Here is a 57,671-nt window from a genome sequence, read left to right as displayed (position 1 = left end):
AATTTTTAGAAAATATGGTTCACCAGCCTTTTAAATCAATGCAGGTGAAAAGTGGACAGCTATTAGATTTAGGCAACGGACACCAATTAGAATTTGTTTCTGCACCTAACTTACACTGGCCTGACACAATCTTCACTTATGACCACAAAACTTCCACTCTCTACACCTGTGATGTGTTTGGGATGCACTACTGTGATGACCACACCTATGATGAAAATTTTATCTCAATAGAGGAGGATTTTAAATATTACTATGATTGTCTCATGGGCCCCAATGCCCGCTCTGTTTTGGCAGCTTTAAAGCGGATTGAAAAGTTAGAAATCGGAACAGTTGCCACAGGACATGGCCCTTTATTAAAAAATAATATCTCGGAGTGGCTTGGACGGTATCAAAACTGGAGTTTAGAACAAGCAAAAACAGAAACTTTAGTGGCTCTCTTTTATGTTGAAGATTATGGGCATAGCGAGCAGTTAGTCCGTAGTATAGCTCATGGATGTACGAAAACAGGCGTGGCAGTAGAATTATTTACTCTCAATAGTTCTGAGCCTCAAGAAGTTCGAGAATTAGTTGCCCAATCTTCTGGTTTAGTAATTGCAATGCCACCCCAATCTTCGGTGATGGTTCAAGCTTCTTTAAGTATTATTTTAGCTGCTGTTCACAAGAAACAAACAATTGGTTTATTAGAGTCGGGAGGAGGAGAAGATGAACCCGTTTACCCTTTACGTAATAAGTTTCAAGAACTAGGATTAACGGAAGCTTTTCCACCTATATTAGTTAAGGAAATTCCTAGCCAAACAATGGAACAGCTTTGTGATGAAGCGGGAACAGATATGGGTCAATGGTTAAATCGCGATCGCACCATTAAACAGATCAAATCTATCAATACCGAGCTAGAAAAAGCTTTAGGGCGTATTAGTACAGGATTATACATTATCACCGCCAAAAAAGGAGAAATTCAAAGTGCTATGTTGGCCTCTTGGGTGACACAAGCGAGTCTTGAACCTTTAGGAGTAGCGATCGCAGTATCCAAAGATCGGGCAATTGAATCTTTGATGCATGTTGGCGATCACTTTGTTTTAAACGTTTTAGAAGAAGGTAAATATCAAGGATTAATGAAACATTTCCTGAAGCGTTTTGCTCCTGGTGCAGACCGCTTTGCTGGAGTCAAAACATATCCAGCAAACAATGAATCGCCCGTTTTAGCTGAAGCCTTAGCTTATATGGAATGTGAAATCACTAGCCGCATGGACTGTGGAGATCATTGGGTAATTTATAGCACAATCCAAACTGGAAGAGTTGCCAAGCTAAATGGACTTACCGCCGCCCATCACCGCAAAATTGGCAATCATTACTAAATAGGGCATTGGTCATTCTCCTTGTCCCTTTGCTTCCCTTATTTCTCAGATTTTTGCTGTTTCTTAAAGATGCGATTCATCGCGTCTCTACCCACTCTTGTACAAACGCGATGAATCGCGTCTCCCCAAAAACTATGTATAAATCTGTTGAAAATGCCCCGACTACCATGTACGAAATCAATCGGGGGCGCGTTGTGCGAACCTTGGAATTTATCCAAGATGTAATTGTAATTTCTTTGTGTATCGGTTTATTTTGCTTCATGGTGCTTCAGGTGAAAGATATGTTTCTCTCCTTACTTCCGCCTCTAGATTTTCATGCTGTTACTGCCGATATTCTCTTTTTACTTATCTTAGTTGAGTTATTCCGACTGCTAATTATTTACCTACAGGAACATCGAGTATCTATTGGGGTAGCTGTTGAAGTTTCCATTGTTTCTGCTTTGCGAGAAGTTATTGTTAAAGGGGTTTTAGAAACAAATTGGAGTCAAGTTTTAGCAACTTGTGCCTTTTTATTAGTGCTGGGAATACTACTGTTCCTGCGAGTTTGGCTACCCCCGACCTTTGAAGGGATCGATCCGGAACAAGAAGCATCTAAACGCTATAGAAATCTAGCAAAATCTGAATTAACACAAACTAATAGTCATTAAGAACAAGCAGGGGGAATAGGAAAGGCAGACAGAGAAAGAACTATTAATTATTCATCCATCCCCAATCCCCGATCCCCAATCCCCAATCCCCATAAGAGAGGTTATTATGTCTGCTGTCACATTAACGTCCAACCATAGCAGAGATGTACAAGTTGCTGAAATTGGTAAAAATACTTTGATTCTGCGATCGCGGACTTGGGACAGATTAAAATTTGAGGTGGAGTATTCCCGCCAACGGGGAACTACAGCGAATTCTTATCTGATTCAAGCTGATAAAAAAGCTTTAATTGACCCTCCCGGCGAATCCTTTACCGAAATTTACCTTGAGCAACTAGCACAACATCTAGATTTTATCTCCCTCGATTACATTATTCTCAGTCATGTCAACCCGAACCGCAGAGCAACCTTGCAAGTATTGCTCTCTCTGGTTCCTCAAGCCACTCTCATTTGTTCTCGTCCCGCCGCCAATGCTCTAAAAACTGCCTTTCCCGAATTTGAATCACCTATTCAAGCGATGCGATCGCAAGATACTCTAGATTTAGGACAAGGACATCTTCTATCATTTATCACCGTACCAACTCCCCGGTGGGCGGATGGACTTTGTACCTATGATTCCGCCACAAAAATTCTCTATACAGATAAACTTTTTGGCGCTCATATTTGCGAAGATACTTTGTTTGATGAAGATTGGAAGGGATTAGATGCAGAACGTCGTTACTATTTTGAATGTCTTCATGCACCCCAAGCCAAACAAGTTGAAGTAGCCTTAGATAAATTGTCAGTTTTGGGAGCCAGATGTTATGCCCCAGCACACGGCCCGGTTGTCCGTTACAGCCTGAGTCGTTTTACTTATGATTATCGTCAATGGTGTCAAGGACAAAAATCTCAGGAGTTGAGTGTTGCTTTGCTCTATGCTTCTGCTTATGGTAATACAGCAACTTTAGCGAATGCGATCGCTCAAGGATTGATTCAAAATGCAATTAATGTAGAATCAATCAACTGTGAACTAGCCGATTCTGCGGAGATTAACCGCATTGTAGAAACTTGTGATGGCTTGATTATCGGCTCACCCACATTAGGCGGCCATGCACCGACTCAAATTCAAACTGCTTTAGGAATCGTCCTCTCGGTGGCGGCTAAAACTAAGTTAGCAGGGGTATTTGGTTCCTACGGTTGGAGTGGCGAAGCAATAGATTTACTAGAAAGCAAGCTCAGTGATGCAAATTATCAACTAGGGTTTGAAACAATTCGGGTACGTTTTAGCCCTACTCCTGAAATTCTTCAGCAGTGTCAAGAAGCGGGTGCTTCCTTTGCCCAAAACTTGAAGAAAACTAAAAAACTGCGGACTTCCCGTCAAGTTGTGACAGAAACTCATGTAGATCGTACCGAACAAGCGGTGGGGCGGATCGTTGGTTCTCTGTGTGTTGTGACAACTCGTGATGAAGAAACCCACAAAGGGGTTTTAACTTCTTGGATATCTCAGGCAACTTTTAACCCGCCAGGAATTATGATTGCGATCGCTCAAAAGCAAAATGCAGATTTAATGCATCATCCTGGTGATAAATTTGTGCTGAATATCCTCAAAGAAGGAAGAAATGTCCGACGATATTTTTCTCGTCATAGCACTTTAGGAGATAATCCCTTTGCAAATCTTGCCACACAAACTGCTCTTAATGGTTGTTTGATTCTAAATGAGGCATTAGCCTATTTAGAATGTACGGTGCAAAATCAGCTTGAATGTGGCGATAGATGGTTAATTTATGCCGTCATCGATCACGGTGAAGTATTGGAAAATGATGGTGTCACTGCTTTAGAGCATCGGAAATCTGGCAGCTATTATTAGCCTGCCTTTTCACGGTATATAGAAAACCTCACTTCTATTTCTCTCTCCTAAAAGGAGAGAGACTTTGATTTTCCCCCTTCCCGCGACGAGTTGGGGGTTAGGGGGTTAGGTTTTTAGTGGGCTTTCCTACATAACGTGAAAAGTCAGGTACACACAAGTCTTTTAGAGTTGCAATGCGATTGTTTCGACTGACAATGCGATTGTTTCGACTGACAATCCGATTGTTTCAATTGACAATGCGATTGTTTCAACTGACAATGCGATTGTTTCAACTGACAATGCGATTGTTTCGACTGACAATGCGATTGTTTCAACTGACAATGCGATTGTTTCAATTGACAATGCGATTGTTTCAATTGACAATGCTAGACTTTATCACGGAATCTGCAAAACCTCACTTCCATTCCTCTCTCCTCTTAAGACTACGGTGTACACACAAGTTAAATTACCCCCCTCAATCCCCCCTTGTTAAAGGGGGGAAGCCGGAAATCCAGTTCCCTCCCCAATACATACGGGGGGAAGCCGGAAATCCAGTTCCCTCCCCAATACATCGGGGGGAAGCCGGAAATCTAGTTCCCTCCCCAATACATCGGGGGGAAGCCGGAAATCCAGTTCCCTCCCCAATACATACGGGGGGAAGCCGGAAATCCAGTTCCCTCCCCTTATAAAGGGGAGGGTTAGGGTGGGGTAAAAACCAGATTCGTAAACTACTTCAGACTTGTGTGTACACCGTAACCTCTTAAGAGGAGAGAGGGTTTTATTTTTCACCTTTCCCTAGTACCGAAGCTTGCTTAGTAGTTAAGTTTTTCAGGAATACCCATTGCCAACGAATCTTAGTGCCAATCCCCCATGCTGAATATCGTGATCTAATATTGTTGGGTATCCTATAAATTACGATCGCTTGATACCGATGATTGAAGTTGAGCATCTAAGTAAAATATACGGTTCCACCCCAGCAATTAGTGATGTCACTTTTAGCGTCGAGCCAGGGGAGATTTTAGGGCTTCTGGGCCCCAATGGCGCTGGTAAAACCACAACCATGCGGATTCTGGCTGGTTATTTACCGGCAACGAATGGTAATGCCAGGATTGCAGGTTATGATGTCCATGAAAATTCCCTAGCTGTGCGCCAACGAATTGGTTATTTACCGGAAACACCACCGTTATATCCAGAAATGACGGTGGAGGGATTTTTGCATTTTGTCGCCCGAATTAAGGGAGTTCCAGCAGGCGATCGCACCAATAAAGTAATAGCCGCTATAAAACGCTGCAATTTAGAAGATAAGCGGCGGGTAATTATTCGCAAACTTTCTAAAGGATATCGCCAAAGGGTAGGAATCGCTCAAGCGATCGTCCACGATCCACCAGCGATCATTCTCGATGAACCCACTGTCGGACTCGATCCTCGACAAATAATTGAGGTGCGGAATTTAATTAAAAGCCTCGCTGGAACTCACACAATTATTCTTTCCACGCACATTCTGCCAGAAGTTAGCATGACTTGTAGCCGTGTAGCCATCATCAATCAAGGCAAAGTTGTGGCAACTAATACACCAGAAAACCTGATGACTCAGTTGACAGGTGGTTCGGGATATGAATTAGAGATAGAAGGAGAAGCTGCCTTAGCCAAACAAGTATTGCAAAATGTCGCGGGTGTAAGTTTGATAGAATCAATTGCGACGGGAATACACGGTCATCAACCCCAGACAAATCGCGCTTACCTGCGGGTGATATCGCAACCAGGAAAAGAACCAGGAAAGGATATTGTCACAACATTAGTGCGTGCAGGATTCGGTTTACATGAACTGCGGCGTGTTAACGCCACTTTAGAAGATGTGTTCTTGCAACTGACCACAGAAGAAAAGAATTTCGATACTGAGGTAGACTTAGCAGACAACGAAGGAGAGGCAGCGTAAATGGGTATAGTACTGAGTAATATTATTGCCATTTATCGCCGAGAGTTACAGAGTTATTTTGTATCGCCTTTAGCTTATGCGATCGCAGGCATATTTTGGTTGCTCGCGGGGTTATTCTTCGTGATGATTTTGCTAGGGCCAGATGGCATATTGGTAGGAGTCGCGGCAATAGATTCGCAAGGGCAACAACTAGGAGTGCCAGTACCGCCGATAGATGTCCCCTACGAATTTGTCAAGGTATTTTTGGAGCGTATGGAGTGGCTATTGCTGTTTATCCTGCCAATTTTCTCAATGGGACTCTATGCCGAAGAACGTAAGCGGGGCACTTTAGAACTGTTAGCCACGTCACCAATCACCAATTGGGCGGTAGCTGTAGGTAAGTTATTAGGCGTGTTAACATTTTTCATCACGATAATTGCACCTATGTTACTGTTTGAAGCGATCGCTATCAGCGGATCAAATCCACCAATGGCGCTCTCAATTCCGTTGCTGGGTCATTTTGGATTAATCTTACTAGCAGGGGCAATTTTATCTTTAGGAATGTTTATTTCCTCCTTAACAGACAGTACAATTCTGTCTGCTGTTCTCACATTTGCAGCAGTTTTATTGTTGTTATTGATTGATTTAATCGCTAAAATTGTCCCTGGCCCGGTGGGTGAAGCCTTAAGTTATCTCTCGTTGCTGAAACATTACAACACCTTAATTCAAGGCATTTTTGATACCAGCGCTTTGATTTTATTCGCCAGTTACATTTTTTTGGGCATCTTTCTCACAGCTCAATCAATTGATGCACTGCGCTTTCAAAGGCAGTAATCATATAAGTTATGAGTTAACCCTTCGGCTTCGCTCAAGGTTAAAGCCGAGCAAAGTCGAGGCTTTAAAAGTTAGAAGTTATGAGTTTTAACTTATAACTCCTAACTCCTCACTTCAGTTTAAGAATATGAAGATAGTTGCAAAAAAGAAACTGTGGAAATATCTGTTTTGGTTTGGCCCGTTCCTAATTACTGTCGGCTTAACAGTTGGGTTAGTCTCTCAACAGTGGGGATTAATTCCATTAGCATTTCTGATTGCGGGAATTGTCATTAGTGGATTGGGGATAATATGGCAAAGCTACCAGAGTAACTGGTGGAGGCGTCGTTCTACGCAAGCTGGGACTAATGCTTTAGTAGCAACTCTAGCAGTGTTGGCAATTTTGGGATTGATTAACTTTTTGGGAACTCGCTACCACTTGCGGGCAGATTTAACAGAAACTCAATTATTTACTCTTGCGCCCCAGTCACGGGAATTGGTGAGGGTTTTACCACAGCCAGTTAAGGTGTGGGTGTTTGATATTAATCAGAATCCCCAAGACCGAGAATTACTAGAAAATTATCAGCGGCAAAGCTCAAAATTTAAATATGAGTATATCGACCCCCAAGCTAGACCAGGACTTGCAGAAAAGTTTGGCGTTAAAGATTATGGGGAAGTTTATTTAGAATCTGGGGATAAGCGGCAATTAGTGCAAACAGTAAATGAAAATGAACGTCTGTCGGAAGTCAGATTAACTAGTCGCCTGCAACAACTAACAAATTCAACTACAGCCAAAGTTTACTTACTCCAAGGTCATGGCGAACGCCAACTTTCGCCTGGTAAAGGTGCAATATCACAAGCAATTCAGGGATTAGGCGACAAAAATTTCACAACATCACCCCTGAATTTAGGAGAAACTTCTAAAGTTCCTGAAGATGCTGCTGTCGTGATCGTGGCTGGTCCCAAGCGAGGGCTATTTGAAGGCGAAGTCAAAGCTTTACAAGAGTATCTTAATCGCGGCGGTAACTTACTGCTGATGATTGATCCTAATACCGATCCCAAAGTTGATAGCTTGCTACAAGAGTGGGGTGTTCGTCTGGATAATCGTTTAGCAGTCGATGTCTCTGGCGAAAGTGTCGTGGGACTTGGTCCTGCTACGCCCTTAGTCACAGAATACGGACAACATCCGATTACCAAAGATTTCCGTAACGGGAATTCCTTTTATCCGATTGCGCGACCCTTGGTAATTAGCCCTGTGCCTGGTGTTGAGGCTACTCCACTGCTGCGAACCAAACCATATCCCAAAAGCTGGGCAGAAAGCGACCTCCAAAGCGAAAAATTGGAATTTAATGCAGATAAAGACCTAAAAGGGCCTCTAACCTTGGGCGTAGCCTTAACAAGAAAAGCAGCTAAATCTGCTTCCACTCCCCAAGCTGCACCGACACCTTCACCCCTACCATCACCAACCAATCAAAGCAAAGCTTCCCCCACTCCCTCTGCCTCCCCTGCCTCCCCTCCCCCCCCTTCCCCCGCTCCCTCATCTCAAACAGCCACTGAGTCACGGTTAGTAGTTTTAGGAAATTCCAATTTCGCCACTGATGGCTTGTTTCAACAGCAATTAAATGGAGATGTATTCCTCAACTCAGTTACTTGGCTGAGTCAACAGGAAAAGCAACCCCTTTCCATTCGCCCCAAAGAACCGAAAAACCGTCGGATAACCTTGACAACCACACAAGCCAATCTTTTAATATTGTCATCTCTGTTGGTTTTACCCTTAATTGGGTTTGCGATCGCAGTTATTATTTGGTGGAAACGAAGGTAAGAAAGGAGAGACGCGATTAATCGTGTCTGTTAGGAGTTAGAAGTTATAAATATTAACTCTTCACCAATGCTCAATGCCCAATGATTAAAAAATGAAATTGCCGCGAACGACTTTAATTTTGATACTGCTAGCGCTGGGTTTAGGTGGTTTTGTTTACCTCTATGAATTTCGCAAAGCGACTGTGCGAGAAGAAATCAACGAGCAAAAGCAGCAAATTTTCTCTTTTGCAGAAGATGATGTGCAGTCTCTAACAGTTAAGACAAAAAAACTCACCTTGAATCTGGAACGTAGCTCTGAATCTAGTAATGCCAAGTGGTTAATCAAATCTCCGATATCGGGATCAGCAAATGATGCTATTGTTTCTTATTTGATGGATTTGTTGGTCAAAGGTAAGAGCGAGCGCACTTTATCAACTCCAGTAAAAGAGCTTGGAGAATTTGCTCTAGATAAACCCCAAGCCACTATCAATATCACCCTGAAAAACCGACAAAGCCATCAATTGATTTTAGGTAAATCTAACTTTAACGGACGTTTCTTATATGCTCAAGCTGACTCTGCTGCTAAACCCGATGGGAATATAAATGTGTTGTTAGTATCTACAGATTTTGCAAATGCTGTGAATCGGGACCTATCAGAGTGGCAGCAACCTGTAGATAATAGTCAGAAACTACCTGGATTCAGCACCCCTTTACCAACTCCGACAAATGGTAAATGAGCATAGCGGCTACACAGGCGAAGTCTGCCTCTGCGGACTAAGGAAAAATTGAGGGTTTGAAACCCACGGAGGTGGGTTTTGCTTGTGTAGACGTGGTTTCTAAGTGCCGATTTAATGTTAAGTTGACTTCAAATATTAATAGTTTTTCTAAGTTACTATGACAAGCCCGACAGCAACATTGCTGATTTCCTGCCCCGATCAACGGGGACTGGTGGCAAAATTTGCCAACTTCATCTATTCTAATGGTGGCAATATTATCCATGCAGATCAGCATACAGACTTTGCTGCTGGGTTATTCCTTACGCGCATTGAATGGCAGCTAGAGGGGTTTAATTTACCGCGAGAATTTATTGCCCCTGCATTTAATGCAATTGCTCAACCTTTAAACGCTAAGTGGGAAATACGTTTTTCTGATACTGTACCACGCATTGCTATTTGGGTAAGTCGGCAAGACCATTGTCTATTTGACTTAATTTGGCGACAACGTGCTAAAGAATTTGTGGCTGAAATTCCTTTAATTATTAGTAACCATTCTAATTTAAAGGTAGTGGCAGAACAATTTAATATCGACTTTCAGTCCGTTTCCATCACTAAAGACAATAAATCAGAACAAGAAGCCCAACAATTAGAATTACTCCGCCAGTACAGAATAGATTTAGTTGTATTGGCAAAATATATGCAGATTGTTAGTGCAGATTTTATTAATAAATTTCCACAAATTATTAATATACATCATTCATTTTTACCAGCTTTTATCGGAGCCAATCCCTATCACCGAGCTTTTGAACGTGGGGTAAAAATTATTGGGGCAACGGCGCATTATGCCACTGCTGATTTAGATGCAGGCCCGATTATTGAACAGGATGTGGTGCGAGTTAGTCACCGTGATGAAGTTGATGATTTGGTGAGAAAAGGCAAAGATTTGGAGCGAGTTGTATTAGCAAGAGCGGTGCGATCGCACCTGCAAAATCGTATATTAGTATATGGTAATAGGACAGTAGTATTTGAGTAGCTGAAATCTTGCAATTGCATTCCTGAACGGAAGCGATTCATCGCCAGGATAAACACTCCATATCCCTCACTAAAGCTGTACAATGTTGTTCAAATTTGATATCTTTGATTACTTATTCGATTATTTTTCTAATTTCTACCCCTTAGTCTTTTAAGGCTTGTTTCAAGTCAATAAAACCGTTTTTGACTTCCAGCCTCATTTGCTCTACTTCTTTTCTGAGTTTCAGTGTCTGGTGTAGGTTCACTGCTATCAACGCTACACTGTATAAAAATATTAACAGTTATTACTCAGTTTGCGAAAGCGAAGTTAAATAGTTAACAGCCTAGTACCGCAAGGCCGAAGTCAAAAGTATTATAAAATAAGCTTTTTAATGCTTTTCAATGGTCTGCTTATTTACGCCGTGCTGTATTAGTAGTAAGAAGATATTATGACTACTGACAATTTCATCGTCCGCCTAATGAAAAGATCGGAAATGCATTTGGCGATTGCTTGGGCAGCAACCGAAGGTTGGAATCCAGGAAGATATGATGCTGAATTTATTTATCAAACTGACGAGAGCGGTTTTTTATTGGGCGAGTTGAATGGTGAGCCGGTAGGGTGCATTTCTGCTGTTGCTTACGATGTACACTTCGGCTTTCTAAGTTTTTACATTGTGAAACCCCAGTTTCGTGGGCAGGGGTTGGGTATAAAAATTTGGAAGACAGCAATGGACTATCTAGGTGCTGACCGTAACATCGGTTTGGATGGTGCATTAGCTCAACAAGATAACTACAAAAAGTCTGGTTTCCAAATCGCTTATAACCATATTCGTTATGAAGGGGTGGGTGGCGGTGTTGTGCCTGCTGGGATCGTGGAACTGAAAACAGTGCCTTTTGAAGAGTTGGTGGCTTACGATCGCCAACTTTTTCCTTCTAAGCGATCGCTGTTTCTGCGACATTGGATTGAACAGCCAGAAAGTACTGCCTTAGGGTTTATCAAAAATGGATATCTTGTTGGTTACGGAGTTATGCGGTCTGCCCATACAGGTTTTAGGATTGGGCCACTGTTTGCTAATGACGAACAGATTGCTGAAGCATTATTTCAAGCCTTGCTTGCACAAAATCCTCATGCTCCAGTATTTTTGGATGTGCCGGATGCAAATCTACAAGCGATTGACCTAGTTCAACGTTACCAATTGCAGCCAGTCTCTCAAACTGCTCGGATGTACAATAAAGAAATTCCTAGTTTACCTATTTATCGTATTTTTGCTGTGACAAGTTTGGAACTAGGTTAGAGACGGACAAACAACGTGTTTACACCCCTAATATACAATCCCACTAGTAAGCGCCTGAGTTTTTCTGTTAGTTTGTGTGGGTCAAACTTGATGACTTTTAAGAAGTCAGTTCTTAACAAGTGATCCGATCGCAGCTAGCAACAAATAAAGTCCGCCTACGCAGACTTTAAAAAATAGTTATTTCAAGAATTGCCGTAGGCGTTTTAGTTAGCTGAAACTACCTCTGTCTCATCTTTCGATTTATCTCTGATGTGAAAGTAGTAATAAAGATTAGCAACAGTTAAGTCTGATGCCTGTTGTAAATTAGATGTAACTAATGTTTTATAACCAGTAATTCCAGCTTGTTCACTAATATAAAATTCGTACTCTCGACGCAGTTCAGGCTTAAAGATAAATAGCAACTGGTCACGAAGCGAATAGAAATGAGACTTTTCGGTTAAACTCTCATATACTAATTGTTCTGGCTGTTCTGCTAAATTGATTGTGGAGTAGTGAGTCTCTGGACTATTAAAATCAGCGCTACTTAAAAGTTTTAAATCTGATGAAGGAAGCGATCGCATCCAATCAAAATGATTTTGCCACGAATTGTTGCTAATCTAGCCTCATGATCAGCCAGACTGCTTTTAAATGTGATAACCGATTTATCAACTCAAAACCACGAGCATATTGCTAATAAAATTCACTTCTAGTCAAATGCCAGTGCGGGAAATTAGGTCTTCAAGGGATTTGTAAAGACACTTGATACACAAGGTGTCCGATCGCCTCATAATGAAGAAAGATTAAGCAGATTCTCAGAAAACTCTCAATGAGCCAGACTAGTCTAAATTTAGTTGCAATATCTATCTTTCTCATGACCCTATAGGTACTGCTGGGGCCATTCTTAAACTTATCGCCAGCAGTACCGGCACTTGCTACCTTCACCATCTTAGGCATAGCTACATTAGATAATTTTAGCTTGCAAGGTAAAGGTGGTACTATCTTTTTAGATTGGATTGCTGGTTTTTCAAGTGAACACCGCGATCGCATCGTCCACCACGAAGCAGGGCATTTTTTGGTTGCTTACCTATTAGGTATTCCCGTTACCGGCTACACACTCAGCGCTTGGGAAGCTTGGAAACAGGGGCAATCTGGGCAAGGCGGCGTTAGCTTTGATGATGACGAATTAGCATCTCAACTAAAAGTAGGTAAAATCAGTGCCCAAATGCTAGACCGCTATTGCACTGTTTGGATGGCGGGTATTGCTGCTGAAACTCTAATTTTTAATAATGCTGAGGGTGGATCTGATGATAAGAATAAGCTGATAGGAGTATTGACAATTTTGGGATTTCCTGAATCAGTTTATCAGCAGAAACTCCGGTTTCATACCCTCCAGGCAAAAACCCTACTGCAAGAAAATTGGTCTAGCTACGAGGCTTTAGTTAATGCCATGCGACAACGCATTTCGGTAGAAGATTGTCATGTTGAGTTAAAAGTAGGAAATGGAGAGTAGATAGTTCACGAAGAAACAGCTTTCAAACGTGAGACATGAGGTATGTAGTTCGAGTTAATAACCCGATTACGCCCAGCAGTTTTAGCCTGTAACAGACATTGATCAGCACGATACAGCAGACTCTCTCCTTTATCATCATCCTCAGCTTGCAGACAGGCTGTGCCCAGACTAATGGTGATATTAATTGTCAGTTTATTACTGAGTGCAAATGGTTTGTCGCTGACTAAGCGATTGAGACGACGGGCTACTGATAGTGCTTCGTCGTCGGTAGTGTTAGCCAGAAGAATCACAAATTCTTCGCCACCATAGCGGAATGCTGTATCTTGAGAGCGCAGATTATGTTGTAGACGCTGACACAGCAACTGCAAGACGCGATCGCCTACTAAATGCCCGTGAGTATCGTTAACTTTCTTGAAATGATCTATATCCAGAATAATCAAACTCAGGGAAGTTTTTTGAGTCCTAGCTGTTTTAATTTCTTTGGGTAAGTCCCATGCTAAAGCGCGACGATTTTTTAATTCTGTCAAGGAATCGGCTAAGGCGATCGCTGATAAAATATCATTTGTCCGAATCAAATCTTGGTATTTTTGCGCTTTCCGCAAGCCAACAGTTAATTGAGCAAGTATTAGGCCATGGTTAGCGGTCAACTCTGCTAAGGTATAGTCTGTTTTTTCTTCAATAAGATACCAAATATAAGCATCGGCTCCTTGCTTTAATGCCGCAGCACTCATCTCTAATTCCCTTTGCCAACCATACTTATTTCTGTCAGTAAGCTGTTGAAGACGATCCTCAAACAGAATACAGTATATCCAGGATAGTTTTGTCTGCTTTTTCAACCAACTGCACAGTTTCATACTGCCATCTAGGCTAGCCTGCACAAATATTATATCGGGGGGCGTCATTTGAATTTGCGACACTGCCTGATTAAGATTGTCTATAACTTCTACACTAAAACCAGTCGCATAACGGATCTGATCTGGAAGTGTAGCGATAAAATTATTCTTTCCAAAGACCAGAATAGAAATATTCCTTGCTTTATTTTTTATCATATTTAAATTTTCAAGAGATTAACTTAGTAAAACTTGCTGTGATTGTTGCTTAATACTAAATATGATATTTTTAACTGAGTTATGTTTCTTGATATCTCGTTTTTTGGATACTAAATTCACAATAACTTTCCAAGTTCAATATCCTCTTAAGACTTGACATTTATTACTAGACTTTCTAAAAGCTTCACTTCTGACAACTAATGTCTTCTTTACAGAATATTTTTAAATCAGTAAAATTACTGAATATTATTTACATGTCTAAAAACCCTTACAGTAATTTCTTAAGTGTTATTTTCCTAAGGTAATTACCAAAATAAATAGTTTGTAATAACTGTCACATTAGCCCAGAACTTTTCTTCCTAGAGAGAAAAATAAATTATAAAAGCCAATATTTTCTCATCGAATTAAAAAGATTATTACCCATAGAACACTTCAGCCTTTTTCTTTAATGAATCGGCTTTTATCAAGCATCAAGGTAAAGATTGAATTGCAAAAAAAACGCGAATCAAATAGTCAGCAAAACTCACTTTTACTAAGGTAGGTAGCCTTGTGGGACTAACATCCTTACAGATAAAAATTGACAATTTAAGTAAGGTCTGAACCCAAGTATCACAATGTGTTAGAAGAAACAAAATGTCTCAGCTTAACCTTGATCTGTGTTTGTTTGTCAACTTAATTCACATCTTTTTTGAATTTGCCCCAACATCATAAATCTATAAAACAAAGCTAAATAAAAAACTCCATGTCAAAATTTGCCCCTAATGTGGGAATATTAGTTTGATTCCGCCTGGAGAAAGGGCGGAAAAATATAAGAAAATTTTGTTAGGTGGACTAAGATATTAAAATCTAAACTTTTGTGAAAAGCTAGAATCAGATCAATAACCTTCAACATCGTAACCAGCAGCAACAATTACCTGTTTGATTGACTCCTCAGAAGCTGCGGACTCTACCGTGACAGTCTTAGCATTAACATCAACATCCACCTTGGCTTCAGGTTCCATAACGTGGATGGATTCAGTAATTGTTTCTGCACATCCCTCACAAGCAATATTTGATACCTTTAGTTTTAGTGCCATTTGCTACCTCCATATGGAAATTTTAAATCATTTCTTAAGGACTAATCTTAACGACCAAAATGCGCTCCTGCATCCTACTAAAGTAATGTAGTGGTATAAAAGCATCACAATAACTGTATATAGCCTATCGACTGGTACAATTCGCTAGCACTAATATGAAACAAAATGCAAGAATATATAAAGCTATTTATGAAAATACACCTACCTAGTGCCGCTACGCCCAAGTCTAAAGTCTAAAGTTAAAAACACCCATGTCTTCAAATCCTCAGTACCTAAGCGGTAACGAAATTCGCAACATATTCCTCGACTTCTTTGCCCAACGGAAACACCAAATTCTCCCAAGTGCCTCCCTCGTGCCAGAAGACCCAACCGTGCTGCTGACGATCGCGGGGATGCTACCATTTAAGCCAATATTCTTGGGGCAGCGCACACCAGAATTTAAACGGGCTACGACTTCGCAAAAGTGTATCCGTACCAACGACATCGAAAACGTCGGACGCACCAAACGGCATCACACGTTTTTTGAGATGCTGGGCAATTTCAGCTTCGGTGATTATTTTAAAGAACAAGCGATCGCTTGGGGTTGGGAAATCTCTACACAAGTTTTTGGCTTTTCCCCCCAAAATCTCGTCGTCAGCGTTTTTGAAGATGATGATGAAGCTTTTGGAATTTGGCGGGATCAAATCGGTGTGCCGATAGCGAGAATTAAACGCCTGGGCGAAAATGATAACTTTTGGGTATCTGGGCCGACTGGACCTTGTGGGCCTTGTTCAGAAATATATTACGACTTCCACCCCGAACGCGGTGACGAAAATATAGATTTAGAAGACGATTCCCGGTTCATCGAGTTTTACAACCTCGTCTTCATGCAATATAACCGGGATGCTTCCGGCAATTTAACGCCGCTGCAAAACAAAAACATCGACACTGGCATGGGTTTGGAGAGAATGGCGCAAATCCTCCAAAAAGTGCCCAATAACTACGAAACTGATCTAATTTTCCCAATTATCCAAACAGCCGCCCAAATTGCTGGTGTTGATTACCACAAAAGTGATGAAAAAACCAAAGTTTCTCTAAAAGTCATTGGTGATCACGTTCGTTCTGTTGTCCACATGATCGCCGATGAAATTCGCGCTTCCAACGTGGGACGGGGTTATGTGCTGCGGCGATTAATTCGGCGCGTGGTGCGTCATGGCCGATTAATTGGGATTTCTGGGGAATTTACTACCCAAGTTGCCGAAACTGCGATCGCTCTTTCAGAATCAGCTTACCCCAATGTGCGCCAACGGGAAGCAGCAATCAAAGCTGAACTGCAACGGGAAGAATCCAATTTCCTCATAACTCTGGATAGAGGCGAAAAACTCCTAGAAGAAATCATCCAAGAGGTGAAACAGCAAAGGAACACTCAAATTAGCGGTGAAAGCGCATTTTCCCTCTATGACACCTACGGATTTCCTCTGGAACTTACTCAAGAAATTGCCGAGGAAAATCATCTGACAGTCGATGAAGCCGGATTTAATATCGAAATGCAAAAGCAGGTGGAACGTGCCAAAGCAGCACATGAAACTATCGATTTAACTGTACAAGGTTCCCTCGACAAATTAGCAGAAAACATCCAAGCCACGGAGTTCTTAGGCTATACCCAACCTGCGGCGACTGCGAAAGTCGAAGCGATATTAGTAGAAGGTGTTTCCCAAGAGGAAGCAGAAGCGGGAACACAGGTGCAAATTGTCCTTGACAAAACGCCATTTTATGCTGAATCCGGGGGACAAATCGGCGATCGCGGTTATATCTCTGGTGATGGTATTTTAGTCCGGGTGGAAGATATGAAGAAAGAATCTGATTTCTTTGTTCACTTTGGACGCATTGAACGCGGTACACTGCGCGTCGGTGAGCATGTTACAGCCCAAATTGATCCAGCTTGTCGGCGTCGCGCCCAAGCTAACCATACCGCAACGCACCTGTTGCAAGCGGCGTTGAAGAAAATTGTTGATGATAGCATATCTCAAGCTGGTTCTCTAGTTTCCTTTGACAGGTTGCGCTTTGACTTCAACTGTCCCCGCGCGTTGACAGCAGAGGAAGTGCAACAAGTTGAGGAACAGGTGAACACTTGGATTGCTGAAGCACATGCTGCAAAAGTGGAAGTATTACCTTTAGCAGAAGCGAAAGCTAGGGGTGCTGTTGCTATGTTCGGCGAAAAATACGGCGAGGAAGTGCGGGTGATTGACTTCCCTAGCGTATCAATGGAACTGTGCGGTGGAACCCATGTGAGTAACACTGCTGAAATTGGTGTGTTCAAGATTATCTCAGAAGCTGGCGTAGCTTCTGGGGTGCGGCGCATTGAAGCTGTTTCGGGACCGGCAATCCTTGATTATCTCAACCTTCGGGATAAAGTAGTTAAAGATTTGAGCGATCGCTTTAAAGTTAAACCCGAAGAATTACCAGACAGAATCACAAGTCTGCAAAGCGAACTCAGAAATAGCCAAAAGGAACTGGAAACCTTGAAGGTACAGTTAGCGATCGCAAAATCTGATAGCTTGTTGCAGACAGCCGAAACTGTAGGCGATTCTAAAATCATCGTCGCCCAATTAGAAGACGTTGATCCAGAATCATTGAAAACCGCAGCCGAACGCTTGCTGCAAAAAATTGGTAATGGTGCAGTGGTGCTGGGTTCTGTTCCTGAAGCTGGTAAAATTAGCATAGTTGCAGCTTTTAGTCAAGAAGTGAACAAAAAAGGTTTGCAAGCTGGTAAATTTGTAGGTGCGATCGCTAAAATCTGCGGTGGCGGTGGCGGTGGAAGACCGAACTTAGCCCAAGCAGGCGGACGCGATGCGAGTAAATTACCAGAAGCGTTGGAACAAGCAGAAAGTGAGTTAAAGTCCGCGTTGGGTTAACCATCTTCCTCACTTTAAGAATTACTCCCCTTCTTGCAAAGGAAGGGGCTATTCTTGTTAGGTCTATATTGAACTCAACCCAGAAGCGCTATTAGACATAAAATGAAAATAGCGATCGCAAGTGTAGGATAACGACTGCTATCTATAACTAGTTTATGCGTCTAAGGGACTTCCAAATAAAAATATCCCAAAACAAAAATCCTCTTTATTTCTTCTCTCTGTATTCTCTCCGTCTGAAGTGGTTTGTTTTGGATAATTTATTTCTTGAAAATCTCTAATTAAACCCAATCTCATCTATACCATCTCAAACTCTAATTGATGACTCTTAAAAAAATCATGAGTAAAATGATCCACCACGTTCGTATCAGCTAATTCCAAATTATAAAAATCCACAGCTTCATGGTCAAAATGGGGGCCAGCGTGCCAAGTACCCTCATGTAGCTTGATAAAACAATTTCCTGGAATGCGAAATGCAGCAATTTCTTCTAATGCTGGTTCATTCAGATCATTATCAGGAGGACAAACTGCAATTAACCAATCCTTCCCTGACAAAGAACCCAGACATTGAGTGCATTGGACATGGCGAGTAATTTTATGAAACTTTCGCCCTCTCTTCTCCAATCGCATAACATAAAATCGTGGAATCCCATTTTGCAGGTTTAACTGGGCATCTTGCCCATCGTAAGCTTTGCCATCAATACTTGCAAAAATTACCTGTCCATAACGACAAAAATTTTCAGAACTTACCCATTGTGCTTGCAATTGTTGCACTGTCTTTAATGTGCCCATATCAAATCTTTAAGAGAGATTACTTATATTTATTTTCCTCTAAAATAACCAATAATTATTAATTCATAATTCATAGTTAAAAAATTCAATTATGAATTAGTAATTATAAATTATGAATTATTTAGCTAGCTAGATAACTACGTACTTGTTCCTTTTGGCGGCGGAGGAGACTGAGAGCTTTTTGCTCAATCTGACGCACCCGTTCTCGACTAATACCCATGCGATCGCCAATTTGTGCTAAAGAAAGTTCATATCCATCACTCAGTCCAAAGCGCAAGGTTAATATTTCTCGCTGCTGGGGAGACAGCTTTGCCAATAAATCTTGTAAGTCTTGGTGGAGCGATTCTTCAACGGCATAGTCTTCTGGAGAAGGGCCATCATCCTCCAGTATGTCCTGCAATTCTGTATCCTGTTGTTCACCAACTCGCGCCTCTAAGGAGAAGGGTTGACGGGCCAAGTATAAACACTCTCGAACTTGGCTAGGTGTCAAAGATAACGCATTGGCAATTTCAATAGTAGTGGGAACACGACCTAGCTGTTGAGATAACTCTCGCTGCACCCGTTTAATTTTGTTCAGTTTCTCAAAGACGTGGATAGGTAAGCGAATTGTCCGTCCTTGTTGAGCGATCGCTCGTGTGATTCCTTGACGAATCCACCAGTAAGCATAGGTAGAAAACTTATAACCAAGAGCCGGATCAAATTTATCAACCCCTCGCTCCAAACCCAAAGTACCTTCTTGAATTAAATCCATAAATTCCAGGTTACGGTGCTGGTATTTCTTCGCCACTGCTACCACTAACCGGAGATTAGCCTGAATCATTTTCTGCTTGGCTTGGTGTCCTAAATTTAAGTGTTGCTCTAACACCTCAACACTTAACTCTACCTGATCTGCCCATTCTTGCAGCGTGGGTTCTTGCTTTAATTTCACACCCAATTCTTCCTTAGCAGCTAGTAAAGTCATCATTTGCTGCACTTGTTGGGCAAAAATAACCTCTTGTTCACGAGTCAACAAATCTACACGCCCGATCTCTTGCAGATAACTACGCACAATATCATCTGTAGCTCGAGGTTTTTTATCTGCGGCTAAACTTTTTTTCTTCGTTTTTTGAACTTCGGTATGTGGAGATGTTAAGTTGCTCATGGTTATTTGCTCCTCTGTAACCTCATCAATTTATTGGTATCAAGTCTAGATATTCAGACCCATAGCCATTTCACACTGCTAATCAATCAATTGGCAATACTGATGAATTCTGGTCTATGATACATTACAAGTCAATTGTTGGAGATAATAAACCCAAAATCAACCCACCCCTTAATAATAACATCATCACCAGTCACAAATCAATTACCGAAAGGATCATCAGCATATCATTTGAAGTAATTACACTCCTTTATTGTTGATTCTTGCATATTTTAAAACTCAAATTATATTTATTTTAATTATCCAATGCAGTTCATGAAAAAAATAAAAACTTTGCTGGATAATGATTTTATGAGCTAAAAAATAAATTAATCATAGTAACTCTTAAAATAATTCTCAATAGTTAAGCCATTAGCAATTTATTTTTTTAAATGTCAATAGTCTGGTTATCCTTCCAGATAATTCTCATTCAATGGGAATTAATTAAATATCATATGTCCATTTGTTAACCTCTAATTTTTTGCTAGATAATCCAATCATCTGAAGCCGGGTACGTAGCGGGCGATCATTAAACATCAAAGAAAGTCTTTCTTTTTCTTCATTCCCTGCTCAAGAATAGCTTTCTTTAAGAGTCTGGTTAAATACTTGTAGTTAGGGATTTAGGATGACAAAGACCTGGGTATTTGTGACAATTGCACTTGTGTGATAATGCACGCAGACATCTGCATCGAGTGCGGTATTATCAATGTAATTACTCCTGGAGACATTTTTTGGATTAAAAGTAGTAACAGTGGTCACATTAACATCAAGGATAATACTTGGCAAGACAGCAACACCCACGGATTGCCACTAATATCCTAATTTAAGCGAAAAGATTACGTTTAGAGGTGGGTGGTTGATTGTTATGCAGCATACTTTAACGACAAGATTTCCCATTTATTCAGTAAGTCGGAAATCATCTGAGACTCTTAAGGAGACAACATCTTAAAGCTTTCTCTTTTACTACTTTTCAGCTTAATTTGATACAATTACACAGTTATGCATCCATATAAATGATTGACTTTTTACAAAGATTTTTGGGAAAATGGTACTACGTTGTAATTTTAATCTAACTCTTCAACTATCACTTTATTAGATATTGGTTAAGAAAAGCATTCACATCATTGGCGCATAACCCAACATTAACTGTCTTTCCTGCGTTTCTGAGAATGTCTAATCCTTTACCATTATTACGGGGGTCTGGATCAACTATAGATACATATATTTCATGTATCCGCCGATCTTGAGCGATCGCTAAAGCACATGCAGGTGTGCGTCCATGAAAAGAACAAGGTTCAAGAGTTACATACATTTTCAAGAAGTCCAAAGCTTTGTCTCGAATCTGGTTAAGTGCGTCAGCCTCAGCATGGTGCTTTCCTGGTGTCCGTGTATATCCTTGAGCTACTATCTCTTGTGCATCTACGATCACACAGCCTACTGGTGGGTTGGGTAAACATTCCGGCAAAGCTTTTCTGCTTTGAGCTAAAGCAGCCAGCATAAATATTTGATCCATGTATTAGCGGAAATTACTTAGATAAATTACACTACCAAGAATTAGTTATCTCTTTTTAAAAAAGTTATTATATCAAAACTTAGTGACTGTCACACTAATACCAGAATCCAGTTTAGGAACCTTGAGATACTCAACTGGCTCACTACTTTGAGAACTTTGGGTATTTGTTGGTTTCTGACATTGCTTAAAGAAAGCCTCTGGGTTATTGATAAACTCAAGCGGATTGATTTTTTCGCATCCTCGCTCTCGCACTAACGAAATTGATTCAGGAGTTTGTTTTCGATTATTAGTCTGTCCGATAAAATTACTCCATGTAGTGTTAATCGTAGCTGGTTCAGTCAATAAAACTCCAGCCTGATTGCGATCGTGAAACGGCTCCTTCAGAGCATCGCCCGTTGTCATGGGAACATTATCTTGGTTAGCATAGGCACTCTGGGAGAGAGTAAGTGCGCTAATCACAACGACTAAGATGATGGAAGAGGATTTCATAATTCAATTTCTTAACATTTAATATCAGTTTAATATTTACAATTGGCTAAATACAGAAACAAAAAATAGCAGCCTGGTTTGAGTCCTTCAGATTAACACAGGTAGTAAGAAGTATAGCTGAACTTCATTAAAAATATAGTGAAGTCTAGTCAGATGTAAACTTTTATCTGGGAGGAGGCAGTTGAGCAATCCATGCTCTAACCACATCGGAATTTGACACTTGCCTGTTATCTGCTTCCTGCTAAAACTGTACTAACTCATCTTCTGTCAGGCGTATTAATAGCTAGGTAGGCGTAAAAATTTGTTGTTGACACAAGGCGGGAGGCAGAGAGAAGTTTGAGCGCCAGCTTCCGGCCATCAAACTTCAAAGAGGCAGGAGGAAAGAGGGTTGTAGCCTAATTTATATTTATTAACATAGTTTGGGTTAGTTGGTAAAACTGAGAAATCTGAGCCAATAGAAACCACGTTCAAAAATCAAAAAATGGCTGCCTTAGGACGACTAGAACCCGAAAACAGCACTCACCCGCACTAATGCCACTGGTAGCAAACAAGTTAGTGAAGCCAAAGCTGCACTCACCAGTATTGCAAAAGTCCGACCTGTAGATGTAGCCGCAGCCAAGACAGAAGTTGAAAATGCGATCGCCAACTTAAAGTAAAAGCTTGACTAGAAAAAGCTTTTAGAGATTGTCTCGTTCCCAGTCTCTGACTGGGAATGCCTAATGAGAGGCTCCGCCTCTTTCATTGTGGCAGAGCCACAATGAAAGAGCATTTCCAGCCAGAGGCTGGAAACGAGGTTTTAAAGGAGTTTTTGCTTAAGTTAACACCAATGAGCATTGCTGTGCCCTTACAGTGTGGTCTATTTACCTGAAAATAGTTGTAATAATGGCTGCTTAAAAATCATTTATAAAGTAAAGATAAAGTCGAATTTAATAAGCAAAATACCTAATTACTTTCTCAAAATGCTTGATTGCTTTCTCATTTGAGGAATTCACGCATTCATTTTAGTGTATCGTTGAGCCGAAAGCTTGCGATGTCTACGACGGGCTATTCGGCGTCGCCTTTGATTCATTCAGCAAAAATCGTTCAACGGCTTACTGTACTAATATAGTTTTATAAATTAGGTTTCTAGCTCTAGTTATGACAACTCAGTTCTCATGGGCTAAACAGTGGTATCCTATTATCCCTTTAAGCTACTTAGATATTTTGAATCCCACTCCTATCACTCTTCTGGGGAAAAAGCTGGTGATTTGGAGAGACAAAAATCAAAAGTGGATAGTAATGGATGATGTTTGTCCTCATAAGTTGGCGCGACTATCTATGGGAAGCATCACTGAAGATGGAAACTTGATGTGTAGACATCACGGTTGGTGTTTTAACAGTGAAGGGAAATGCACTCATATTCCCATGTTGGCTGGTAATCAAGCAGAAGTAACTGCTTGTAATAGTTTAAGGTCAAAAGTTACAACATATCCTACACAAGTGATTCAAGAATTGCTTTGGGTATGGCCAGATGATAGTTCAACAGCCTTCGAGGATTGTAACTCCAAGCAGCCAGCTATCATACCTGAGTCTGAACTAGATATATCTTCCACCTCCTGGCACATGACAGAAGTTCCAGTTGGTTATATTGTGTCTGTTGAAAGTACTTTTGATCCTTCTCATGCAGAATTTCTTCATGAAGGAATAGGTATTTTTTCACCTAAAACAGCTGTGCCTATGGAACATTTTGAATCTGTTGGAGAAATATCTGCTCAAGAAGGTTTTACTCTCAAACATCAAGGCTACAATCTTTTCAACAAAGATATGGAGGCGATGCGGAAGTTTACTCCACCCTCTTCTAATACTACGATATATCGTTACCCCAACGGCAAAACTAATATTTTTCAGTTGTATTTTGTTCCAACACAACCAGGTTACTGTAGGTATATTGGCAAGTTTATTTCTGATGGAAGTTTAGTTAAAAGAAATTTTTGGTTTGAGATTCTTCCAAAGGATTTACAAACTGGGTTACAGCACTTATCTACATACAAGCTAAGTGACCAAGATTTATCAGCTATGCATTCTCAGGAAGTGAATCAGTCATTGTTAGATACAAAATGGCAAAAGGCATACTTTATGCCTTCTCCGGCTGACGTGGGTATTATAACTTTCAGAAAATGGCTAGACGAATTTGCTGGAGGTAGTCCTTCATGGCAAGGGTGTGTAGAAGGCAGTTTTAAACAATTGAATGATGAACAACTATATGACCGATGGCATAGACATACAAAGCATTGTCCAAGTTGTCGTAATTCTCTGGTTATTATAGAAAAGGTACAAAAATTTTCTAATATTTGCACTTTGATATTTGCACTCTTAACATTGGTTTTTATATTGACAAATGTTCATCTAAGTTTGGTATTAATATCAACTATCATTGCAGTCTTGAGTTCTTTATTATCATATAGATTGAACGATATAAAGCAACTTTTTCTTAGTAGTATTCCGAATAGAGGTTTACCTTTGGTTAAACTTTATGACAGCAATGCAAAAAAGTGAGTTTATAGCTCAAACTCGATAAGCATTATTTGTCTACAAATCTCTTGTGGCGATCCTCCAAACTTCGGAGGCTGCTTTGTATTGCAAGCAAATGGAGATTTATGTTGTAGTCGAATTGAGAAATCAAAAGTCAATAAGATTTCCTCATTTTGGTAAATTTCCTCATTTCGGGAATATTTTGTATCAAAGATTCCCGACCCTATACCCCACAAAAAAGAATAAATGCCTTTAAAGTCTTATCAAATAAAGACTTTGGTTATTGAGTACATTATTAATACATATTAATAGATGCAATATTGCAGATGAGATATTAATAGATGCAGTATTTGTTGAAAGTTAATTTAAGAGCCAAAAGCCATCAATAAATTATCCTTTAAACACGGACTAAATTCTACAGATAAATCTTTAATGTATATAATCGACTCACTTTCTAGTTCTGGCTATTTCTGATTCTTATAGGACTTACGCACACTCTACGAATTCTCGGCGCTCTTGGCGTCTTGGCGGTTCGATAAATTAAGCTTTTTGGCAATTTTTGCGTAAGTCCTATCTTATATTCACGTGTTCTGATAATGCAGCTTAGAGGCGGGGACAAAAATCATATTATGAACAAAACTTTTGCAACCATTGACGGGAATGAGGCTGTCGCCCGTGTTGCTTACAAATTAAATGAAGTGATTGCCATTTATCCCATCACCCCCTCTTCAGCAATGGGTGAATGGGCGGATGCTTGGTCAGCAGAAAGTCGTCCCAACCTTTGGGGTACTATTCCTAGTGTAGTGCAGATGCAAAGCGAAGGGGGAGCTGCCGGTGCTGTGCATGGGGCATTACAAACAGGTTCCCTGAGTACCACCTTCACGGCATCTCAGGGATTATTGTTGATGATACCCAACTTCTACAAAATTGCTGGTGAGTTGACTAGCGCTGTGGTTCACGTTGCCGCCCGTTCTTTGGCTACCCATGCGTTATCAATTTTTGGCGATCATAGCGATGTGATGGCAGCTCGTGCTACTGGTTTTGCTCTGCTGTGTTCCGCTTCGGTGCAGGAAAGTCAAGATTTTGCTCTCATTGCTCATGCTGCTACCCTAGAAGCGCGAGTATCGTTTATGCACTTCTTTGACGGCTTTCGCACCTCCCATGAAGTGCAGAAGGTCAAACTGCTCTCAGATGACGATTTGCGATCGCTCATCCACGATCACCTCATACTCGCCCATCGCAGCCGTGCGCTCACCCCAGATCGTCCAGTATTGCGGGGTACTGCCCAAAACCCTGATGTCTACTTTCAAGGACGTGAAGGCGCTAACCCTTACTACAACGCCTGTCCAGAAATTGTCCAGCGCATCATGGATGAATTTGGAGAACGCACGGGAAGGCATTATAAAATCTATGAATATTACGGCGCTAAAGATGCCTCGCGCGTTATCGTTCTTATGGGTTCAGGCTGTGAAACCGTCCATGAAACAGTAGATTATCTTAACGCCCGTGGTGAAAAACTTGGTGTAGTAAAAGTGCGACTTTACCGCCCCTTTGATGTCCAAAGGTTTGTTGCAGTATTGCCAACTAGTGTAAAAGCGATCGCAGTTCTTGACCGCACCAAAGAAGCAGGTAGCGCCGGGGAACCGTTGTATTTGGATGTTGTAGCTGCTATCCATGAGGCGTGGGGAGAAGAAGCAGGGGGAGCAGGGGGAGAAAATACTCTCTCATCCCCTAAAATTGTGGGTGGTCGTTACGGTCTTTCTTCTAAGGAATTTACGCCGGCGATGGTGAAGGGCATCTTTGATAATCTTGCCCAAGCTAAACCAAAAAATCACTTTACTATTGGGATTAATGACGACGTTAGTCATACTTCTTTGAGCTTTGACCACAACTTCTCTACAGAATCAGATAATGTTGTCAGGGCAATGTTCTATGGATTAGGTGCTGATGGCACTGTCGGGGCTAACAAAAACTCTATCAAGATTATTGGTGAAGAAACCGACAATTACGCCCAAGGCTACTTTGTCTTTGACTCCAAGAAATCTGGCTCGATGACTGTCTCTCACCTACGCTTTGGTAAAGAACCAATTCGCTCCACCTACTTAATTGACCAAGCCAACTTTATTGGTTGTCATCATTGGGGATTTCTGGAACGCATAGATGTTTTAAAGGCTGCTATTCCTGGGGCGACTTTGCTGCTTAACAGTCCCTATGATGCAGATAGCGTTTGGGAAAATCTGCCGTTCAAAGTGCAGCAGCAAATTATCGATAAGCATTTGAAGTTATATACCATCAATGCTAGCGAGGTTGCCCGCGAAAGTGGCATGGGTGGGAGAATTAACACTATTATGCAGGTATGCTTCTTTGCCTTAGCGGGTGTCTTGCCACAAGAAGAAGCGATCGCTAAAATCAAACAAGCGATTCACAAGACTTATGGTAAAAAAGGCGCAGAAGTTGTCCGCATGAATTTGCAAGCTGTAGACAATACCTTAGACAACTTGCATAAAGTACATGTACCACAAACAATCTTCACTCCTAACTCCTCACTCCTAACTCCTAACTCCTCACTTAACTCTGCTCCCGAATTTGTCCGCGAAGTTCTGGGCAAAATCATGGTATGGGAAGGTGATGACTTACCTGTTAGCACACTACCCGTTGACGGCACTTTTCCCGTAGGTACTGCCAAGTGGGAAAAACGTAACGTTGCCGAAGAGATACCTGTATGGGAGCCGGATGTCTGCATACAATGTGGTAAGTGCGTCATGGTTTGTCCCCATAGTGCCATCCGGGCAAAAGCTTATCAAGCGGATGAATTAGTAAATGCCCCAGGAACCTTCAAGTCAACTGGTGCAAAAGATAAAGACTTTGCCAATCAAAAATTTACCATTCAAGTTGCCCCAGAAGATTGCACGGGATGCACTATTTGTGTAAATATTTGCCCTGCTAAAGATAAATCTGAGCCATTGCGGAAAGCGATTAATATGGCGCAGCAGTTACCTTTACAAGAGCAAGAACGGGAAAACTGGGATTTCTTTTTGAGTTTACCCAATCCTGACAGGCGATCGCTAAAATTAAACCAGATTCGCCAACAACAACTGCAAGAACCTTTATTTGAATTCTCTGGTGCTTGTGCAGGTTGTGGTGAAACACCTTACTTAAAATTATTAACACAATTGTTTGGCGATCGCGCCGTTATTGCCAATGCTACAGGTTGTTCCTCAATTTATGGCGGGAACCTCCCTACAACTCCTTGGACAACAAACGCCGAAGGACGCGGCCCGGCATGGTCTAATAATTTATTTGAAGATAACGCCGAATTCGGTTTTGGCTTCCGCCTTTCCTTAGACAAACAAGCTGAGTTTGCGGCGGAATTGTTGCAACAGTTAGGGAGTGAAATAGATGAAAACCTTGTCTACTCAATCCTGAAAGCTGAACAAAAATCTGAAGCTGACATTTGGGAACAGCGCGAAAGGATAGAACTGTTGCAGCAGAAGTTAGATGAAATCGTAACTCTCGATCCTAATCTAAAATCTAAAATCCAAAATCTCAAATCCCTTGCAAACTACCTGGTGAAAAAAAGCGTCTGGATTGTTGGCGGTGACGGTTGGGCTTATGATATTGACTTTGGCGGCATCGATCATGTAATTGCTAGTGGTCGAAATGTGAACATCTTAGTAATGGATACAGAAGTGTATTCTAATACAGGCGGTCAATCTTCTAAAGCTACGCCACGAGCCGCAGTTGCTAAATATGCCGCCAGTGGCAAGCCTGCACCAAAGAAAGACTTAGGGATGATTGCTATGACCTACGGAAATGTCTACGTAGCAAGTGTAGCCCTTGGTGCTAGAGATGAACATACCCTGAAAGCATTTCTGGAAGCAGAAGCTTATGATGGCCCATCACTGATTATTGCTTACAGCCATTGCATAGCCCACGGCATTGACATGACCACAGGGATGAATCATCAAAAAACTCTGGTAGAATCAGGACGTTGGTTGCTGTATCGACATAATCCAGAGTTGCTCCTTCAGGGTAAAAATCCTTTGCAATTGGATATGCGATCGCCTAAGCAATCTGTAGAAGATTCGATGTATCAAGAAAATCGTTTCAAAATGCTCACTAAGAGCAAACCAGACGTAGCCAAGCACTTGTTAGAACAAGCCCAAGCTGAGGTAGATGCACGTTGGCAGATGTACCAATATCTGGCAAAGCGTGAGATTAAACATGGAACTGATTAAAAGGTTATTACATTCCACCATCAAATAATACAAGCGATCGCAGTTTCTAAAACTAAAATTAGAGCAAAAGCGATCGCACCATCATTTGAAATTATAAAGGCGATCGCAGGTCTTGCACCCTGACTTTTCACGGTATCTGGAAAACCTCTCTCCTAAAAGGAGAGAGACTTTGAATTTTCCCTTTCCCGACACGGGAAGGGGAGACAAAGCGTAGCTTTGGCTCTTTGGGGTTCTTCGGGTTTAATTAAGTTAGGACTTACGCAAAAATCGCCCAAAAGCTTAATTTGTCGAACCGCCAAGACGAGGCAGTGCGTTGGGCGGCTCTGCCGACTTGAAGCAACTGCCGTGCCAAGAACGCCAAGAATTCGTAGAGTGTGCGTAAGTCCTATAAGTAATCAAGCGGACATGATATGAAGCTGACTCTGGGCTATTTAGATAGACGAGTCATTTCAAACAATTGCTGGGCATTACTTCCTAAAAAAGCATCGAAAAGTACCTGCCCTCCAGATTCCACTTCCACTAGATAGCGCTGGGCAATTTCATAATAGGCGTAAGTCCAAGGGATTTGAATTTCTGCGCCACTGTTATCATCTAACACTGTGACCATCTCTGTTACTGCTTGAGTTGCAGTTTGCCGCAAACCACAAGCAACATTTCCCTCTATCTCTGCTTTCATTGGTACACCCAGGTTAGCCAAAGCACTGGCGGTAGTATCAATGTCTGGATATTCTGGAGTGTTCTGTGCGTTGATGTAGCCTGTAAAATGGTTGACAGCATATCCGTGCAGCAATACCCAAGCCCCATACTGAGTAACCTGATTCACCTCTTCGATAACAGAACACTGGGGAGGTAGCCAAGGGCGGGTGAAGACTTGCTGGAGTTGTTTGGCAATGGTTTCAATGTTTCCGTCTTTTTGTAAAAGAGTAAGGGGTGAGGTCAGTTCGTTTGGGATTGAAGATACTGTTTTAGAGATGAGTTTGGCAATATTAGCAGGTAATTCATCGACAATCAACTCGCTGATAAACAGCTTGGGTAAGTTAAATTCCTCTTGCTGCGGATGACGATAATGACGAGCATACAGATGAGTTTGAGCAAAATTATACTCTCCAGCCGCCACGTAACCTAAAGCTTCTGCAAGTTGTCCAAGGTAGTTAATTCCCAAGTTAAGTTGACCCTGTGGACTATCTACTAATAAACGCAAAGACCGAAAGGCGATGTGGTCGTTGGCGACAGTTCCACCCACAGCAGTAATCATTTGCTGGTAGGTACCGGCATGATTTACCCTGGTGCTGTATTCTTGCCAAAGTAATTTCCATAAATTAAGGGCAATTTTATTTGTCATTTTCTCCCCTACTCCTCATCTCCCTGATATTTTAAGAACTTAACACCTCGCTAATAATCTGAAGGGCTATGTGAATTTGGTCGCTGTCGATAACCAAAGGTGGACAGAAACGAATTGCTGCTTTACCGCAACCTAGCAATAATAAACCCCGTAAGAAAGCTTCTTGGATAATGTGATCGCGCAATTTATGATCAAGATTACCCTGTTCATCCAATAAGTCTACCGCTACCATCAAACCCTTACCTCGTGGCAGCGATACTCTGGGAAATTTTTGATGCAACTTGGTCAGACTAGCTTGTAATAATTCTCCCATCTGGGTAGCGTTGCTCATCAAACCCTTCGGGTTCGCAGTCGCCTGCGGAGGGAAACCCTCCCGCAGCGCTGCCTCACCACTTTCTAAGAGTCGCAGAGTGGCAATACCAGCAGCACAAGCTACGGGATTACCGCCAAATGTGGTAGCGTGAGAACCGGGAGGCCAAGTCATTAACTCAGGTCTGGCAAGTATCGCTCCTAAAGGCAGACCACTGGCGATGCCTTTGGCAATAGTAATAATATCAGGCATCACACCCCAATGCTCGATCGCAAATAAGCGACCAGTTCGCCCCATCCCCGCTTGCACTTCATCCACTACCATCAGAATACCGTGGCGATCGCAAATATCCCGAATCCGTTGCAAGAAACCATCCTCTGGTACGATATACCCACCTTCCCCTTGAATCGCTTCAACTACGATCGCCGCTACTTCTGGCGCTGGTAAAATTGTCGTGAATAGCTGTTTTTCCAGGTAATCTAAGCTAGCGTGAGTGCCGTAGGGAATATGAGTAACACCAGGAACTAAAGGCCCAAAATTAGCTCGCTGCACTGCTTTGGAACCGGTGAGAGACATTGCTCCATAGGTGCGTCCGTGAAATGCACCTAAGAAGGCTACGATTAGCGATCGCTTGGTGTAATATCGAGCTAGTTTGATGGCTGCTTCGTTGGATTCTGCGCCGGAATTGGTGAAAAATACTTTTGCAGGGAACTTAGCGTTATTTTGGGGATTGGGAAAAGGGGCACGAATCGCTAGTTGTTCCGCTAGTTCCACCATCGGCTCATAATAAAAATCCGTCCCTGACATGTGCAGTAGACGCTCCGACTGTTCTTGAATTGCTTTGACGACTTCCGGGTGGGCGTGTCCGGTGGCAGTAACGGCAATACCTGCGGTCATATCCAAAAATACATTGCCATCTACATCTTCCACCATACAGCCTTGGCCGCGAGATACAACTAAGGGATAATCGCGGGTATAAGAAGGGGAAGTTACAGCGTGATCGCGTTGTACAATTGCTTGAGCACGAAGTCCAGGTAAGGAAGTTATTAAACGGGGTGTACGAGGTAAATTTAGGTTAATAGGGATACTTAACATAATTTTTTGATTTTTTAAAGATTACTGAATAATTAAACGCTAAAGGTTGATTGCTTGCAGTAGCATTTGATTCCATTAATGTAAGAATTACGTATTTAACGAAAAATTTGAGTATACGTCAGCGAGCAGGCAAAAATACAGAAATCCTCAGAGGTTGCGCGTTTTCGCAAAAGTTAGTTTTGCTTACTTTTCACGTTAGAGTACTCCAAGTAAAAAAATGCTCAATTGTCATTGCAAGCGTTGCGATTGCTTCGTAACGGCTGGGATTGCTTCACAACGCTTGCAATGACGGGTTTTGGATCATTTATTTTTTGGAACATTCTTATGTGGAAAAGCCCATGAAAAACCTAACCCCCTAACCCCCTTCCCGACACGGGAAGGGGGAAAATTCAAAGTCTCTCTCCTAAAAGGAGAGAGATTTAGAGAGAGGTTTTCCAGATACCGTGAAAAGTCAGGTTAGTTTTAAAGTCACATTTGTTGCTTTTGCGACTCCAAAAGTTAGTTTTAAAGTCGCATTTGTTGCTTTTGCGACTCCAAAAGTTAGTTTTGAAGTCACATTTGTTGCTTTTGCAACTCCAAAAGTTAGTTTTAAAGTCACATTTGTTGCTTTTGCGACTCCAAAAGTTAGTTTTAAAGTCGCATTTGTTACTTTGCGACTCCAAAAGTTAGTTCAGCAGTAGCCAGAAGACCATAAATAAACTCCAAAAACCTTATTTGATTCAATAGCAATCTACCAAAATCTATCTGTAGGTACTTTCATGCATTTTTTCTCCCTTCAAGTATCGCTTTGCAGTCAAAATTGAAGTTAGTCAGTTGAAGGAATCATTTATAACGCTAGACTACCAATGCAAACTAACAATGAACCAAATCCAAATGATTCATCCCAAGCATCGCAAAAAATTCTGCCCACTGCCCCATTACCAGAATCTATTAGTCAAAATATCGAGACTATCATCGCATTGCACAGACGTTCTGAAAAAAATGTCTCACAACACCAGCGCTTTGTAGAAACGATAACCATCTTTTTTGGTCGTCCTGTATTCCTGTATAGCATTCTGCTGGGAATTATTCTCTGGATAGCACCAAATGCCTTACCACGACGTTTAGGTGTACCTAGATTTGAGGAAGTTCCATTTCCTTGGTTACAATTTTCACTGACTGCGGGTTCATTGTTGGTGACAACAGGAGTATTGATTAAACAGGAGCGACAAGAAAAGTTAGCAGAGCAACGGGCGCAACTTAGCCTTCAACTCAACCTGCTCTCTGAGCAGAAAATCGCTAAACTCATCGCTTTGATTGAGGAATTACGCCAAGATATTCCCAATGTCAAAAATCGCTCTGACCCGGAGGCTGAAATAATGAAGTCCCCTACTGATGCCCACGCAATTGTAGACTTATTGGAAGAAACCTTAGCATCAGAGTTAGCAAATTTATCACAGCAAGAAATATCAACTCAGGAGTAACAAAGTAAGCCTAAAGGCTTTTCACCTAGTCCCCAGTCCCTAGTCCCCAGTCCATTGCTATATTAAAAACAGCTAATTACACCCATTCAATTAATTTAAAAAGTTCTCCACGCATCTGACAAATATTTCCACACCCATTCCCAACGCCGTTTCATCAAAATCAAACCGGGGATGATGATGAGGATAGGCCAAGTATTTCTCAGGGTTAGCAGAACCTAAGAAGAAATAGCAACCAGGAACCTCTTGCAAGAAGAATGACATATCTTCAGCAGCCATAGTTTGACATTCTGGCACAATACCCATCGGGGTTTCTACCACTTCTTCTGCTACAGTTCGTACCAATTCCGCTATCTTAATATCATTAATTACTGGTGGATAAAGTGACCAGTATTCTAAGTCATAACTTGCACCATGACTTTGACAAATTCCAGCAATAATCTGCTCGACACGCTGGTTGAAAAAGCCTTTCAAACTAGGATTAAAATACCTGACAGTGGCACTCATTCTCGCTGTATCAGCAATCACATTCCGCTTGGTTCCAGCATGAAGTTCGCCTACTGTCACCACAGCCGAATCAATGGGATTCACATTCCGAGCGACAATGGTTTGCAAAGCATTCACAATTTGAGCAGCAACTACAACAGAGTCAACAGTTTGATGGGGTAGTGCGCCATGTCCACCTTTGCCCAAAATTGTGCAGTTAAAGCACTCCACAGCTGCCATCAACGCCCCAGCCCGCACACCCACTGTTCCCAAGGGCAAATTATTCCACAAGTGCAAACCAATAATTGCCTCAACATCAGGATTTTTCAGAACTCCAGCTTCAATCATCGGCTTTGCGCCTCCTGGTGATTCTTCTGCTGGCTGAAAGATAATTTTCACGGTACCAGAAAAATCTTGGCGATGCTGTTGGAGATAATAAGCTGTACCTAAAGCGATCGCTGTATGTCCATCATGTCCACAAGCGTGCATCACTCCATCATGCTGCGATTTATACGGCACTTCGTTAAGTTCTTGGATTGGCAAAGCATCCATATCTGCCCGAATCGCTAAAACTTTCTCTGTGCCTAATTTGTTACCTTTGATGGTGGCAACAATGCCAGTGTGAGCAATGCCAGTTTGATGCTCAATTCCCCATTCTTGTAACTTTTGTGATACAAACTCAGCAGTCAGTTTTTCTTTAAAACCTAACTCTGGTTGTTGATGCAATCGCCGCCGCCACTCTACTAATTGTGGTTGCAATGATCGAATTACCAGTCGGATGCGAGATAGATCAACAGAAGAGGGATTGGGAAAGGTAGAAACCATTATAAAGACAAGCTAGTTTAAGTACGGCTAACTTAGTTTATCGTAGGGAATGGCGAAGAATCATCATCAGAACTCATTACTCATTTAATTTGGTTTACCGATGATGACACCAAAACTGTATGAATGAAAAATGGGTAAATCTCATCAAAGTCAACACCCTGGGCTACGCCTACGCTAATAATCAGTTACGTAGAGCAAAAGTTAAGACACTTTGGGATTTGGGATAGTGCGAGTGGAAAGCACTATTTTGTTTTCGGCTGGTTTTTCTAAGAAATTTTCGGATAGTAATTTAGTCAATGCATCAGGGTGTAGTTGCCAGTTTAATAATCCGGATAACCCCATGACCAAGCCAAATATAGTTGGAAACAAGGCGAGATAGAACAACCATTTTTTCTGAGATAAAGATGTAATGGCAAATAGCGATAAAGAGAGCGATAAAGAGGCATCAGCTAGGTCAAACTGGTCGTCATGGTAATTAAGCTGGTCATAGGTTGTTTGATCTTTTTGAGCAACTAGCTTCTGTTCCTGCTTTTTTTGGTCTTCATTATCAGCAATTAATTGATAAGCGGCAATCTGTTTTTCATAGTCAGCCCTCACAGCAGAAGGTTGAGAAACAGATTGCAATTTCAGTTGCACCACATTTGATTTGGCTATTTCTTCACGAATATTACGAGCCTGGTATAACGCCCAATCGTCAATTTTATTTGCTTGAGCTTGCTGCATTGCCTGAACTAGATTATCGTCTTTGACTTTGCAGATGCCCATAAAAGTTGCTATCAATGCAACTGCAATTGCAACAGCACTATTTAGACGGCTTTTGCGTTTTTCGCGGTTAGCTGGGGTTTCGGGTTCATCGTTTTCATCTTCAACCAGGTCGATTGGGTTTATGTCCATATTGTTATACCAATTTCACTTAAAGATAAAACAGGAGTCAGGAGTCAGAATACTCTACCCATAAAAGGATAGAGTTTTAACTATTATTTAGTTAAAATCAATTCTGCAACCAACCAGCTATCACCGCAACTATCAAAAATACACCCATCGCCAAGCGGTAGAAAATAAAAATCAAGGTACTGTGTTTTTCCAGGTAGCGTAGGAGTCCCCAAATTGCTGCAAAAGCGGAAATGCTGGCAGAGATTAAGCCTACCAACAAAGTCAACCAACCAGATGCACTCAGTCCTGCTTTTGTAAGAGTGTGGAGTTCTACAGCACCTGCCAAAATAACGGCTGGTAAGCCCAACAAAAAAGAAAATCGGGCAGATGTCTCCCGTTTCATACCCAAAAATAACCCAGCAGTGAGGGTGGAACCAGAACGAGAAACGCCAGGGATCAAGGCAAAAGCTTGAGCAACTCCTACCCAAATACCATCCCAAAGGGTGAGGTTGTCAAAAGTGCGATCGCGTCCTCCGCGTTTTTCTGCGATCGCTAGCAATCCTGACATAATAATTGAAGCCGCACCGATAACTACTAACCCTCGCATTGGTGAGTTGCAGGCATTAAGAATTGGTTTGAGTAGCACACCAGCTACAGCAATGGGCAAGGTTCCTAGCAATAAACCTAACATCAGTTGCAAAGAACTAGATTGATAATCTTGTCCGCTAATTGCCCTAACTGTCTCTCCTGTTAATTTTTTTAAGTCTTGCCAAAAATAGACTAAAACAGCAGTCAAGCTAGCTAACTGCATTGCTGCTGAAAAAGCAGATCCCGGATCTTTCAGTCCCAGTAAAGTTGGCACTATCCGCAAATGAGCAGTACTGCTAATTGGTAGTAATTCTGTAATTCCCTGAACGATGCCTAAAATAATCACGTCAATCCAGCTAAGATTAGCAAAGTCTAGATTCACTTCACTACCGTTGCTACAGACTGCACTCGCCACCACGAAATAAAGCATCATCATATCAGGTGTAAATAGTTTACTTCTAATCAAATACCGACAAAGTAACTTACGTCAGTGACGCTTCTGTGACTAAGACATGGCACTTTGATGACATCTAAATACAAATACAAAATATCGTGTGTTCGTGCGACGTGCCGTCAGGTAACAAATACCATTTGGTTATTCTAAAAACGTCTTTAACTAGTCATATTTCGCACAGACGAAACTTGCTAATAAAGTGTTATTTTAATCCCAAAAATTAAATAAGGCAGGTAAATCCTGCCTTGTGTGTCACTAAAGTTAGGTTAATTTCATCTTTTCTTACCATTGCACGTCTTGTTGACAAAGGTATTACCGAGTTATGTCATAACTGTGACTGTACCAGTTGTAAAAAATGATTGGACGTTCGCTACTTTTTCTCCAATGACCAATCCCCAATCCCCAATTTAAAGTGTCAGTGTTTCCCAATCTAAATCTGATGCTACTTGAGCAAGTTTATCTAAATCAGTCAGGTTATCTAAATAAGGCAAGCAGCCTAAAACTGGCGTGTTAGTGAGTGATTGAATTAATTGGTGTGGTGTCCAGTCGGCTATTTCTGCATCCGTTCGAGGTTGTACGCAGTTTAGAACAATGCCTTTGAGATTGATGCGCGATTGTCTAGCTAATGCTACGTTCGCCACTGCTTGAGCGATCGCACCCAATCTAACTGGTACTACCAATACCGTTGGTAAACGCCATTCCCCCGCTAAATCGGCTACCGTTAATTCCTCAGTTACTGGCGAACCTAACCCTCCCAAGGCTTCTACAAGCACAAAATCACGATGCGATCGCAATTTAGACAAAGCTTGCCACACAAGTGCTAAATCGACTCGGCGATTTTCTCGTGCGGCGGCTATGGGAGGCGCGAGAGGTGCTTGAAAGTACAAAGGTGTAATTTCTTCAGCAGATTGTTCTAGTGCAAATAGCTTTTGATACCACTCGCGATCGCCAATTCCCGATTGAATCGGTTTCATGATTCCCCAGCTACGTTGCGGGTAATATTTTTGCCAATAGGCTGCTAATGCTGTTGTTAAAACAGTTTTACCAGCTTCTGTATCAGTTCCAGTAATCAATAGTGTGTTTAACATTAATTTCTTTGGCCAGAAAATGGTTGTGTTCCATCAGCCGGCGGAAAAGTTGGCGTTTCACCAGTTGTCGGAATTGGGTTAGGTGTTTGTGTGGGAATTGGCAAGGGTGTTTGTGTCGGAAATGGCAAGGGTGTTTGTGTGGGAATTGGCTGGGGTGTTTCTGTCGGAAATGGCAAGGGTGTCTCTGTCGGAATTGGCAGGGGTGTTTCTGTCGGAATTGGCAGGGGTGTTTCTGTCGGAATTGGCAGGGGTGTTTCTGTAGGTGTTGGTTTGACTAGTTTTTCTAATGCAACATTGAGGTTGTAATTGCTTTCGGCAACTCCTGAAAGCAGTGTTAATTCAATAGTATATCTACCAGTAACCTGCAATGTACCTGCATAAGATGTTACTTGTTGGATATTCTGCTCAATTGGTTGTTGATTGGGACTGAAGAGTGTTAACAAAACGCTGCTTCCTGGGTCAAGAAACGCAGTTAATTTGTCACCTTCCTGCCCAAAAAAAGTGTAGCGGATTATTTGATTTGTTTTGAGAGTATCTTTAACCGTGGCTATGTTATTAGATGCTTGCAGATTGAGTCGCCTACTAGATACAACAGGTTGATTGTTGGTGGGTGTAGATGTGAATGTAGTACCACCAGAAATCACTGGTGAAGGGAAATTTTGTGGAAGTGTCTCACTTGGTGATGGTTTTGACTGACTGCGGATAGAACTTACCAATACCCAAGAACCAAATCCGGCGATGATCACTACAGCAATGGCAATTGCTGCGATCGCTAACGGATTATCCAAGATTGAGCTAGTATTACTTGGTGGAATCACAGGAGCGGGTTGTTTCTTCTTGGGCGAAGCTGCTGGTGGTACTAAGTTAGGCCGGCGACCAACAGCCATTGTTTGCAAGTTGGATACATTATTAGGGGTAGGGACACGGGGTTGAGCCAATTGCAGTGCTTGGGATACATTAGCAGCACTTTGGTAGCGATCGCTTGGTATATGATTCAACATGCGATTTAACACCTGAGCAAATCGCGGATTCACTCTTACCCACCGCTGCCAATTCCAAGTTAGTTGGTTTTCGTCAAATAGATCCCTTGGTTCTTTACCAGTCAGCAAAACAATCGCACTCACCGCTAATGCATACAAGTCACTACTAGGATAAGCTCCCCCTGTTTGCATTTGTTCACTAGGAGAGTAGCCTAATTTTCCCACAGTGGTTTCTGGCATTGGGCTATTTGGCGATCGTAAACGAGTTGCCAGTTCCTTTACCACCCCAAAGTCAATTAATACAGGTTTAGCGTCACTATCTCGCAAAATAATATTTTCTGGGGAGATATCGCGGTGAATAATTCCTCGACTGTGAATATGCTCTAAAACAGGCAACAACAACTGTATTAGCTGCAATACTTCAGCCTCTGTAAAGGTTTTACCCACAGCTTGACGTTCAGCCAGTATAGTTCGGTACGTCTGACCTGCAATGTAGTCCTCCACCAAAAATAAGCGTTGGTCTTGCTCAAATCTTTCCCGGAACTTAGGTATTTGTGGGTGTTCGATTTGATATAAAATGGCAGCTTCTCGGTGAAAAAGCTCTTGTGCCTTCTTCCAAGCCAAAGCCTCCGTTGCTGTTGAAATCAATTCCTTGATCGCGCAAAGTTCGTTAAAGCGCCTCTGGTCTTCTGCCAGATAGGTTCTACCAAATCCTCCTTGTCCGAGAATTTGGATTATGCGGTAACGGTTTTGCAAGACAGTGCCAACTTTAATCGGTGGTTGCATGATCGATTGATTGAGTGTATTAGCAACTGAGGAGGAAGTCACCCACAAAGATTAAGTCTAAGAGGCAACACAGTCACATGCAGCGATATTTTACCTTACATAATAGTTAGGAGTATACGCAAAGTTACTTCAAGTGTCTTAACTGTCTACAGTAATTTATGTATGGTGTCTTCTCCCCTGCCCGTTTTCTTGTTCTCTCACCGCTTGGAACTGCTGTCAGCCCTGCGCCAGAACCCACGTAAGTGAGAGTTTGCTAATACCAATTCTATGTGAGCCTACATAGAATAGTTTCTTTATATAGCAAGGATTTCATAAAAAATTGCTATAAATACCAATGTTATCTGGGAATTTATTGGGTTAATTAAAACTAAAAATTAAGTCTGCTAGTTTATTTATTTACCGCTAGTATCATAGAATATAATCAGATACCTGTTTAACACTTAGTCGCAAGTGTTCTCCTGTCTAAAAATAAAGTTCAATATTACTTAAGTTGTAAATGCTTTACTGTCAGTTATAAATGAGGTAGTTAGAAGCAGCAATCTATCACACTAATCTTTAGAGAGATTAGGGTCATTTACCTCAACCTAAAAAACTTGAAGTATAGACCTAGCTGACGGACTTGATGTCCGTTAAGCTATCAATAGTTTGCTTTCCAAGAAAATTAGACAGTTAGCAAATGATAATTATATGGGAAAATGTTTAAATTTTGGATGAAATCTTTAAAAAAACTCACAAATGTTTTTTTAGGCGATTTCCTGATTAAATCTACTAAATCTCTAATGATAATATTGCTATGAATGCACATAGAGGATCTGCTGTGCTCAGTTCTGCAACTTTCAAAATGCAACCATCTGCAACAGGACTGACCGATAATCATCGCCTGCGGCTGTTTTCTGGCTCTGCCAATGTACAACTGTCTCAAGAAGTCGCTCGTTATCTGGGCATGGACTTGGGGCCAATGATTCGCAAAAGATTTGCGGATGGAGAACTTTACGTTCAAATCCAAGAATCAATTCGGGGTTGTGATGTCTATTTAATCCAGCCATCTTGTCAACCCGTGAACGATCATTTGATGGAATTACTGATTATGGTTGACGCCTGTCGTCGAGCTTCTGCGCGACAGGTGACGGCAGTAATTCCCTACTATGGTTATGCCCGTGCCGATCGCAAAACGGCAGGACGAGAGTCAATAACTGCCAAGCTGGTTGCTAACTTAGTTACCGAAGCAGGTGCCAACCGCGTTCTAGCAATGGATTTACACTCCGCTCAAATTCAAGGCTATTTCGATATCCCCTTTGACCATGTTTACGGTTCGCCAGTATTGCTGGATTATCTCACAAGTAAACAACTGCCTGATCTTGTGGTTGTTTCCCCCGATGTTGGCGGTGTAGCACGAGCCAGAGCATTTGCGAAAAAACTCAATGATGCTCCACTGGCGATTATCGACAAACGTCGTCAGGCACATAATGTTGCAGAAGTGTTAAATGTCATCGGCGATGTTAAAGGCAAAACGGCAGTGTTGGTGGATGACATGATCGACACTGGGGGGACGATCGCAGAAGGGGCGCGATTACTGCGTGAAGAAGGAGCGCGTCAAGTATACGCCTGTGCAACTCATGCGGTGTTCTCTCCACCAGCGAGGGAACGGTTGTCCAGTGGTTTGTTTGAGGAAGTCATTGTCACCAATACGATTCCCATAGCAGAAAACAATCGTTTTCCACAATTAGTGGTGCTGTCAGTAGCTAATCTGTTAGGAGAAACTATCTGGCGGATTCATGAAGATACTTCAGTCAGTAGTATGTTCCGCTAACCGATAAAAGACTGTCATTCGTCTTATAGGCATAAATTACCCACACTCACCCCTTCATCGGGTAAAGTGTGGGTTTTTAGTATCTCTAAAATTTCTGTACTGAGATTACAATACAAACCAATACGGTTCAGTTAAGGCTATACCTCTTTGTCTAAAGTCAATTTTTTTTAATGAACCGCAGAGGCGCGGAGAACACAGAGAGAAAGGAGAAATGCTTAACTGAACTGTATTGCAATACAAACAGTTCGAGCTTCCAAACTGGGTTACAGAAAACTTTTTCTCTCCCTACTCCCTTAGTACAGTTTTGCGTAAAAGCGTAACGTTTTTAATGCATCGGGATGCATTGGCATTAGACCTCTTGCAAAAATCCTTGAATCACCCCTCCCCAGCCCTCCCCGATATATTGGGGAGGGGGCAAGATTTCAAGTTTCCCCCCAATATATCGGGGAGCCACTGCGTTGCGGTGAGGCAGTCCGATCTTGGGGGTTTCCCCCATGAGGAACTGCTGAACCCGAAGGGAGGTTCCCTCCGTTGTAGCAAGTGGCGTGGGATTAAGGGGGGTCTATTCGACTTATGCAAGAGGTCTATTGTATTGGGACACATTAACTATTGCAGCCGACGCATTGGCATTGCAGGGGGACACATTAACATTGCAGCCAATGCATTGGCATTGTATCGGGACACATTAACATTGCAGCCGACGCATTGGCATTGCAGGGGGACGCATTAACATTGCAGCCGATGCATTGGCATTGTATCGGGACGCATTAACATTGCAGCCGATGCATTGGCATTGCCAGGTATTGCCAAATTTAATTCGCTACTAATTAATGAAATGCTGTACTTAGCGATACAGCCAAACCCGGAGTAGTGAAAGCAGTTGCTCAGTATCTACAGGTTTGGTGATGTAGTCAGAGGCTCCAGCTTCGATGCACTTTTCGCGATCGCCTGGCATGGCTTTGGCAGTCAAAGCAATTATTGGTAGTGAGCGAAACTGTTGTTGCTGGTGGATGGCGCGGGTAGTTTCGTAACCATCCATTTCCGGCATCATGATATCCATCAAAACTATATTAATGTCAGGGTTAGCTTGCAGCTTCTCTATGCCATCTCTGCCATTTTCGGCAAACAGTACTTGCATTTGATAGCTTTCTAAAAAGCTGGTGAGGGCAAAAATATTTCGCAGATCATCATCCACAATCAAAATTTTTCGATTAGCTAGCACCGGATCAGTTTGGTGTAGTTGCTCTAATATTTGACGCTTTGGTGGAGGCAAATTTGCTTGCACCCGATGCAAAAACAGGGCAGTTTCGTCTAACAACCGCTCTGGCGATCGCACATTTTTAATGATAATTGTCTCTGCTAGTCCCCGCAGTTGGGTTTCTTCTCGTCGGCTGAGTTCTTTGCCGGTGTAAACAATTATCGGCAGTTTCAAAAGCCTGGGTTCAAGCTTTATCTGTTCAATCAGGGCAAACCCGCTCATATCGGGCAGACCGAGATCCAATACCATACAATCAAAGTGATGCGATCGCAAAATCAACAGGGCTTCTGCCCCCGTACCCACTGCTGTACTCTGGACATCACCATTACCGATCAGTTCGATAATACTTTGGGCTTGTACGGGATCATCTTCTACAATTAGGAGATTTTTTACCTGACGCTCAATAAAGCCTTTAATCTCAGTCAATACCTGAGTTAGCGCTTCTGGAGAGACGGGTTTTTGCAGATAGGTAATCGCTCCTAGTTGTAATCCCCGTTGCTGTCTTTCATCAACAGAAAGGATGTGTACTGGTATATGTCTGGTATCTGGTTTATGTTTCAGACGATCCAGCACCGTCCAACCATCCATCTCTGGCATGTGGATATCTAGCATAATTGCATTGGGTTTAAACTGTTCTGCCAGTGCTAGACCTTGTTTGCTCTGTAAAGCAACAATAGTTTTAAAACCCTGCTCACGGGCCATATCTAGTAAAATACGGGCAAATTTATCGTCATCTTCAATAATCAACAAAATGCGATCGCCCGGTTGAATTATTTCCCGGTCATCTGGGATTTCGTTGGCAAAGGTGGTAAGTACTTTCGCGGATGGAGAAGTGTCCACAGTCGATCTGTTTTCGACCATTGGCACTTCTTTTATGATCGATGCTGTGCGGATAGGGGTGGTTGGCTCAGAGTGTGCTGTGGTGAGAAGATTTTTATTATTATTTTCCTGTCCCTTGGGTAAGTAAAGCGTGAAGGTGCTTCCCTGTCCTGGTTGGCTGACTAGTTCAATTCTCCCCCCCAAAAGTTGAGCCAGTTCGCGGCTGATGGACAAGCCCAAGCCAGTTCCCCCGTACTTGCGGCTGGTTGTGCCATCAGCCTGTTGAAATGCCTCGAAAATAATCTTCTGCTTCTCGACTGGAATGCCTATGCCCGTATCACTAACTGCAAAAGCAATCATCGGATTATCAAATTGAGCTGCCTCAGAAGACATACTAATTTGTAACTTCACGCCTCCCTTTTCAGTAAATTTAAAGGCGTTAGCCAGGAGATTTTTCAGCACTTGTTGCAGGCGTTTGGAGTCGTTAGAAATTGTTGGGGGTAACTTCTTATCCAGTTCAATAGTAAAACTGAGTTGTTTATTGTGGGCAACTTGCCGAAAAGTGTACTCTATAGATGTCTCTAAATCTGCAAAAGCAATTTGCTCAATATCAAGCACCATAGTACCCGACTCAATTTTTGCCAAATCTAGAATGTCATTGATCAACTCCAGCAAATCAGTTCCAGCCGAGTAAATAGTCCGACTGTACTCTACCTGTTTCTCGGTCAAGTTGCTAAGAGAGTTATCTGCTAACAGCCTTGCTAAAATTAACAGGCTATTTAGCGGTGTCCGTAGCTCGTGGGACATATTTGCGAGAAATTCCGACTTATATTTGGAAGACAACGCTAGTTGTTCAGCTTTTTCTTCCAAAGACTGCCTCGCTCGCTCAACTTCCTGGTTCTTGCGGACAACTTCCCGATTTTGAGCTTCTAACAATTCTGCCTTTTCTTCTAACTCCTCATTTAGTTGTTGTAATTCTTCGTTAGACTGCTTGACAATAAATTGTGATTCTTCCAACTCATGCGCCTGTTCTTCCAGGCGTTGATTGCTCTGCTGTAGTTCATCTTGCTGGCTTTGCAGTTCCTCTGTTAAAGTAACAGACTCTTCAAGTAGTTGCTGAGTTTGCAATTGTGAGGCGATGTTATTCAAAAATACACCCAGATTTTCACTCAATTGCTCTAGAAATCTCAGGTGCAACTCGTTAAAAGGCCCAAAAGAGGCAAGTTCAATTACGGCACTCACCTGCGTCTCAAACAGTATAGGCAACACAATAATATTTAGCGGTGGAGCTTCTCCCAAGCCGGAACTGATGCGGATATAGTCACTAGGAACTTCCGTTAGGAGGATTCTTTGTTTTTCTAAGGCAGATTGTCCTACCAGTCCCTCACCCAAACGAAACTGATTTGCCAGATTTTTGCGCTCTTTATAAGCATAACTACTCAACAACTTCAATACAGGCTCGTCGTCTATTGAGTCCATAAAATAAAAAACGCCCTGCGATGCCCCAACCAGTGGTGCTAAATTCGACAATATCAGGCGAGACACACTTTCTAGATTTCGATGCCCTTGGAGCATCTGGGTAAATTCAGCCAAATTAGACTTTAGCCAATTTTGCTCGTCATTTTTTCGAGTTGTGTTTCGCAGATTAACGATCATCTGATTGAAAGTGCGCGTCAACACACCAATTTCATCCTGGCGATCGCTATCTGGTAAACTCACCGATAAATCCCCATTCGCTAACTTTTCTGCCGATTCCGAAACTCGCTTCAGCGGTACTGAGATATGTCTTGTGAGGATAAATCCGATCAAAACCAAGATCAAAGAAAATAGGGGAATACTATAGACAATGCTAGCGAGTGTTTTTTTAGCAGCTGCTTGTGCCCTTTGAGAGCGCTGCTTCAGGAGTACATTCTCCTCATTTTCCATTGCCAAGATGACTTTGCGGATTTCACCCATCAGTTGCTTACCCTGATCTGTCAGCACAACCTTCTGGGAAGCTTCAAAGCTTTGATTTTGGCGCAAGTCAATGGTTTCTTTAAGTTCAACTAGCTTTTTAGCGATTAGTGGCTGTAAAATATCCAGTCGCCGCTGCTGGTTGGGGTTATCTGCCGTTAATCTCTGAAGTTCGTTGACTTTTTGATCCAATACATTAATGGCAGCATTATAAGGTTCCAGATAGCTCTGTTTTCCAGTAATTACGTAACCACGTTGCCCAGTCTCAGCATTAGTCAGTTGCAAGTTCAGGTCTTCAAGTTGACTTAGCACCTGGTAGGTATGGTTTTCATTGACCGAAGTTTTAATTAGGTCATTGGTGCTTTGATAAGAGATTAGACCAATCGTGGTCAGAGTTGCCAAACTCAGGGCAAAACTTATTCCAATCTTGTTTCCAATCTTCAAACGGTTCAACATTATTCCAGGCAATTATTCCAATTATTTATATTTTTGGCACTCTTCGGATTATGTTTTAGTTATACAAATTTATAATATTTCGTTAACGTGGTAAATGTCTAATTTTTTACACGCTAAACAATGTTAATTGTATCTTAATATATAAATACCTTTACAAATACAACCTTCCCCCTCTAGCCGCACGCCAGATGCAGCAAAAATGACTCGCCGCCCAACGCACTACTTCCCCAAAGCATCGGAGAGAATGGGTTAGCCGGGGGTGAATTTTCTTACAACTCATTTAAGATTGCTATAGCTTAAGATAAAATATTGAGATATTATAACTTTTGTAATTCAAAAAAAAGCAATCACTTATTTTTTTGATTGAGTCTGCCAGTGGATAATTATTATATTATAAATTTCAGAATAGACTTTAACTAAAAAATGGTAACTTAAGGTTTCAAAAGGTAATATATATTTATATAAATATGCAATTTATAGGACAAAAAATATATTCCTTCTATAAACTTTCCTAATTATGCACAATCACAATATGCCATCAAACCTTTTGAGATTAATTTGAGGTTTAACTAGAAGTTAGTAGTGATCTGACGATCGCTTCTAGTTGCATCAAGTTCAGATTGGCTATGTATACTAAAATGTTGGATGTTGTTACTCTCTAAAATTGCTTTTGCACCTGCTATGTAAATATCAGTCCCTTTTAGAACTACTACGTAATGGCTAAGAGACACCTGATGCTCATAATATTTGGCTAGCTCATCAGGAATTCCTAAAGTGGTATAGTTATCTTGAGAAGCGCTGATATTTACTTCCAAAATATCACTTAGGTTGCTTGTATTTTTAGCAACTATAGATACTTGACTCATCGGAAAGCCAGCTGTTCTCAGTTCAGTAAGCGCTCTTTGTGCATCTTGGCGCGTATAAAAAACACCAACTGCTTGTTTATAGCGACTATTTGGGGTCGAGTATGGCTGATAAACACCCCACTGTTGAATATCACAACGATTAAAAATTCTTTTAGCAAGACGAATTTCTATATCTATACCAGTTACTATTACTAAATAGTAACCTTTACAGACAAGATCGCTGTAACCCTGTGCTTGCTCTTTAGAAATTCCTAAACTTAGCAAGATACCAGGCAAACCACCAGCTAAAGTGGTAGCGATCGCTGTTGCTTTTGCTCCGGCTAGGATGACTCGGCCTATACCAGGAATTACCCAGAGGACTAAACCAACTAATAACCCACTAAGACCTCCTAAACCACTGCCAGTGACGGCTCTAGCGGCATCTTTTGAGGATATATTGCCGGTGCGCTCTTTAACTTCAACACCAGCAATATCACTTTGTTCTTCTGCACTCCGTGCAATGACAGAAACATTATGCATCGGAAAATTAGAAGATTTTAGTTCCTGAAGTACCAATTGTGCATCCGAACTTTTAGCGAAAACTCCTATGGTTCTTCGCTCATTTTCTAATGTCATTTTATCGGTTGATTGCAACTAGAAGTGATTCCCAAGACTTTTAGCTAATTTGATGTAATATACATCAGGTAATTACACAGCTCGACGAGTAAATAAACCCCAAAGGAAAATCAAGAGCATCGCACCAAGAACAGCAAATAAAATGCTTCCAAGAGAAAAAGCTCCTACAGATGCGGCGGCTGCCGAACTACTTCCTAGCAAAGTTTGACCCAAATAACCCCCGACTACCGCTCCAAGGATTCCTAAGACAATGGTGGAGAGAATACCGCCACCTTGGGTTCCAGGATAAAATAACTTAGCTAAGGCACCTGCAATCAAACCCAAAACCAGCCAAGCAATAATGTTAGTAATCATATAATTTTTCCTTCGATAGAATGTGGTTTGTTCCTGACCATTCTATCTTAAAGTTTTTCGACAAATTTTTTGATCTATCTAGAGAACTAATATTAAAAATCTTTAGATATCATTTGTATATTCACCTCTTTACTTTAACTAATACTTTCTTTACTTTAACTATATAATCCAAGTATTGGCTGCTTTGTAATCATTGATTCAGGTGATGCCTGCGGTTTTTGCTAGCCTACGCACACGAAAATTTGATTAGAAGTTACGCACAACCATAACTTCTAATCGGTAGCATCTTAATCTTTGCAAATATTGTGATTTTCTCAAAGCGGTAAGTAAGCAGGCATAATGACAGATGATATTTATTTAGGACTTACGCACACTCTACGAATTCTCGGCGCTCTTGGCGTCTTGGCGGTTCGATAAATTAAGCTTTTTGGCAATTTTTGCGTAAGTCCTATTATTTACACCCATCCACTTATTAGCTGTTCAAGACTCAGGAGTAAGGACTATAGAAAGAGCTAGTTGATAGAGTTGGCGACGGGGAAGGAAAGTGGCTTTTGCTAATTGACGGCTAGCTTGCGATCGCGATATTCCCTGACTAATTAACTGTAGCAATTCGGCTTTCAATTGCTCTTGTGTCAGTTGGGGCTGACTGGTTAGAATTCCTGCCACTACTAATGTATATTCACCTTGGGGTTCTCGTTCGCTGTAGTGAGCGATCGCTTCAGCAATTGTCCCCCGCCAAAATTCCTCATACAATTTTGTTAACTCCCGCCCTAGCACGATTTGGCGATCGCTTCCCCAAACCTCTGCTAAGTCTTGCAAAGTATCTCGTAAGCGGTGGGGCGATTCGTAGAAAATCAATGTGCGAGATTCTGTTTGCAGAGATTCTAAATGTTGTTGTCTGTGTTGACTTTTCGCTGGGAGAAAGCCTTCAAAGACAAACCGATCCGTTGGTAATCCAGCTGCACTCAAAGCGGTAATTGCTGCACTAGCACCAGGAATAGGAACTACTGTAATTCCTGCCTCAATACAGGCTTTCACCAGTTCATATCCAGGATCGGAAATACCTGGCATCCCAGCATCACTCACAAGGGCGATCGCTTTATTGTTAACTAAATGCTCTAATAATTCTGAGATGCGGCTGGTACGATTATGTTCGTGGTAACTTACCTGCGGTGTTTTAACTTGAAAATGCTGTAACAGTTTCCCTGTGTGACGCGTGTCTTCTGCCGCAATCATATCCACAGTTTGTAAAATTCGCACCGCCCGAAAGGTAATATCTTCAAGATTGCCAATTGGTGTGCCGACGACGTAAAGTGTTCCTGGTTTTGGATCGGTTTGCATGAGCAAGAGTTATGAGTCATTCAATTTTAGATTTTATATTTTAGATTTTTATCTCAATTTAAAATCAAAAATTCAAAATCTAAAATTAGTGGAGTTAAGAGTTATCAACAACAATTTATACAGCTAGACGAACATATATGACAAATGATTAATCCAAAATCCAAAATCGTTCGAGTCAGAGAAGTTGAAGTCCAAAATCCAAAATTGGCTCATGGTTTATTTGTAGGTTTAGTAACCTTGGATTTGATTTACCTCGCTGACTCTGCCCCGAAGAATAATCAGAAGATTGTTGCTACTGACTATACTGTAGCAGCAGGTGGCCCAGCTACAAACGCGGCTGTGACTTTCAATTATTTAGGTAATCAGGCTACAGTTTTGGGTGCAGTGGGTTCTCACCCCATGACGCAGCTAATTCGAGCTGATTTGGCAAATTACAAAGTTGCGATCAGAGACCTTGAGCCTACCACTGATTTAGCACCGCCTGTCTCTTCGATCATTGTCACCCAAACCACGGGTGAACGAGCTGTGGTTTCCATCAATGCTGTCAAAACTCAAGTCAGCAGCGCATCTATCCCGCCAGATATTTTGCAAAATGTCGATATAGTACTGATTGATGGACATCAGATGGCGGTTAGTTATTCTATAGCCCAAATGGCTAAAGCCAAGAATATCCCAGTAGTAATTGATGGTGGTAGTTGGAAAGCAGGATTTGAGCAAGTTCTGCCATTTGTAGATTATGCTATTTGTTCGGCTAATTTTTATCCCCCCAATTGCCACACTCGAGAGGAGGTTTTCGCCTATCTAGGCGGATTTTACATTCCTTACATCGCCATTACCCAAGGACAAAAACCAATTGAATACTTAAATTGCACTAAAACTGATATCGTAGATGTGCCACAGGTGCAAGCGGTTGATACATTAGGGGCTGGAGATATTTTTCACGGTGCTTTCTGTGATTACATTTTAAGGGAAAGTTTTACTGATGCTCTGGCACTGGCAGCTAATATTGCTGCTGATTCCTGTAAATTTTTTGGTACTCGGCGCTGGATGAATTTAAAAGGCTGATTAGTCGGCTTAGTGCAGCATTTTATTAATTTGTAGCGAATTAAATTTGGTAATCCGTTGCAATGCCAATGTATGCCGATGCATTGTGAATGCGTCTTGATACAACGCCAATGCATCGGCCGCATTGTGAATGCGTCCCGATACAATGTGAATGCGTTCCTCTGCATTGTGAATGCGTCTTGATACAATGCCAATGCGTCCCGATACAATGTGAATGCGTCCTTTTACAATGCCAATGCATCCCGATGCGATGTTAATGCGTTCCTCTGCATTAAAAACACTACGCTTTTACGCAAAACTGTACTTAGTAAAGTTATATCAGGTCAAATTTAATGAAAGACTTACAAGAAATATTAGCGATCGCTCGTGAGGTTGGTTGGGGCGCAGCAGATATACTGCGATCGTATTACCACGGTACTGCAAAAGACCCTAACTTAAAAGTACAATATAAAGAGAATGAGCCTGTTACCGTTGCCGATGTAGCTGTGAGTCAATACATTTTGCAGAGGCTACAAGCAACTTTGGGTAATGAAGATTTTGCTTACATCAGTGAAGAAACCTATCAATCGCCAAGTACGGGCGCACACCCTTCTTCCCCTTGGGTATGGATAATTGACCCTTTGGATGGCACACGAGACTTTATCGAAAAAACTGGGGACTATGCAGTTCACATTGCTTTAGTCAAGGAAACACGCCCAGTGTTGGCAGTGGTAGCAGTACCAGAAGCAGAAAAATTATATTACGCGATCAAAGGTGGGGGTACATTTGTAGAAACCCGTGATCGATCTGTTCCTTTACAAGTGTCGTCAGGCAAACGAGTTGAGGATTTAACTTTAGTCGTTAGTCGCTCTCATCGCAACCAACGCTTAGATTACTTACTACAAAACTTACCCTGTCAAAACCAGAAAGCTGTGGGTAGTGTAGGCTGCAAAATCGCCACTATTGTCGAGCAACAGGCAGATATCTACATTTCACTTTCCGGGAAGTCTGCGCCCAAAGACTGGGATATGGCAGCACCAGAACTGATTTTAACAGAAGCTGGTGGTAAATTTACCCACTTCGACGGCACTGCATTGCAGTATAACATCGGTGATATCAATCAATGGGGAGGTTTGCTGGCTAGTAACGGTGAATATCACCAAATGCTGTGTAAGGAAGCAGAAAGGATTTTAGCGCAGTTTGAGCATAGCTAATGGGGCGAGGATGAATATTTTTTAATTTGCTTTTAAAACACTCATAAGTACGTATGTAATTATTTTCTAACATTTGAGTGAAATTAATAGCCAAGCAGCGAAAACAGAGTAAATACCATGTTGCTTCAATGCCAACGCTTTGCTTAACTCATTTGTATTCATAATCACATCTGCATTTAGCAGTAGTTTATTCCGGTTCAATAACTTAGGCATTACTGACCAATGCTAGAGGCAGAATTGCTTCTAGCTTTTTAAGATTGATACTGATGAAGTACTTTTAGAGGTTGAGTAAGTCTCTTCAATGCCATCCAGAAGTCAGCTTACTGCGATCTGAGCCATTTATATGAGACGGGCAATGATCCAGTACTTCACATGATGTCAGTAGCGATGTCTACGACGGGCTATTCGGCGTCGCGTGGAATTGGATAAAAAACCAGTCAGACTTAAATAGTACTTCTGCTCTGGTACTTTTTAGAGGAGTTTATGAATCAAAAGATATCCAGAAGAGAGTTTGCCACGCTGGCAGGGTCAGGTGTGGTGGCGATCGCTCTAGGTAGCCCACTTCTGGCAAAGTCCGCAGAAGCTGTATCTACACCTGATGCCCAAATGAAAGCTGTGTTAGATGAACTTGCCTCTTTTAACGCACCGCCAATTGAGAAATTGTCGCCCATGAATGCTCGCAACACCCCGACTGTGGCAGATGCAGTTATGGGCGTGCTTGCCAAACGTCGCAAACCTGCGGTGGAAATGGTCGGGGATGTCAACCATCAACTTATACCAGGGCCAGGGGGCGATCTTCTGGCGCGTATTTATTTACCAAAGGGAGAGGGGCCCTTCCCTGTGCTGGTCTATTTCCACGGTGGCGGCTGGGTAATCGCCAATTTAGATACCTATGATTCATCGTGCCGCGCTTTGACTAATGCAGCTAACTGTGTAGTTGTATCTGTCGCCTATCGCCAAGCCCCAGAACATAAGTTTCCCGCAGCAGCAGAAGATGCTTATGCTGCAACTCAGTGGGTTATGGTGAATGCTGCCCGAATTAACGGCGACCCCAAGCGGGTTGCAGTCGGCGGCGAGAGCGCAGGCGGCAACTTGGCAGCTGTCACCTGCTTAATGGCGCGTGATAGAGGTGGTAAGATACCTGTACATCAGATGCTAATCTACCCTGTTACCAATTACGCCTTTGACACACCCTCCTACCAGGAGAATGCCAACGCCAAACCGCTCAACAAAGCGATGATGATGTGGTTCTGGAAGCAATATCTAAACAGTGAATCTGATGGGAGTAATCCCTATGCTTCACCACTGCGAGCAGAAAACCTGCGCGGTCTGCCACCTGCGACCGTGATTACCGCAGAAATTGACCCCCTGCGTAGTGAAGGAGAAGCCTACGCCAAGCGTTTGCGTGAGGCGGGTTCCTCTGTAAAGGCAACCAACTATAACGGCGTGACTCATGAATTCTTTGGCACCGGAGCAGTCGTAGATAAGGCGAAGCAGGCGGTTAGGGAAGCAGCCGCCGGACTGCGCTCTGGATTTCTGGGTAAGTAATCCACTTAGCAACTAGCAGATGAGATAGACCCCGCTTCTCTCCGTCTTGAGTCAGAGGAACTATTGTACTATCGTTGTCTAAAATAGAAGAGTCGCTTTTAGTGACTCGCCTGAAAAGGAATGAGGAGCGGTAACAACCTATCCCGGCAGACTTATTTACCTGCTAAACAAAATTAAATAACACACTACGCAAATTAATTCAACTGTTAAATAGCACTCCACACAACCGAACATGACTGAACACAATCCGATCAACGAGCAAAGTAAGCAGAAGGCTTTAGACTCCTCTCGTCAAGAAGCTGGGGAATATTTGACCACCAATCAGGGGCTTCGGGTTAACAGCACAAATGATTCGCTCAAAGCTGGTGAGCGTGGCCCCACATTGATAGAAGACTTTCACTTCCGTGAGAAACTGGCACACTTTGACCGAGAGCGCATTCCAGAGCGGGTGGTTCATGCGCGAGGAGCAGGTGTTCATGGGTATTTCCAGCCTTATGAATCCCTAGCAGAGTATACAAAGGCAAAGTTTCTCCAAGATCCCTCGGTTAAAACTCCGGTCTTCGTTCGATTTTCTACGGTTGCCGGGTTCCGGGGTTCAGCTGATACCGCCCGCGATGTACGTGGATTTGCTGTTAGGTTCTACACAGAAGATGGCAACTACGATATAGTTGGCAACAATATTCCGGTATTTTTTATCCAAGATGCGATTAAGTTTCCTGACTTGATTCATGCGGTAAAACCCGAACCGCACAATGAGATACCCCAAGCGGGAACTGCTCATGATAACTTTTGGGACTTTATCTCGCTGGTGCCGGAATCGATGCACATGATTATGTGGATACTGTCCGATCGCACCCTTCCCAGAAGTTACCGGATGATGCAAGGGTTTGGGATTCACACTTTCCGCTTTGTCAACGAACAAGGCAAAGCCAGGTTTGTGAAATTCCACTGGAAGCCGATTCTGGGCGTGCATTCGATAGTATGGGATGAAGCGCAAAAAGCAGGCGGAAAAGACCCTGATTTCCATCGCCGCGATTTAGGGGATGCGATCGAAATGGGCGATTATCCAGAATTTGAACTTGGTGTACAGATTATTGAGGAAGAGGACGAATTTAAGTTCGATTTTGATATCCTTGATTCCACCAAACTCATTCCCGAAGAACTGGTTCCGGTGAAGCCAATCGGCAAAATGGTACTCAACCGCAACCCAGACAATTACTTTGCGGAAACCGAACAAGTTGCTTTTCAACCTGCCAATATTGTACCGGGCATCGACTTCTCCGATGATCCACTGCTGCAAGGTCGGATATTCTCCTACGCTGATACGCAAGTACACCGTTTAGGAAGCGCAAATTATACCGATTTACCAATTAATCGCCCCGTTTGTCCGTTCCATAATAACCAACGGGACGGCGTTATGCAGTACAACATTCCCACTTCAAAGGTGAACTACTTCCCGAATTCCCTGGGTAATGGTTGCCCGATGACGGCTCCAGAAAATCTTGGCGGCTTTGTCAGCTATAAGGAGCAGGTGGAAGGTAATAAAATTCGAGAACGCAGCCCCAGTTTCCAAGACCACTTCAGTCAGGCAACTTTATTCTGGAACAGTTTGTCTGAACCGGAGAAAGAACACTTAGTCAAAGCCGCACTTTTTGAGCTGGGCAAAGTGATGAACCCCGCCGTAAAAGAACGGATGCTGGAGTTATTTAACTCTGTCGATCATCAACTGGTAACCCGCATTGCTGAGGGACTAGGCTTACCTGTTCCTACAGAAGTCAAACCAAATCATGGGCAGAAATCTCCGGCGCTCAGTATCCAAACTATGCTAGAGAAGATGCCAGAAAAAACGATTAAGAGTCGCAAGATTGCAATTCTAGCGGCGGATGGTGTAAATGCTCAGGAACTTAGCACACTCCAGCAAGCACTAATCCAAGAGGGCGCTCAGGCGAAAATCGTTGCGACTCATGGCGGTAAAATCAAAGGCGATGATGGACAGGAAATCCCGGTTGAGATGACCTTTGTCACAGCTGCTTCTGTGATGTTTGATGCGGTGTATGTACCTGGTGGAGCGCAGAGCATTAAGACGCTCAAGCAAGAGGGAGAAGCAATTAACTTCATTAACGAGGCATTCAAGCACTATAAAACAATCGCCGCGACCAGCGAAGGGGTTGAACTCCTATCGGTAGCTGATATTGCAGGTGTGAAGTTGTCGCAAAATGGCGCGCGCTCTGACAAAGGTGTGGTGACTTCTAGTGAATCTGACTTGAAATCTGTAGCTGATGATTTTATCAGTGCGATCACTCAACATCGCCATTGGATGAGATTTCAAAAGGAAATGGTGCCTGCATAGCCACTTGCTTGACTTTGTGAACGGTAACTAATCCTAAATCGGACAGAAGCAGGGTAAACCTAACTTCTGTCCTTTCCATTTTTACAGCCGACAATATATATTCTTATTTAGAGATGTTTATTGATATTACAGCTATTTTCAGGTAAATAGACCACGCGGTAGGGGCACAGCATTGCTGTGCCCCTACGATAGATGTGGTTCAAATACATGTGCTGTAAGTTAAATAACCGTATGTTTAATGCACCTCTGTGCGCCCCTACCTTCTAGCTCATTCCACAAAGAAGCGCTATAGTTTGTTGAGTTCCATTTGCGGAACTCGCAGCAATATAAATTTATTCTTCCTCTATACCCATAAAGTATTGTAGATATCGTTAGTCTGCAATCCTTGGCTCTGAATTTTTAAGAAAATGTTACGACTTTATCATTTATTATTAGGTTCTATTTTGCTGGTATTAATACCACTGGGAGCAAAATTTGTTCTCCCCCAATTTTCTCCACCCAAAGAGGTAAAACCCCCTGTCGTTGCCAAACTTCCCAACCCTAATGAGGGAAATATCTGGCAGAAAATCCTGGGAAATGCTGCTGCTCCAGCTAACTGGCAAGTTGCTCCTTGTAAGGGAAATGCGCCTTTATTGTGTGTCTCCTCCAAAGGGGAACGTTTGGGTACAGTTGAGATTAACGTTTACCCACTAGCAAACAATGAGGATTTTCAAAAGAAACTCGTAGCAGCCGGTATTCCACCTGGTTCCCAAGTGGATTACCAAAGTTCCAAATACCAAACCCAGGTATTACTAGCGCTCAAGGCTTGGGTTGCAGACCAATACGCGGCTTTTACGAAAGACCGTCAGGGTAAATATGGAAAACAGATTACTTTCTCAGCCTATCCACCGCAACCAGTACCCGTTGGTAAGCTTCAGGGAATCCGCTATGGGTTTGCCGGACTTAAGCAAAAAGGTGGAGTACAAGAGCAACATATTGGTCATGTTGCCTTTGATGGCACTAAACTTTACGTAATTACCACTGCATTTGACACTGGTACGCAAACAGGTAAGTTTGAGAAACTGGAAAACTTGGCTATTTTTCAACCTTACTTATATGCGATCGCAGCAGATTTACGTTTACCCTAATAGGTATGGGGCATGAGGGATTGGGCAATTCAATTTTAACCCACTCCCCAGCCCCCCAATCAACCTAAATTTCAGCCACCGCCCGTTCAATCAAGCGACGTGCTAAAGTTTGCGTACCAGTGTGTTCATAATAATTTGTTGCTACATCCAGGAACGCTGCGAGGTAGTCTAACTTGTCATCGGCAATATCGACAAAATGTTGCAAATTGCCAACTACCTTTTGTGGCGTTAAATTATTGGCGTTGACAATATCACTCATCCAACCTTTAACTGAGTCAAAGCTTTCGCCGATAAAGTTGAGTTTTCCAGCAGAATTGTTACCTGGAATCACATCTTTGATGTTTTGGAAAGTTGAGTTTTTTTCTAACTCCTGTGGATTTGTCTGATTAAGCCCAGATATCGCTTTGCTGATGAAGTCTGGGCCCAGAGGGATCAAGCCATCAACACAAACTAATGCCACCATGCGGATGAGTGACTCACCACTATACTCACCTAAAGAGGCGACAAAATCCCCAATACTGTCTCCAGGAATGCCGTTAATTTGGCAGAAGGCTACTAACTCAGCCACTAATTTTAATGTCAGATCGATGGTTTGGGCTTTGTCTGGTTTGGGAGTGACAGAATTTAAAAAACCCAATAATGGAATTTTCTCGCCAACCTTGTTAGCTAAAGCTGCTGCACCAAGCGCTTTATCTGTATTATCAACAGTTTGATATAGCCACAAAGCTGTTTGGTATCCTTGGGATTTGTCGTTGAATAGATAAATTGCTCTTTCACCAATTTGCTGAATTAAATCTTCGTCGTCTTCGCCAGTAACGATCTTAATAGTATTGACAAAACCGACAGTATTTTGCCACTGGCCAGGAGCAACAAAATCGAGGGAATTCAACATAGAAATGGTCAAGCCGCTAGTTGGCAATTGATCAACCAACTCAAAAATCGATTTGCTCACAAAAATCTCCTTATTTAGGTTTTGTTATCTTTAATGTCGGTAATGCGGATCATTTCAGGCTAGCTAGACGACTAAGATTAAACTTCTCTAGCCAATCTGCGCGATCGCTAGCTGTAAATGACGAATCGCGAGAAAGTGCTTTTACTTGGTACTTTCCTACCAAAATTGCAGTTTGCGTCTTACCAACTTCGACTGCGGGATAACCGCCAATTTTTTTGGTGCTTTTCGAGAATTTTGCTGCTGTACTTGGTGTACTGGTGGTATCAGAAATAGACAGTAACGCTACTTCTTTACCGCCTTTTTTCAATTTCGCTTCCGCAAAGCCTTTTTTCTCTTGGGTATAGACGCGCTGGTAGCCATCACCTGCATTAGGGAAAAGTTTATTAAATTCGCTACCCTGAGTTGCGGTCTTAGTCACCGCTTGACCATTTCTTTGTTGAGTGCTTTCTTTTTGCACCTGATCAAAACGTCCAGGTGCTTTTGCAGTACAAGCTGTTGTCAGTAGTACCACTGACAGCAACAAAGCAGCTACCACTTTCCGCCCACGGTGTAAAATCATTCTTGGCTTCTCCTTATATCTTGAGCTTTGAGGCAATTATCTGCGCTGCTAGCAATTATTACCCGTAAAATTTACTTTTTGATCATTATTGCCTAAGTTCTGAACTATAGCACTCTGGTTTTGGTGCAACACCGATCAATATTTTTGCACTTCAAAAAAGTGTCTAATCCAATGCCATGCTTAACGTCCCAATTAACCCAATGCGAAAACGCCCCCCCTTTCGGGAGAGCGTCTTTTACTTACAGATAAGTGCGAAGAGCGGATATCAGATTATGATTAACCGTTGATAGCAGGAGCAGTTAGAGCTACAGGAGCAAAATCACCTGCTGCCAAATCTAAGGGGAAGTTGTGAGCGTTGCGCTCGTGCATTACTTCCATACCCAGGTTAGCGCGGTTGATCACATCTGCCCAAGTACTGATGACGCGACCTTCAGAATCAATGATTGATTGGTTGAAGTTGAAACCGTTCAAGTTGAACGCCATTGTGCTTACACCCAAGGCGGTGAACCAGATACCGAT

43 protein-coding genes and 2 pseudogenes (1 of these 45 running past the window's edge) are annotated in these 57,671 nt (G+C 42.2%); 22 read left to right on the top strand and 23 right to left on the bottom strand.

The annotated features are described in order from the left end of the window. The 3 genes from V7K35_RS29480 to V7K35_RS29470 all read left to right on the top strand — a co-directional run. On the top strand, nt 1-1,355 hold the 3' portion of the coding sequence (locus V7K35_RS29480; RefSeq protein ID WP_335084019.1) for a diflavin flavoprotein. The gene continues 376 nt to the left of window position 1, outside the view; the window shows 1,355 of its 1,731 coding nt (coding positions 377-1,731); the start codon falls outside the window, past its left edge; the stop codon is at nt 1,353-1,355. 134 nt (nt 1,356-1,489) lie between these two features. After that, complete coding sequence (locus V7K35_RS29475) at nt 1,490-2,002, top strand: phosphate-starvation-inducible PsiE family protein (protein ID WP_335084017.1); 513 nt, start codon at nt 1,490-1,492, stop codon at nt 2,000-2,002. 106 nt (nt 2,003-2,108) lie between these two features. Continuing rightward, nucleotides 2,109-3,845: a diflavin flavoprotein gene (locus V7K35_RS29470; RefSeq protein WP_335084015.1), complete on the top strand. Its 1,737-nt coding sequence runs from the start codon at nt 2,109-2,111 to the stop codon at nt 3,843-3,845. A gap of 162 nt (nt 3,846-4,007) precedes the next feature. Here V7K35_RS29470 and V7K35_RS29465 read toward each other — a convergent pair whose 3' ends face one another. Next, on the bottom strand, nt 4,008-4,187 hold the full coding sequence (locus tag V7K35_RS29465; protein ID WP_335084013.1) for a hypothetical protein: 180 nt from the start codon (nt 4,185-4,187) through the stop codon (nt 4,008-4,010). A 568-nt stretch (nt 4,188-4,755) separates the two neighbouring features. Here V7K35_RS29465 and V7K35_RS29460 point away from each other — a divergent pair. From V7K35_RS29460 to V7K35_RS29430, 6 genes are all read left to right on the top strand, one after another. Then, the gene (locus V7K35_RS29460) at nt 4,756-5,760 is read left to right on the top strand and encodes an ABC transporter ATP-binding protein (protein WP_335084011.1); all 1,005 of its coding nucleotides are present in this window, start codon (nt 4,756-4,758) and stop codon (nt 5,758-5,760) included. Further along, nucleotides 5,761-6,573 (top strand): ABC transporter permease, encoded by an 813-nt coding sequence (locus tag V7K35_RS29455; protein ID WP_335084008.1) that lies wholly within the window; start codon nt 5,761-5,763, stop codon nt 6,571-6,573. A gap of 127 nt (nt 6,574-6,700) precedes the next feature. Further along, nucleotides 6,701-8,371, top strand: coding sequence for a GldG family protein (locus tag V7K35_RS29450; RefSeq protein ID WP_335084006.1), 1,671 nt, complete (start codon nt 6,701-6,703; stop codon nt 8,369-8,371). A gap of 91 nt (nt 8,372-8,462) precedes the next feature. Beyond that, nucleotides 8,463-9,086 carry a DUF4340 domain-containing protein gene (locus V7K35_RS29445; RefSeq protein WP_335084004.1) on the top strand — a complete coding sequence of 208 codons (624 nt, stop codon included), beginning with the start codon at nt 8,463-8,465 and terminating at the stop codon, nt 9,084-9,086. Nucleotides 9,087-9,243: 157 nt separating this feature from the next. Beyond that, nucleotides 9,244-10,098 carry a formyltetrahydrofolate deformylase gene (gene purU, locus V7K35_RS29440; RefSeq protein WP_335084002.1) on the top strand — a complete coding sequence of 285 codons (855 nt, stop codon included), beginning with the start codon at nt 9,244-9,246 and terminating at the stop codon, nt 10,096-10,098. Between the two features lie 427 nt (nt 10,099-10,525). Next, entirely contained in the window at nt 10,526-11,371 is an 846-nt protein-coding gene (locus tag V7K35_RS29430) for a GNAT family N-acetyltransferase (protein ID WP_335084000.1), read from the top strand. A gap of 203 nt (nt 11,372-11,574) precedes the next feature. Here V7K35_RS29430 and V7K35_RS29425 read toward each other — a convergent pair whose 3' ends face one another. After that, nucleotides 11,575-11,931, bottom strand: coding sequence for a hypothetical protein (locus V7K35_RS29425; RefSeq protein WP_335083998.1), 357 nt, complete (start codon nt 11,929-11,931; stop codon nt 11,575-11,577). Between the two features lie 305 nt (nt 11,932-12,236). Between V7K35_RS29425 and V7K35_RS29420 the strand changes: the two genes are divergently transcribed. Then, a complete protein-coding gene (locus V7K35_RS29420) occupies nt 12,237-12,860 on the top strand; it encodes an ATP-dependent Zn protease (RefSeq protein ID WP_335084044.1) in 624 nt (207 codons plus the stop codon). A gap of 5 nt (nt 12,861-12,865) precedes the next feature. Here the strand turns inward: V7K35_RS29420 and V7K35_RS29415 are convergent, their stop codons facing one another. Beyond that, on the bottom strand, nt 12,866-13,909 hold the full coding sequence (locus tag V7K35_RS29415; RefSeq protein ID WP_335083996.1) for a GGDEF domain-containing protein: 1,044 nt from the start codon (nt 13,907-13,909) through the stop codon (nt 12,866-12,868). An 875-nt stretch (nt 13,910-14,784) separates the two neighbouring features. After that, nucleotides 14,785-14,985 carry a heavy-metal-associated domain-containing protein gene (locus V7K35_RS29410; protein WP_335083994.1) on the bottom strand — a complete coding sequence of 67 codons (201 nt, stop codon included), beginning with the start codon at nt 14,983-14,985 and terminating at the stop codon, nt 14,785-14,787. A 251-nt stretch (nt 14,986-15,236) separates the two neighbouring features. Between V7K35_RS29410 and alaS the strand changes: the two genes are divergently transcribed. Further along, nucleotides 15,237-17,879 (top strand): alanine--tRNA ligase, encoded by a 2,643-nt coding sequence (gene alaS, locus V7K35_RS29405; protein WP_335083992.1) that lies wholly within the window; start codon nt 15,237-15,239, stop codon nt 17,877-17,879. A gap of 294 nt (nt 17,880-18,173) precedes the next feature. Here the strand turns inward: alaS and V7K35_RS29400 are convergent, their stop codons facing one another. The 5 genes from V7K35_RS29400 to V7K35_RS29385 form a co-directional block, all read right to left on the bottom strand. After that, a complete protein-coding gene (locus V7K35_RS29400; RefSeq protein WP_334796752.1) occupies nt 18,174-18,668 on the bottom strand; it encodes an ureidoglycolate lyase in 495 nt (164 codons plus the stop codon). A gap of 121 nt (nt 18,669-18,789) precedes the next feature. Then, entirely contained in the window at nt 18,790-19,809 is a 1,020-nt protein-coding gene (locus tag V7K35_RS29395) for an RNA polymerase sigma factor, RpoD/SigA family (RefSeq protein WP_335083990.1), read from the bottom strand. A 651-nt stretch (nt 19,810-20,460) separates the two neighbouring features. Continuing rightward, nucleotides 20,461-20,649, bottom strand: a complete 189-nt coding sequence (locus V7K35_RS29870) for a DUF3172 domain-containing protein (RefSeq protein WP_442939778.1) — start codon at nt 20,647-20,649, stop codon at nt 20,461-20,463. 283 nt (nt 20,650-20,932) lie between these two features. Beyond that, on the bottom strand, nt 20,933-21,361 hold the full coding sequence (locus V7K35_RS29390) for a bifunctional diaminohydroxyphosphoribosylaminopyrimidine deaminase/5-amino-6-(5-phosphoribosylamino)uracil reductase RibD (protein ID WP_335083988.1): 429 nt from the start codon (nt 21,359-21,361) through the stop codon (nt 20,933-20,935). Nucleotides 21,362-21,433: 72 nt separating this feature from the next. After that, a complete protein-coding gene (locus V7K35_RS29385) occupies nt 21,434-21,850 on the bottom strand; it encodes a hypothetical protein (protein ID WP_335083986.1) in 417 nt (138 codons plus the stop codon). A 509-nt stretch (nt 21,851-22,359) separates the two neighbouring features. Here V7K35_RS29385 and V7K35_RS29380 point away from each other — a divergent pair. The 3 genes and pseudogenes from V7K35_RS29380 to nifJ form a co-directional block, all read left to right on the top strand. Further along, a pseudogene (locus V7K35_RS29380) lies at nt 22,360-22,503 on the top strand (HlyD family secretion protein); the annotation flags it as partial. A 484-nt stretch (nt 22,504-22,987) separates the two neighbouring features. Then, nucleotides 22,988-24,385, top strand: coding sequence for an aromatic ring-hydroxylating dioxygenase subunit alpha (locus V7K35_RS29375; RefSeq protein WP_335083984.1), 1,398 nt, complete (start codon nt 22,988-22,990; stop codon nt 24,383-24,385). 605 nt (nt 24,386-24,990) lie between these two features. Beyond that, nucleotides 24,991-28,599 (top strand): pyruvate:ferredoxin (flavodoxin) oxidoreductase, encoded by a 3,609-nt coding sequence (gene nifJ / locus V7K35_RS29370; RefSeq protein ID WP_335083982.1) that lies wholly within the window; start codon nt 24,991-24,993, stop codon nt 28,597-28,599. 427 nt (nt 28,600-29,026) lie between these two features. On the opposite strand, the gene V7K35_RS29365 is transcribed toward nifJ, so the two are convergent. Continuing rightward, nucleotides 29,027-29,941, bottom strand: a complete 915-nt coding sequence (locus tag V7K35_RS29365) for a DUF1338 domain-containing protein (protein WP_335083980.1) — start codon at nt 29,939-29,941, stop codon at nt 29,027-29,029. Nucleotides 29,942-29,972: 31 nt separating this feature from the next. After that, nucleotides 29,973-31,346, bottom strand: coding sequence for an acetyl ornithine aminotransferase family protein (locus V7K35_RS29360; protein ID WP_335083978.1), 1,374 nt, complete (start codon nt 31,344-31,346; stop codon nt 29,973-29,975). 443 nt (nt 31,347-31,789) lie between these two features. Between V7K35_RS29360 and V7K35_RS29355 the strand changes: the two genes are divergently transcribed. Together V7K35_RS29355 and V7K35_RS29350 are read left to right on the top strand one after the other, a co-directional pair. Continuing rightward, entirely contained in the window at nt 31,790-32,026 is a 237-nt protein-coding gene (locus tag V7K35_RS29355; RefSeq protein WP_335083976.1) for a hypothetical protein, read from the top strand. Nucleotides 32,027-32,191: 165 nt separating this feature from the next. After that, nucleotides 32,192-32,809, top strand: coding sequence for a DUF1003 domain-containing protein (locus V7K35_RS29350; protein ID WP_335083975.1), 618 nt, complete (start codon nt 32,192-32,194; stop codon nt 32,807-32,809). A gap of 90 nt (nt 32,810-32,899) precedes the next feature. On the opposite strand, the gene V7K35_RS29345 is transcribed toward V7K35_RS29350, so the two are convergent. The 5 genes from V7K35_RS29345 to V7K35_RS29325 form a co-directional block, all read right to left on the bottom strand. Beyond that, nucleotides 32,900-34,117, bottom strand: a complete 1,218-nt coding sequence (locus tag V7K35_RS29345) for a M20 metallopeptidase family protein (RefSeq protein WP_335083973.1) — start codon at nt 34,115-34,117, stop codon at nt 32,900-32,902. Between the two features lie 201 nt (nt 34,118-34,318). Further along, the gene (locus V7K35_RS29340; RefSeq protein ID WP_335083971.1) at nt 34,319-35,011 is read right to left on the bottom strand and encodes a DUF4337 domain-containing protein; all 693 of its coding nucleotides are present in this window, start codon (nt 35,009-35,011) and stop codon (nt 34,319-34,321) included. Nucleotides 35,012-35,108: 97 nt separating this feature from the next. Beyond that, on the bottom strand, nt 35,109-36,044 hold the full coding sequence (locus tag V7K35_RS29335; RefSeq protein ID WP_335083969.1) for an undecaprenyl-diphosphate phosphatase: 936 nt from the start codon (nt 36,042-36,044) through the stop codon (nt 35,109-35,111). Nucleotides 36,045-36,439: 395 nt separating this feature from the next. Then, on the bottom strand, nt 36,440-37,120 hold the full coding sequence (gene bioD, locus V7K35_RS29330; protein ID WP_334796726.1) for a dethiobiotin synthase: 681 nt from the start codon (nt 37,118-37,120) through the stop codon (nt 36,440-36,442). Further along, nucleotides 37,120-38,886 carry a protein kinase domain-containing protein gene (locus tag V7K35_RS29325; RefSeq protein ID WP_335083967.1) on the bottom strand — a complete coding sequence of 589 codons (1,767 nt, stop codon included), beginning with the start codon at nt 38,884-38,886 and terminating at the stop codon, nt 37,120-37,122. Before V7K35_RS29325 ends, bioD begins: the two co-directional genes overlap by 1 nt. Before the next feature lie 793 nt (nt 38,887-39,679). On the opposite strand from V7K35_RS29325, the gene V7K35_RS29320 reads away from it, so the two are divergent. After that, complete coding sequence (locus V7K35_RS29320) at nt 39,680-40,696, top strand: ribose-phosphate pyrophosphokinase (protein WP_334796724.1); 1,017 nt, start codon at nt 39,680-39,682, stop codon at nt 40,694-40,696. An 844-nt stretch (nt 40,697-41,540) separates the two neighbouring features. Here the strand turns inward: V7K35_RS29320 and V7K35_RS29315 are convergent. From V7K35_RS29315 to rsmI, 4 genes are all read right to left on the bottom strand, one after another. Continuing rightward, nucleotides 41,541-45,182, bottom strand: a complete 3,642-nt coding sequence (locus V7K35_RS29315; protein ID WP_335083965.1) for a response regulator — start codon at nt 45,180-45,182, stop codon at nt 41,541-41,543. A 569-nt stretch (nt 45,183-45,751) separates the two neighbouring features. Continuing rightward, nucleotides 45,752-46,663 carry a general stress protein gene (locus tag V7K35_RS29310; RefSeq protein ID WP_335083963.1) on the bottom strand — a complete coding sequence of 304 codons (912 nt, stop codon included), beginning with the start codon at nt 46,661-46,663 and terminating at the stop codon, nt 45,752-45,754. A 72-nt stretch (nt 46,664-46,735) separates the two neighbouring features. Continuing rightward, entirely contained in the window at nt 46,736-47,017 is a 282-nt protein-coding gene (locus V7K35_RS29305) for a GlsB/YeaQ/YmgE family stress response membrane protein (protein ID WP_273764137.1), read from the bottom strand. A 480-nt stretch (nt 47,018-47,497) separates the two neighbouring features. After that, the gene (gene rsmI, locus V7K35_RS29300; RefSeq protein ID WP_335083961.1) at nt 47,498-48,358 is read right to left on the bottom strand and encodes a 16S rRNA (cytidine(1402)-2'-O)-methyltransferase; all 861 of its coding nucleotides are present in this window, start codon (nt 48,356-48,358) and stop codon (nt 47,498-47,500) included. Nucleotides 48,359-48,502: 144 nt separating this feature from the next. On the opposite strand from rsmI, the gene V7K35_RS29295 reads away from it, so the two are divergent. The 5 genes from V7K35_RS29295 (at nt 48,503) to V7K35_RS29275 (ending at nt 55,641) form a co-directional block, all read left to right on the top strand. Next, nucleotides 48,503-49,423: a sugar kinase gene (locus tag V7K35_RS29295; protein WP_335083959.1), complete on the top strand. Its 921-nt coding sequence runs from the start codon at nt 48,503-48,505 to the stop codon at nt 49,421-49,423. A gap of 332 nt (nt 49,424-49,755) precedes the next feature. Next, complete coding sequence (locus V7K35_RS29290) at nt 49,756-50,616, top strand: 3'(2'),5'-bisphosphate nucleotidase CysQ family protein (protein ID WP_335083957.1); 861 nt, start codon at nt 49,756-49,758, stop codon at nt 50,614-50,616. Between the two features lie 483 nt (nt 50,617-51,099). Next, a complete protein-coding gene (locus tag V7K35_RS29285; RefSeq protein ID WP_335083955.1) occupies nt 51,100-52,164 on the top strand; it encodes an alpha/beta hydrolase in 1,065 nt (354 codons plus the stop codon). Nucleotides 52,165-52,396: 232 nt separating this feature from the next. Continuing rightward, entirely contained in the window at nt 52,397-54,514 is a 2,118-nt protein-coding gene (locus V7K35_RS29280) for a catalase (RefSeq protein ID WP_335083953.1), read from the top strand. 407 nt (nt 54,515-54,921) lie between these two features. Continuing rightward, entirely contained in the window at nt 54,922-55,641 is a 720-nt protein-coding gene (locus V7K35_RS29275; RefSeq protein WP_335083951.1) for a hypothetical protein, read from the top strand. Nucleotides 55,642-55,705: 64 nt separating this feature from the next. On the opposite strand, the gene V7K35_RS29270 is transcribed toward V7K35_RS29275, so the two are convergent. The 3 genes and pseudogenes from V7K35_RS29270 to V7K35_RS29260 all read right to left on the bottom strand — a co-directional run. Beyond that, complete coding sequence (locus tag V7K35_RS29270) at nt 55,706-56,593, bottom strand: hypothetical protein (protein ID WP_335083949.1); 888 nt, start codon at nt 56,591-56,593, stop codon at nt 55,706-55,708. A 49-nt stretch (nt 56,594-56,642) separates the two neighbouring features. Beyond that, nucleotides 56,643-57,152 (bottom strand): hypothetical protein, encoded by a 510-nt coding sequence (locus tag V7K35_RS29265; RefSeq protein ID WP_335083947.1) that lies wholly within the window; start codon nt 57,150-57,152, stop codon nt 56,643-56,645. 276 nt (nt 57,153-57,428) lie between these two features. Next, nucleotides 57,429-57,671, bottom strand: a pseudogene (locus tag V7K35_RS29260) (photosystem II q(b) protein); the annotation flags it as partial.

The organism is Nostoc sp. (assembly GCF_036917275.1).
Taxonomy (GTDB): domain Bacteria; phylum Cyanobacteriota; class Cyanobacteriia; order Cyanobacteriales; family Nostocaceae; genus Nostoc.
Note: the sequence above shows the minus strand (reverse complement) of the source record. Positions and strands in the feature narration are given on the sequence as shown.

Bases quoted from the DNA above. Each gene is read 5' to 3' on its own strand.
- V7K35_RS29445 (WP_335084004.1), top strand. From the start codon at position 8,463: ATGAAATTGCCGCGAACGACTTTAATTTTGATACTGCTAGCGCTGGGT.
- V7K35_RS29475 (WP_335084017.1), top strand. From the start codon at position 1,490: ATGTATAAATCTGTTGAAAATGCCCCGACTACCATGTACGAAATCAAT.
- V7K35_RS29425 (WP_335083998.1), bottom strand. From the start codon at position 11,931: ATGCGATCGCTTCCTTCATCAGATTTAAAACTTTTAAGTAGCGCTGAT.
- bioD (WP_334796726.1), bottom strand. From the start codon at position 37,120: ATGTTAAACACACTATTGATTACTGGAACTGATACAGAAGCTGGTAAA.
- V7K35_RS29315 (WP_335083965.1), bottom strand. From the start codon at position 45,182: ATGTTGAACCGTTTGAAGATTGGAAACAAGATTGGAATAAGTTTTGCC.
- rsmI (WP_335083961.1), bottom strand. From the start codon at position 48,358: ATGCAAACCGATCCAAAACCAGGAACACTTTACGTCGTCGGCACACCA.
- purU (WP_335084002.1), top strand. From the start codon at position 9,244: ATGACAAGCCCGACAGCAACATTGCTGATTTCCTGCCCCGATCAACGG.
- V7K35_RS29450 (WP_335084006.1), top strand. From the start codon at position 6,701: ATGAAGATAGTTGCAAAAAAGAAACTGTGGAAATATCTGTTTTGGTTT.
- V7K35_RS29360 (WP_335083978.1), bottom strand. From the start codon at position 31,346: ATGTTAAGTATCCCTATTAACCTAAATTTACCTCGTACACCCCGTTTA.
- V7K35_RS29460 (WP_335084011.1), top strand. From the start codon at position 4,756: ATGATTGAAGTTGAGCATCTAAGTAAAATATACGGTTCCACCCCAGCA.
- V7K35_RS29455 (WP_335084008.1), top strand. From the start codon at position 5,761: ATGGGTATAGTACTGAGTAATATTATTGCCATTTATCGCCGAGAGTTA.
- alaS (WP_335083992.1), top strand. From the start codon at position 15,237: ATGTCTTCAAATCCTCAGTACCTAAGCGGTAACGAAATTCGCAACATA.
- V7K35_RS29275 (WP_335083951.1), top strand. From the start codon at position 54,922: ATGTTACGACTTTATCATTTATTATTAGGTTCTATTTTGCTGGTATTA.
- V7K35_RS29325 (WP_335083967.1), bottom strand. From the start codon at position 38,886: ATGCAACCACCGATTAAAGTTGGCACTGTCTTGCAAAACCGTTACCGC.
- V7K35_RS29310 (WP_335083963.1), bottom strand. From the start codon at position 46,663: ATGACATTAGAAAATGAGCGAAGAACCATAGGAGTTTTCGCTAAAAGT.
- V7K35_RS29295 (WP_335083959.1), top strand. From the start codon at position 48,503: ATGATTAATCCAAAATCCAAAATCGTTCGAGTCAGAGAAGTTGAAGTC.
- V7K35_RS29320 (WP_334796724.1), top strand. From the start codon at position 39,680: ATGAATGCACATAGAGGATCTGCTGTGCTCAGTTCTGCAACTTTCAAA.
- V7K35_RS29265 (WP_335083947.1), bottom strand. From the start codon at position 57,152: ATGATTTTACACCGTGGGCGGAAAGTGGTAGCTGCTTTGTTGCTGTCA.
- V7K35_RS29305 (WP_273764137.1), bottom strand. From the start codon at position 47,017: ATGATTACTAACATTATTGCTTGGCTGGTTTTGGGTTTGATTGCAGGT.
- V7K35_RS29340 (WP_335083971.1), bottom strand. From the start codon at position 35,011: ATGGACATAAACCCAATCGACCTGGTTGAAGATGAAAACGATGAACCC.
- V7K35_RS29410 (WP_335083994.1), bottom strand. From the start codon at position 14,985: ATGGCACTAAAACTAAAGGTATCAAATATTGCTTGTGAGGGATGTGCA.
- V7K35_RS29430 (WP_335084000.1), top strand. From the start codon at position 10,526: ATGACTACTGACAATTTCATCGTCCGCCTAATGAAAAGATCGGAAATG.
- V7K35_RS29395 (WP_335083990.1), bottom strand. From the start codon at position 19,809: ATGAGCAACTTAACATCTCCACATACCGAAGTTCAAAAAACGAAGAAA.
- V7K35_RS29285 (WP_335083955.1), top strand. From the start codon at position 51,100: ATGAATCAAAAGATATCCAGAAGAGAGTTTGCCACGCTGGCAGGGTCA.
- V7K35_RS29365 (WP_335083980.1), bottom strand. From the start codon at position 29,941: ATGACAAATAAAATTGCCCTTAATTTATGGAAATTACTTTGGCAAGAA.
- V7K35_RS29290 (WP_335083957.1), top strand. From the start codon at position 49,756: ATGAAAGACTTACAAGAAATATTAGCGATCGCTCGTGAGGTTGGTTGG.
- V7K35_RS29470 (WP_335084015.1), top strand. From the start codon at position 2,109: ATGTCTGCTGTCACATTAACGTCCAACCATAGCAGAGATGTACAAGTT.
- V7K35_RS29345 (WP_335083973.1), bottom strand. From the start codon at position 34,117: ATGGTTTCTACCTTTCCCAATCCCTCTTCTGTTGATCTATCTCGCATC.
- V7K35_RS29415 (WP_335083996.1), bottom strand. From the start codon at position 13,909: ATGATAAAAAATAAAGCAAGGAATATTTCTATTCTGGTCTTTGGAAAG.
- V7K35_RS29390 (WP_335083988.1), bottom strand. From the start codon at position 21,361: ATGGATCAAATATTTATGCTGGCTGCTTTAGCTCAAAGCAGAAAAGCT.
- V7K35_RS29280 (WP_335083953.1), top strand. From the start codon at position 52,397: ATGACTGAACACAATCCGATCAACGAGCAAAGTAAGCAGAAGGCTTTA.
- V7K35_RS29375 (WP_335083984.1), top strand. From the start codon at position 22,988: ATGACAACTCAGTTCTCATGGGCTAAACAGTGGTATCCTATTATCCCT.
- V7K35_RS29350 (WP_335083975.1), top strand. From the start codon at position 32,192: ATGCAAACTAACAATGAACCAAATCCAAATGATTCATCCCAAGCATCG.
- V7K35_RS29400 (WP_334796752.1), bottom strand. From the start codon at position 18,668: ATGGGCACATTAAAGACAGTGCAACAATTGCAAGCACAATGGGTAAGT.
- nifJ (WP_335083982.1), top strand. From the start codon at position 24,991: ATGAACAAAACTTTTGCAACCATTGACGGGAATGAGGCTGTCGCCCGT.
- V7K35_RS29385 (WP_335083986.1), bottom strand. From the start codon at position 21,850: ATGAAATCCTCTTCCATCATCTTAGTCGTTGTGATTAGCGCACTTACT.